Source organism: Enterobacter sp. WCHEn045836, from assembly GCF_003965585.1.
GTDB lineage: Bacteria > Pseudomonadota > Gammaproteobacteria > Enterobacterales > Enterobacteriaceae > Enterobacter > Enterobacter dissolvens.
In genome coordinates this window covers 115,344-173,014 of record NZ_RXPT01000006.1, presented here as the reverse complement: position 1 = coordinate 173,014, position 57,671 = coordinate 115,344, and the positions used below count along the sequence as shown (strand labels likewise).

General features: G+C 55.2%; 49 protein-coding genes, 1 pseudogene and 1 riboswitch (2 of these 51 cut by a window edge). Of the genes and pseudogenes, 20 read left to right on the top strand and 30 right to left on the bottom strand.

Annotated features, from left to right (window positions below; all coding sequences use genetic code 11):
* Positions 1-1,296, top strand: partial view of a type II secretion system protein GspE gene (gene gspE, locus EKN38_RS10005; RefSeq protein WP_014830659.1) — the 3' portion only. Its footprint begins 87 nt before the window's first position; the window shows 1,296 of its 1,383 coding nt (coding positions 88-1,383); its start codon lies off the left edge, out of view; its stop codon occupies positions 1,294-1,296.
* The gene (hofC, locus tag EKN38_RS10000; protein WP_014830658.1) at positions 1,286-2,470 is read left to right on the top strand and encodes a protein transport protein HofC; all 1,185 of its coding nucleotides are present in this window, start codon (positions 1,286-1,288) and stop codon (positions 2,468-2,470) included. The genes gspE and hofC overlap by 11 nt, the downstream gene beginning before the upstream one ends.
* Before the next feature lie 32 nt (positions 2,471-2,502).
* Here the strand turns inward: hofC and EKN38_RS09995 are convergent, their stop codons facing one another.
* Entirely contained in the window at positions 2,503-3,546 is a 1,044-nt protein-coding gene (locus EKN38_RS09995) for a GMP reductase (protein ID WP_014830657.1), read from the bottom strand.
* A gap of 228 nt (positions 3,547-3,774) precedes the next feature.
* On the opposite strand from EKN38_RS09995, the gene coaE reads away from it, so the two are divergent.
* From coaE to yacG, 3 genes are read left to right on the top strand one after another with little or no spacing between them, the layout of a single operon-like run.
* Complete coding sequence (coaE, locus tag EKN38_RS09990; protein WP_014830656.1) at positions 3,775-4,395, top strand: dephospho-CoA kinase; 621 nt, start codon at positions 3,775-3,777, stop codon at positions 4,393-4,395.
* On the top strand, positions 4,395-5,138 hold the full coding sequence (gene zapD / locus EKN38_RS09985; protein WP_014830655.1) for a cell division protein ZapD: 744 nt from the start codon (positions 4,395-4,397) through the stop codon (positions 5,136-5,138). The genes coaE and zapD overlap by 1 nt, the downstream gene beginning before the upstream one ends.
* A 9-nt stretch (positions 5,139-5,147) precedes the next feature.
* Positions 5,148-5,342, top strand: coding sequence for a DNA gyrase inhibitor YacG (yacG, locus tag EKN38_RS09980; protein ID WP_003856332.1), 195 nt, complete (start codon positions 5,148-5,150; stop codon positions 5,340-5,342).
* A gap of 34 nt (positions 5,343-5,376) precedes the next feature.
* Here yacG and mutT read toward each other — a convergent pair whose 3' ends face one another.
* The 23 genes and pseudogenes from mutT to leuO form a co-directional block, all read right to left on the bottom strand.
* Positions 5,377-5,769, bottom strand: a complete 393-nt coding sequence (mutT, locus tag EKN38_RS09975) for an 8-oxo-dGTP diphosphatase MutT (RefSeq protein ID WP_014830654.1) — start codon at positions 5,767-5,769, stop codon at positions 5,377-5,379.
* A 56-nt stretch (positions 5,770-5,825) separates the two neighbouring features.
* Positions 5,826-8,531 carry a preprotein translocase subunit SecA gene (gene secA, locus EKN38_RS09970; protein ID WP_013095581.1) on the bottom strand — a complete coding sequence of 902 codons (2,706 nt, stop codon included), beginning with the start codon at positions 8,529-8,531 and terminating at the stop codon, positions 5,826-5,828.
* Positions 8,532-8,590: 59 nt separating this feature from the next.
* A complete protein-coding gene (gene secM, locus EKN38_RS09965) occupies positions 8,591-9,094 on the bottom strand; it encodes a secA translation cis-regulator SecM (protein WP_014830653.1) in 504 nt (167 codons plus the stop codon).
* Between the two features lie 280 nt (positions 9,095-9,374).
* Complete coding sequence (gene lpxC, locus EKN38_RS09960; RefSeq protein ID WP_013095578.1) at positions 9,375-10,292, bottom strand: UDP-3-O-acyl-N-acetylglucosamine deacetylase; 918 nt, start codon at positions 10,290-10,292, stop codon at positions 9,375-9,377.
* Positions 10,293-10,393: 101 nt separating this feature from the next.
* Entirely contained in the window at positions 10,394-11,545 is a 1,152-nt protein-coding gene (gene ftsZ / locus EKN38_RS09955; RefSeq protein WP_126522042.1) for a cell division protein FtsZ, read from the bottom strand.
* A gap of 63 nt (positions 11,546-11,608) precedes the next feature.
* Positions 11,609-12,865, bottom strand: coding sequence for a cell division protein FtsA (gene ftsA / locus EKN38_RS09950; RefSeq protein ID WP_006173845.1), 1,257 nt, complete (start codon positions 12,863-12,865; stop codon positions 11,609-11,611).
* Positions 12,862-13,704: a cell division protein FtsQ gene (gene ftsQ / locus EKN38_RS09945; RefSeq protein ID WP_014830652.1), complete on the bottom strand. Its 843-nt coding sequence runs from the start codon at positions 13,702-13,704 to the stop codon at positions 12,862-12,864. The genes ftsA and ftsQ overlap by 4 nt, the downstream gene beginning before the upstream one ends.
* A 1-nt stretch (position 13,705) precedes the next feature.
* Positions 13,706-14,626: a D-alanine--D-alanine ligase gene (locus tag EKN38_RS09940; protein ID WP_014830651.1), complete on the bottom strand. Its 921-nt coding sequence runs from the start codon at positions 14,624-14,626 to the stop codon at positions 13,706-13,708.
* Complete coding sequence (gene murC, locus EKN38_RS09935) at positions 14,619-16,094, bottom strand: UDP-N-acetylmuramate--L-alanine ligase (RefSeq protein ID WP_013095575.1); 1,476 nt, start codon at positions 16,092-16,094, stop codon at positions 14,619-14,621. Before murC ends, EKN38_RS09940 begins: the two co-directional genes overlap by 8 nt.
* 57 nt (positions 16,095-16,151) lie before the next feature.
* A complete protein-coding gene (gene murG, locus EKN38_RS09930) occupies positions 16,152-17,216 on the bottom strand; it encodes an undecaprenyldiphospho-muramoylpentapeptide beta-N-acetylglucosaminyltransferase (protein WP_014830650.1) in 1,065 nt (354 codons plus the stop codon).
* Positions 17,213-18,457 (bottom strand): cell division protein FtsW, encoded by a 1,245-nt coding sequence (gene ftsW, locus EKN38_RS09925; protein WP_046889332.1) that lies wholly within the window; start codon positions 18,455-18,457, stop codon positions 17,213-17,215. Before ftsW ends, murG begins: the two co-directional genes overlap by 4 nt.
* Positions 18,457-19,773, bottom strand: coding sequence for a UDP-N-acetylmuramoyl-L-alanine--D-glutamate ligase (murD, locus tag EKN38_RS09920; RefSeq protein ID WP_014830648.1), 1,317 nt, complete (start codon positions 19,771-19,773; stop codon positions 18,457-18,459). Before murD ends, ftsW begins: the two co-directional genes overlap by 1 nt.
* A gap of 2 nt (positions 19,774-19,775) precedes the next feature.
* The gene (gene mraY / locus EKN38_RS09915) at positions 19,776-20,858 is read right to left on the bottom strand and encodes a phospho-N-acetylmuramoyl-pentapeptide-transferase (RefSeq protein WP_008501985.1); all 1,083 of its coding nucleotides are present in this window, start codon (positions 20,856-20,858) and stop codon (positions 19,776-19,778) included.
* Entirely contained in the window at positions 20,852-22,210 is a 1,359-nt protein-coding gene (gene murF, locus EKN38_RS09910) for a UDP-N-acetylmuramoyl-tripeptide--D-alanyl-D-alanine ligase (protein ID WP_014830646.1), read from the bottom strand. The genes mraY and murF overlap by 7 nt, the downstream gene beginning before the upstream one ends.
* The gene (gene murE / locus EKN38_RS09905; RefSeq protein ID WP_014830645.1) at positions 22,207-23,694 is read right to left on the bottom strand and encodes a UDP-N-acetylmuramoyl-L-alanyl-D-glutamate--2,6-diaminopimelate ligase; all 1,488 of its coding nucleotides are present in this window, start codon (positions 23,692-23,694) and stop codon (positions 22,207-22,209) included. Before murE ends, murF begins: the two co-directional genes overlap by 4 nt.
* Complete coding sequence (locus EKN38_RS09900) at positions 23,681-25,447, bottom strand: peptidoglycan glycosyltransferase FtsI (RefSeq protein ID WP_014830644.1); 1,767 nt, start codon at positions 25,445-25,447, stop codon at positions 23,681-23,683. Before EKN38_RS09900 ends, murE begins: the two co-directional genes overlap by 14 nt.
* Before the next feature lie 15 nt (positions 25,448-25,462).
* Positions 25,463-25,828: a cell division protein FtsL gene (gene ftsL, locus EKN38_RS09895; protein ID WP_014830643.1), complete on the bottom strand. Its 366-nt coding sequence runs from the start codon at positions 25,826-25,828 to the stop codon at positions 25,463-25,465.
* Complete coding sequence (gene rsmH, locus EKN38_RS09890) at positions 25,825-26,766, bottom strand: 16S rRNA (cytosine(1402)-N(4))-methyltransferase RsmH (protein ID WP_014830642.1); 942 nt, start codon at positions 26,764-26,766, stop codon at positions 25,825-25,827. The genes ftsL and rsmH overlap by 4 nt, the downstream gene beginning before the upstream one ends.
* A 2-nt stretch (positions 26,767-26,768) precedes the next feature.
* Entirely contained in the window at positions 26,769-27,227 is a 459-nt protein-coding gene (mraZ, locus tag EKN38_RS09885) for a division/cell wall cluster transcriptional repressor MraZ (protein WP_014830641.1), read from the bottom strand.
* 601 nt (positions 27,228-27,828) lie between these two features.
* Positions 27,829-28,833 (bottom strand): catabolite repressor/activator, encoded by a 1,005-nt coding sequence (gene cra / locus EKN38_RS09880; RefSeq protein ID WP_013095565.1) that lies wholly within the window; start codon positions 28,831-28,833, stop codon positions 27,829-27,831.
* Between the two features lie 179 nt (positions 28,834-29,012).
* On the bottom strand, positions 29,013-29,504 hold the full coding sequence (gene ilvN / locus EKN38_RS09875) for an acetolactate synthase small subunit (protein WP_014830640.1): 492 nt from the start codon (positions 29,502-29,504) through the stop codon (positions 29,013-29,015).
* Between the two features lies 1 nt (position 29,505).
* Positions 29,506-31,230 (bottom strand): acetolactate synthase 3 large subunit, encoded by a 1,725-nt coding sequence (gene ilvI / locus EKN38_RS09870; protein ID WP_014830639.1) that lies wholly within the window; start codon positions 31,228-31,230, stop codon positions 29,506-29,508.
* 379 nt (positions 31,231-31,609) lie between these two features.
* Positions 31,610-32,553 (bottom strand): annotated as a pseudogene (leuO, locus tag EKN38_RS09865) (transcriptional regulator LeuO).
* Positions 32,554-33,190: 637 nt separating this feature from the next.
* On the opposite strand from leuO, the gene leuL reads away from it, so the two are divergent.
* The 5 genes from leuL (at position 33,191) to leuD (ending at position 38,050) form a co-directional block, all read left to right on the top strand.
* On the top strand, positions 33,191-33,277 hold the full coding sequence (leuL, locus tag EKN38_RS26225) for a leu operon leader peptide (RefSeq protein ID WP_071830037.1): 87 nt from the start codon (positions 33,191-33,193) through the stop codon (positions 33,275-33,277).
* Between the two features lie 91 nt (positions 33,278-33,368).
* The gene (gene leuA / locus EKN38_RS09855) at positions 33,369-34,940 is read left to right on the top strand and encodes a 2-isopropylmalate synthase (RefSeq protein WP_014830637.1); all 1,572 of its coding nucleotides are present in this window, start codon (positions 33,369-33,371) and stop codon (positions 34,938-34,940) included.
* Positions 34,940-36,031: a 3-isopropylmalate dehydrogenase gene (gene leuB, locus EKN38_RS09850; protein WP_014830636.1), complete on the top strand. Its 1,092-nt coding sequence runs from the start codon at positions 34,940-34,942 to the stop codon at positions 36,029-36,031. Before leuA ends, leuB begins: the two co-directional genes overlap by 1 nt.
* A gap of 2 nt (positions 36,032-36,033) precedes the next feature.
* Complete coding sequence (gene leuC, locus EKN38_RS09845) at positions 36,034-37,434, top strand: 3-isopropylmalate dehydratase large subunit (protein ID WP_014830635.1); 1,401 nt, start codon at positions 36,034-36,036, stop codon at positions 37,432-37,434.
* 10 nt (positions 37,435-37,444) lie between these two features.
* Positions 37,445-38,050 carry a 3-isopropylmalate dehydratase small subunit gene (leuD, locus tag EKN38_RS09840; RefSeq protein ID WP_014830634.1) on the top strand — a complete coding sequence of 202 codons (606 nt, stop codon included), beginning with the start codon at positions 37,445-37,447 and terminating at the stop codon, positions 38,048-38,050.
* 91 nt (positions 38,051-38,141) lie between these two features.
* Here leuD and EKN38_RS09835 read toward each other — a convergent pair whose 3' ends face one another.
* The 3 genes from EKN38_RS09835 to sgrT all read right to left on the bottom strand — a co-directional run bounded on the left by EKN38_RS09835 (position 38,142) and on the right by sgrT (position 39,962).
* Entirely contained in the window at positions 38,142-38,294 is a 153-nt protein-coding gene (locus EKN38_RS09835; protein WP_126522040.1) for a Hok/Gef family protein, read from the bottom strand.
* 216 nt (positions 38,295-38,510) lie between these two features.
* Complete coding sequence (locus EKN38_RS09830) at positions 38,511-39,689, bottom strand: sugar efflux transporter (protein WP_014830633.1); 1,179 nt, start codon at positions 39,687-39,689, stop codon at positions 38,511-38,513.
* Between the two features lie 120 nt (positions 39,690-39,809).
* Positions 39,810-39,962: a glucose uptake inhibitor SgrT gene (gene sgrT, locus EKN38_RS09825; RefSeq protein WP_013095557.1), complete on the bottom strand. Its 153-nt coding sequence runs from the start codon at positions 39,960-39,962 to the stop codon at positions 39,810-39,812.
* Positions 39,963-40,050: 88 nt separating this feature from the next.
* Here sgrT and sgrR point away from each other — a divergent pair, with 88 nt between their 5' ends.
* The 4 genes from sgrR to thiQ all read left to right on the top strand — a co-directional run bounded on the left by sgrR (position 40,051) and on the right by thiQ (position 45,129).
* Positions 40,051-41,706 (top strand): HTH-type transcriptional regulator SgrR, encoded by a 1,656-nt coding sequence (gene sgrR / locus EKN38_RS09820; RefSeq protein ID WP_014830632.1) that lies wholly within the window; start codon positions 40,051-40,053, stop codon positions 41,704-41,706.
* Between the two features lie 36 nt (positions 41,707-41,742).
* Positions 41,743-41,843, top strand: a riboswitch (TPP riboswitch).
* Between the two features lie 31 nt (positions 41,844-41,874).
* Positions 41,875-42,858 (top strand): thiamine ABC transporter substrate binding subunit, encoded by a 984-nt coding sequence (gene thiB, locus EKN38_RS09815; protein ID WP_014830631.1) that lies wholly within the window; start codon positions 41,875-41,877, stop codon positions 42,856-42,858.
* Positions 42,834-44,444: a thiamine/thiamine pyrophosphate ABC transporter permease ThiP gene (gene thiP, locus EKN38_RS09810; RefSeq protein ID WP_014830630.1), complete on the top strand. Its 1,611-nt coding sequence runs from the start codon at positions 42,834-42,836 to the stop codon at positions 44,442-44,444. The genes thiB and thiP overlap by 25 nt, the downstream gene beginning before the upstream one ends.
* Entirely contained in the window at positions 44,428-45,129 is a 702-nt protein-coding gene (thiQ, locus tag EKN38_RS09805) for a thiamine ABC transporter ATP-binding protein ThiQ (protein ID WP_014830629.1), read from the top strand. The genes thiP and thiQ overlap by 17 nt, the downstream gene beginning before the upstream one ends.
* Here thiQ and EKN38_RS09800 read toward each other — a convergent pair.
* Complete coding sequence (locus EKN38_RS09800; protein ID WP_014830628.1) at positions 45,119-45,886, bottom strand: DedA family protein; 768 nt, start codon at positions 45,884-45,886, stop codon at positions 45,119-45,121. The two genes, thiQ and EKN38_RS09800, sit on opposite strands and share 11 nt — an antisense overlap.
* A gap of 128 nt (positions 45,887-46,014) precedes the next feature.
* The gene (gene araC, locus EKN38_RS09795) at positions 46,015-46,860 is read right to left on the bottom strand and encodes an arabinose operon transcriptional regulator AraC (protein WP_013095551.1); all 846 of its coding nucleotides are present in this window, start codon (positions 46,858-46,860) and stop codon (positions 46,015-46,017) included.
* 336 nt (positions 46,861-47,196) lie between these two features.
* Between araC and araB the strand changes: the two genes are divergently transcribed.
* From araB to rluA, 6 genes are all read left to right on the top strand, one after another.
* Positions 47,197-48,906: a ribulokinase gene (gene araB / locus EKN38_RS09785; protein WP_014830627.1), complete on the top strand. Its 1,710-nt coding sequence runs from the start codon at positions 47,197-47,199 to the stop codon at positions 48,904-48,906.
* 10 nt (positions 48,907-48,916) lie between these two features.
* A complete protein-coding gene (gene araA, locus EKN38_RS09780) occupies positions 48,917-50,419 on the top strand; it encodes an L-arabinose isomerase (protein ID WP_014830626.1) in 1,503 nt (500 codons plus the stop codon).
* A gap of 86 nt (positions 50,420-50,505) precedes the next feature.
* Entirely contained in the window at positions 50,506-51,201 is a 696-nt protein-coding gene (araD, locus tag EKN38_RS09775; protein ID WP_014830625.1) for an L-ribulose-5-phosphate 4-epimerase, read from the top strand.
* Between the two features lie 74 nt (positions 51,202-51,275).
* Positions 51,276-53,633 (top strand): DNA polymerase II, encoded by a 2,358-nt coding sequence (polB, locus tag EKN38_RS09770; RefSeq protein WP_014830624.1) that lies wholly within the window; start codon positions 51,276-51,278, stop codon positions 53,631-53,633.
* Between the two features lie 128 nt (positions 53,634-53,761).
* The gene (gene rapA, locus EKN38_RS09765; protein WP_014830623.1) at positions 53,762-56,668 is read left to right on the top strand and encodes an RNA polymerase-associated protein RapA; all 2,907 of its coding nucleotides are present in this window, start codon (positions 53,762-53,764) and stop codon (positions 56,666-56,668) included.
* 12 nt (positions 56,669-56,680) lie between these two features.
* Entirely contained in the window at positions 56,681-57,340 is a 660-nt protein-coding gene (rluA, locus tag EKN38_RS09760) for a bifunctional tRNA pseudouridine(32) synthase/23S rRNA pseudouridine(746) synthase RluA (protein WP_014830622.1), read from the top strand.
* Positions 57,341-57,370: 30 nt separating this feature from the next.
* On the opposite strand, the gene djlA is transcribed toward rluA, so the two are convergent.
* On the bottom strand, positions 57,371-57,671 hold the 3' end of the coding sequence (djlA, locus tag EKN38_RS09755) for a co-chaperone DjlA (protein WP_014830621.1). It continues 518 nt past the right edge of the window; 301 of the gene's 819 nt are visible here — the last part of the coding sequence; its start codon lies beyond the right edge, outside the window; it ends in the stop codon at positions 57,371-57,373.

Genomic DNA, 57,671 nt, shown 5'->3' with positions numbered 1-57,671 from the left:
GTGGGAAATCCCGGCGCTGAACTGATGGAAGCGCTGCGTTTCGCCACGCAAAAACGTATTGATATTGAATGCTGGACAGCGGAGCGCATGGAAAAACACCGGCAGTTAACCGCGCAATCACACCTCCCGGTTGTTTTAACGCCGCACAACACGGTGGATATTCTCAACCACACCCTGCAGCAGGCGATAAACCAGCGCGCATCTGACATTCATATCGAACCGATGGGGGATATCTGTCAGGTCCGCTTGCGTGTTGACGGTGTGCTTTGCCCGCTGCCCCCGCTTTCTGCAGCGGTGGCAAATACCCTCACCGCGCGCTTAAAAGTGCTGGGCCAACTGGATATTGCGGAGCGCCGTTTACCGCAGGATGGTCAATTTACAATTGAACTGGCAAGCGAGCCGGTCTCTTTTCGCATCGCCACGCTTCCCTGCAGCGGCGGAGAGAAAATTGTGCTGCGCCTGCTGCATCAGGTTCATCAGGCGCTGGAACCCGAAAAACTGGGAATGAGCCCAGAGCAACTGGCCCGCTTTAATGAGATCCTCCGTCAACCGCAGGGGCTGATTTTAGTCACGGGCCCCACCGGTAGCGGAAAAACGGTGACGCTCTATAGCGCCTTGCAGGCGCGTAATACCCCTGACGTCAACATCTGCAGCGTGGAAGATCCGATTGAGATCCCGCTGGCGGGGCTGAACCAAACGCAGATCAATCCCCGTGCGGGGTTAACCTTTCAGAGCGTTCTGCGGGCGCTCCTGCGCCAGGATCCGGACATCATTATGGTAGGCGAGATCCGCGATGGTGAAACGGCAGAAATTGCCATTAACGCCGCGCAGACCGGGCATCTGGTGCTGTCGACGCTGCACACCAACTCCACGACGGAAACCTTAATTCGCCTGCAGCAGATGGGGGTCGCACGCTGGATGATCTCCTCTGCACTTTCGCTGGTGATTGCCCAGCGGCTGGTGCGTCGTCTGTGCCCTCACTGTCGGCAGGAAGCCGACAGCCGCGCAGAATTACCGCGCACCGTATGGCCCCGACAGCTTCCTCGCTGGCAACCTGGCGGCTGCGATCGCTGCTATCACGGCTTTTATGGTCGCGTCGCCATTTTTGAAGTCCTCGCCATTGACACCACGCTCCGGCAGGCCATCGCCAGTGGTGCCTCGATAGAGGTCATCAAAGCCAGCGCCCGTCAGGCGGGAATGACATCGTTATTTGAGCAGGGTTGTCTGGCCGTTGAGCAAGGGCTGACCACGCTGGAAGAGTTGCTGCGCGTGCTGGGAATGCCTAATGAGTGTTAATCATCTCTGGCGCTGGCTGGCGCTGTCCAGTGAAGGCGAATCTCTGTGTGGGGTACTGTGGGCGCCAGATCGCGAAACGGCCTTCGTCAGGCTGATGCGTAAAGAGTTACACCCACTTTCGCTCACCCGATGCTCGCTGACGCACCGCTGGCGACCCCATCATTGCTATGAGATGTTTCGCCAGCTTGCCACACTGTTGCAGGCTGGCCTGACGTTATCGCAAAGTCTGCAAATGCTGGCCGATCAACACCCTGTCAAACACTGGCAGGCGCTGCTGGAAAACATGAATGATGATCTGAGCGAGGGATGTGCCTTTTCAGAGGCGCTGAAGCGATGGCCTGCGGTATTTAGCCCGCTGTATGTCTCGATGGTAAAAACAGGGGAGCTAACGGGGAAACTGGAAACGTGCTGCCGCCAGCTCGCTCAGCAGCAAAAATCCCAGCAGCAACTCGCAGCGAAAGTGAAGAAGGCGTTGCGCTATCCGATGATCATCCTGACGCTGGCCGCAGTCGTTGTACTGGCCATGGTTACCCTGGTCTTGCCGGAATTCGCGGCTATCTACAAGACATTTAACACGCCCCTGCCAGGGCTGACACAGATGGTTATGGGCCTGTCGGAATTTATGCAGACATACGCCCTTGCCCTGTTCGTGCTGTTGCTTATTCCTGCGGTTGCTGCCTACACGCTACGACAGGATCCGCGCTGGCAGCGCATCCTGATGCATATTCCCGTGACGGGAAGGCTGGCGAGAGGGCAAAAACTGGGGCAGATCTTTACCGTACTGTCACTCACGCAGCAGGCAGGCATCCCCTTTTTACAGGGATTACAGAGCGCGGAAGAGACCGTTGATAGCCGCTACTGGCAAGACATACTGCGCAGCGTTCGTGAGGACATTGAAAAAGGCATTACCGTCTGGTCGTCATTTCAGAAAGCGGCGGTCTTTACCCCGCTGTGCATTCAACTCATCCGAACCGGAGAGGTCTCAGGGGCACTCGACATTATGCTGGAAAACCTTGCTCGCCATCATACGGAGCAAACTTTTCAGCTGGCAGATAATCTGGCAGCCCTTCTGGAGCCGGCGCTACTGATTGTAACAGGGGTGATTATCGGTACGCTGGTTGTGGCGATGTATCTGCCCATTTTCCATCTCGGGGATGCAATGAGCGCGGGATAACGCTGGCGTACGGACATACGCCAGCGGAAACATTACAGGCTATTGAATACGCGGTTTTCCTGTTCCTGAACGCGGATAAACGTCGTGCGTTTTGTCAGCTCTTTCAGACGGGATGCCCCAACGTAGGTGCATGCGGAACGCAGGCCACCCAGGATGTCACGAGCCGTGTTTTCAACCGGGCCACGCAGGGGCAGCTTCACGGTTTTGCCTTCGGCGGCACGGTATTTTGCCACGCCGCCCACGTGACGGGTCATTGCCGATTCAGAGCTCATGCCGTAGAACAGCATGAACTTCTCGCCGTTCTCTTCAACCACGGTACCGCCGCTCTCTTCATGGCCCGCCAGCATACCGCCGAGCATCACGAAGTCCGCGCCGCCGCCAAAGGCTTTCGCGACATCACCCGGCATGGTGCAACCGCCGTCGCTGATGATCTGGCCGCCCAGACCATGCGCAGCATCTGCACACTCAATGACCGCGGAAAGTTGAGGATAACCCACGCCGGTCTTCACACGCGTGGTACACACGGAACCCGGACCAATCCCGACTTTCACGATATCAGCACCGGAAAGGATCAGCTCTTCACACATTTCCCCCGTCACCACGTTGCCCGCAATGATGGTTTTGGTGGGCCAGGCCTCACGTGCCTTGCTGACAAACTGCACGAAGTGCTCGGAGTAACCATTTGCCACATCAATACAGACAAAATTGAGCGCCGGGTTAGCGTTGAGAATCTGTTTGGTCTTCTCGAAATCGGCATCGGAGGTACCGGTGGAAACCATGACATGCTTCACCACATCATCGGATGCAGAGGTGATAAAGGCATTCCACTCTTCCGGGGTGTAGTGCTTATGCACAGCGGTGAGGATATCGAATTTCGCCAGCGCGGTTGCCATCTCGAAGGTTCCCACCGTATCCATATTGGCTGCGATAATCGGCACGCCAGACCAGGTCTGACCGGAATGTTTAAAGGTGAATTGACGTTCGAGTTCAACGTCTGAGCGACTTTTCAGTGTAGAGCGTTTAGGGCGGATAAGAACGTCTTTGAAACCTAACTTCAGATCTTCTTCGATACGCATGTGCGGATTCCTGGGGTTAGAGGCAAATATGTTAAAAGCACAACTCCAGTGACGTTATCATACGCACTAATACCTGCTCCGCAAGACTGCGAAATTCTCTTTTTTTACGCTACAATCCTATAAATTTACCTGGTAAAAAGCCGGTAAAGAGAGCCAAACAGTGGCTGGCGCACGTTTGAATTTTAACCAACTGATTTTAATAATGAATAATTCCCAGGATTTGATTTAATGGGGTATATCGTCGCATTAACCGGCGGCATCGGTAGCGGGAAAAGTACCGTTGCGGACGCATTTTCTCGTCTGGGTATCACCATAATCGATGCCGATATTATTGCCCGTCAGGTGGTAGAGCCAGATACACCCGCATTAAACGCCATTAAGGCACATTTTGGTCAGGCAATTATCAATGCGGATGGCACGCTAAACCGTCGTAAGCTTCGCGAATGCATTTTTTCTGATTCTTCAGAAAAGGCCTGGCTTAATGCTCTGCTCCACCCCATTATCCACCAGGAAACCCAGCGTCAGATTGCCGCAGCCCGCTCACCGTATGTTCTGTGGGTGGTTCCGCTGCTGGTAGAGAATCAACTGCACAATAAAGCGGACCGGGTACTGGTCATTGATGTCTCACCCGAAACGCAAATCCAGCGCACCGTGGCGCGCGACCATGTCTCGCGCGAACAGGCTGAACAAATTCTTGCCGCTCAGGCCACGCGCGCTCAGCGCCTTGCCGTTGCGGATGATGTTATTGATAATAACGGCGCACCAGATGCCATTGCATCGGATGTTGCCCGCCTGCACGCGCAGTATCTGACGTATGCCGCGCAGGCCGTTGCACAGGAAAAACCATAATGTCGACCCACATCCTTTTTGAGCATCCGCTCAACGAAAAAATGCGTACCTGGCTGCGTATCGAATTTCTGATTCAACAACTCTCACAACATTTGCCCATCAACGATCACGCGGCGGCGCTGCACTTCTTCCGCAATGTGGGCGATCTTCTGGATGTGATTGAGCGGGGCGACGTCCGCACAGAGCTCCTGAAAGAGCTGGAGCGCCAGCAGCGTAAATTACAGGCCTGGGCCGAAGTCCCGGGCGTTGACCAGAGCCGCATTGATTCACTCCGTCAGCAGCTTAAAAACAGCAGCAGTACGCTGATGGCCGCTCCCCGCGTCGGGCAGTTTTTGCGCGAAGACCGCTTAATCGGGCTGGTGCGCCAGCGCCTGAGTATCCCGGGCGGCTGCTGCAGCTTTGACCTGCCGACACTGCATATGTGGTTGCATATGCCGCAGGTCCAGCGTGATGCACAGGTGAAAAGCTGGCTGGACAGCCTGGAGCCGATGCATCAGACGTTATCCCTGATCCTCGATCTCATCCGTAACTCGGCGCCATTCCGCAAGCAAACCAGCCTGAACGGTTTCTATCAGGACAACGGTGATGATGCGGATCTGCTGCGTCTGAACCTCTCTCTGGGTGAACAGCTTTACCCGCAAATCTCCGGGCATAAGAGTCGTTTTGCGATTCGCTTTATGCCGCTGGATAGTGAAAATGGCACCGTGCCGGAACGCCTCGATTTTGAACTGGCCTGTTGTTAAGGAGTGCCTATGTCTGATGTCACCACCGTAAACTGCCCAACTTGTGGCAAAACTGTTGTCTGGGGAGAGGTAAGTCCGTTTCGCCCATTCTGCTGTAAGCGCTGTCAGTTAATTGACCTGGGCGAATGGGCGGCGGAGGAGAAACGCATTCCAAGTGAAGGCGATCTTTCGGATAGCGATGACTGGAGCGAGAACCAGCAGTAAAGTTCAAAGCCTGCTGGCGCTTCGCTTAGCAGGCCTACTGGTTGCCCGTTAGACGGGATATGACGGGCGCATTTGCCGGAGGAAATTTTTCGGCATCACTCGCGTGAAGCGAAACCCAGCCACCCGGTTGCCCCTCTTTCCCCCAGGGTTCCCCCTCCCAGCTTTCCACAAGCCAGAACCACAGCGTGATGTGACGATCCGGAAACTGGTATTCCAGCTTATCAAACAGCGTTGCGCCAATCGGAGTAATGCCGACCTCTTCCTGCAGCTCACGTACCAGCGCCTGCTCTGGCGTTTCACCGGACTCGATTTTCCCGCCGGGAAACTCCCACTTGTTTGCCATGTGGGCGTCAGCGGCGCGTTGCGTAATAAAGATTTGGTTTTGCGGGTTGCGAATAATCCCGACGGCAATTTGCAGTATTTTCATATTGTCACTTCCATAAAAAAGGCGCAGAAATCTGCGCCTTTTCGTTTTTTATGAACTTAGCTCAGACGGCCGTGGCACGCCTTATATTTTTTACCGGAACCGCATGGGCACGGATCGTTACGCCCCACTTTGCGATCGCCGGTCTGCGCGGCAATCGCCGCTGCGGCTTCGCTATCGTCAGTCTGGTGGCTGAGCTGCTGCATCTGTGCCAGACGCTCAGCTTCCTCACGACGCTGCTGCTCCATCGCTTCCACTTCTTCCGGCATACGCACCTGCACTTTGCTCAGGGTGCTGATAACTTCATATTTCAGCGATTCCAGCATGGAGGCAAACATAGAGAAGGATTCGCGCTTGTACTCCTGCTTAGGATCTTTCTGCGCATAGCCACGCAGGTGGATCCCCTGACGCAGGTAGTCCATCGCCGCCAGGTGCTCTTTCCACAGTGAGTCCAGCGTCTGCAGCATCACTCCTTTTTCGAAGTGACGCATCATCTCAGCGCCCACAACCTCTTCCTTACGCTTATATACCTCCAGCGCGGTTTCGTAGATACGTTCGCGCAGGGTCTCTTCGTGCAGCTCAGGCTCTTTATCCAGCCACTCTTTGATTGGCAGGTCGAGGTCGAAGTCGTTTTTCAGGCGCTCCTGAAGGCCTTCGATATCCCACATCTCTTCCAGAGACTGAGGCGGAATGTGCGCATCGATAGTCGCTTTGAACACATCTTCACGAATGCTGTTGATGGTTTCGCTCACGTCGGATACGTCCAGCAGTTCGTTACGCTGGGTATAGATAGCACGACGCTGATCGTTGGCGACGTCGTCATATTCCAGCAGCTGCTTACGAATATCGAAGTTGCGGCTTTCCACTTTACGCTGCGCGTTGGCAATCGCTTTGGTCACCCATGGGTGCTCAATGGCTTCACCAGGTTTCATCCCCAGCTTACGCATCATGCCGGAAACACGGTCAGAGGCGAAGATACGCATCAGGGCATCTTCCATCGACAGATAGAAGCGGGAAGAACCGGCATCACCCTGACGACCTGCACGACCACGCAGCTGGTTATCGATGCGACGTGATTCGTGACGCTCAGTACCAATGATGTGCAGACCACCAGATGCCAGAACCGCGTCATGACGCACCTGCCAGTCGGCTTTGATCTGCGCAATCTGCTCCGGCGTTGGGTTTTCCAGCTCAGCCACTTCGGCCTGCCAGCTACCGCCCAGCATAATATCGGTACCACGACCCGCCATGTTGGTGGCGATGGTCACAGCCGCCGGATACCCCGCCTGCGCAACGATATCTGCTTCTTTGGCGTGGAATTTGGCATTCAATACGTTGTGCTTGATACCCGCTTTGGTCAGCTCATTAGACACCACCTCGGATTTCTCGATGGAGATGGTCCCCACCAACACCGGCTGGCCTTTAGCAGTACGTTCGCGAATATCTTCGATGATTGCCTGAATTTTTTCCGCTTCGGTCATGTAGACCAGGTCCGGCATGTCCTTACGGATCATTGGACGGTTGGTTGGAACGACAACGGTATCCAGTTTGTAGATGGAGCTGAATTCAAACGCTTCGGTATCTGCTGTACCGGTCATCCCTGCCAGCTTCTCGTACAGGCGGAAGTAGTTCTGGAAGGTGATTGACGCCAGCGTCTGGTTTTCGTTTTGAATATCCACGCCTTCTTTGGCTTCAACGGCCTGGTGCAGACCGTCAGACCAGCGACGACCCTGCATGGTACGGCCGGTGTGCTCATCAACGATGATGACTTCGCCGTCTTTGACGATGTAGTCGACGTCACGAGTGAACAGCGCATGAGCGCGCAGTGCGGCAGTCACGTGGTGCATCAGCATGATGTTGCTCGGGGAGTAGAGAGACTCGCCCTCTTCCATGATGCCTTCAGCCACTAACAGCTCTTCAATTTTAACCAGACCGCGTTCGGTCAGGTTCACCTGGCGCGCTTTTTCATCGACGGAGAAGTGGCCTTCGCCCTGGAAGGTATCGGAGTCTTCTTTCTCCTGACGTAGCAGGTGCGGAATGATTTTGTCGACTTTACGGTACATATCAGAGCTGTCTTCGGCCGGGCCGGAGATGATCAGCGGGGTACGCGCTTCATCGATCAGAATGGAGTCCACCTCATCCACCAGCGCATAGTGCAGTTTACGCTGCACGCGTTCTTCAGGGCTGAACGCCATGTTGTCACGCAGGTAGTCGAAGCCATATTCGTTGTTGGTACCGTAGGTGATATCGGCGTTATACGCTTCACGCTTGGCGGGCGCAGGAAGGCCGGACATGTTGATGCCGACGGTCATCCCCAGGAATTCGAACAATGGACGGTTATTTTCGGCGTCACGCTGTGCCAGATAGTCGTTGACGGTCACGACGTGCACGCCTTTACCGGTCAGTGCGTTCAGGTACGCAGGCAGCGTTGCAGTCAGGGTTTTACCTTCACCGGTACGCATTTCCGCGATGCAGCGCTCATTAAGCACCATACCGCCCAGCAGCTGCACGTCGAAGTGACGCATACCGAATACACGTTTACTCGCTTCACGCACAACCGCGAAGGCTTCCGGGATCAGGCTTTCTAAGGTTTCGCCTTTTTCCAGGCGTGCGCGGAATTCTGCGGTTTTCGCTTTCAGTTCGTCATCAGACAGCTTCTCCATCGCCGGTTCCATACCGTTGATGACAGCGACAGCTTTGCGCATACGGCGCAGGGTACGATCGTTACGACTACCAAAAACTTTGGTTAATAATTTGATTAGCATAATAAATTCTCAAACGCCCCATACTGGGCAGATAAATTAAGGTATTGAAAAAGGTTAATTTAACTGAGGCGTTGTGGCCCGGCGCGGATACCGTGAACCTGGCTTATCCACGTCGAGACAGAGAAAGTGGCGGGTGAAACCACGGCGGATTGTGCTGTCTGCTGAACGGTAACAGCAGGCTGGCTGTCCTGAGTCAACAGCGCGTTGAGCGTATCCAGCAGCGCAAGGTGTTGCGCCTGCACCGGTAGCGTCTCTTCAGCAACCGGTATGGCCTGCGGAGCCATTGCAAATGACAGATGGCGGATAACCGTGCGGATGGCGTGCTGCTGCCAGTAATCTACCGAAAAGTTAGGACGGCGGCTGGCTTCAAGCCACGCAAGATTGGTGAAATTAACGCGCGCGGTGAGATCGTGTTTGGTGGCTGACGTCTTTGCCGGTGTGGCAGCTTCAGCGCTGTTGCTGAGCGCAGGTAAGCCGAAACTCGCCGCGACCATCCCTAATAAGAGATGCGGCCAGAAGTAACGTCTGCCAAATTGTCGCCAGCGCGTCAGAATTCCGCTCACTTGCTCCACCACATAAGCCCGTCTTAAACAGGCTGATTTCAGTTATTCTTTTAAGCGCCCAGATATTACCACTAAAGCCAATACACAGCAGCAGGAATGACGTACTGCAGCGGGGAAAAACGGTCAAGAATGCAGCTAACGCACAGATTTTCTACGCCTGCCAAGCGAAAGGAGAAGCTGGGGGCAAATCTTAGAAGGGTACAAATAAAAACGACTGGTCTTCCTGGTCGGAGAGAGTACCAGGTTAACCAGTCGATTTTTTACGAAACGGCTTGAACCGTTACGCCAGAACCAGGCCAGGCGCTTTGAAGGCCAGTGGCAGTTCAGCTTCGTCTTCGAAGGTCACATACTCCCAGGCTTCCTGTTTTGCCAGGACGGCCTGCAAGAGTTTGTTATTCAGTGCATGACCGGATTTGAACGCGGTAAAGGCACCGATAATGTTGTGACCACACATGAACAGGTCGCCAATTGCATCAAGCATTTTGTGGCGAACGAATTCATCTTCGAAACGCAGACCGTCTTCGTTCAGTACGCGATAATCGTCAACAACGATGGCACAATCGAAGCTGCCGCCCAGGCACAGGCCGCGGGACTGCAGATATTCGATATCACGCATGAAGCCGAAAGTACGAGCACGGCTGATCTGGCGCATAAACGCATCAGCAGAGAAGTTCATCGCATAGCGTTGGGTGCTGGCATCAATCGCCGGATGGTTAAAATCGATGGTGAAGTCCAACGAGAAACCATTGTACGGTTTGAATTCAGCCCACTTGTCGCCATCTTCGACGCGAACGGTCTCTTTGATGCGAACAAATTTCTTCGCGCAGTTCAGTTCTTCGATGCCGGCATCCAGCAACAGATAAACGAACGGAGCAGCACTACCATCCATGATCGGGATTTCTGGCGCATCGACTTCAACAATAATGTTGTCGATACCCAGACCCGCCAGGGCGGCGTTCAGGTGCTCTACGGTAGAAATCCGCACGTCATGCTCGTTCACCAGACAAGTACAGAGCATAGTATCACGCACAGATTTGGCATCGGCCGGAAAATCTACCGGTGGATTCAAGTCGGTGCGACGATAGATGACCCCGGTATTGGCCGGCGCAGGGCGTAACGTCAGGGTGACTTTCTTGCCGGTATGTAAACCGACACCCGTCGCCTGAACGATACGTTTAAGTGTCCTTTGTTTGATCATCGTATAATCTCGCCAAATTAACTATCCAACCGAGAGTGTATATCACTAACGGTGGGCCAGTTTAGCACAAAGAGCGGAAATCCCCAAATTCCAGCCAATTCTTAGTCAGCTTGCTTACGCAGGAACGCCGGGATATCCAGATAATCTGGCTCTTTCGCCGTTTGCGGCGTTGGGTCATTAACCACTTTTGCGGCCGGTTTTTGCTCCTGAGTCAGAGGAGACATACCGTGCTGCTGGTAACGATCCATAACCGGCTGCTGAGTCTGCTTGTTGGTCACCAGAGTGATTTCAGGACGCTTGTCCATACCGATACCGGTAGCTACAACCGTCACACGCAGCTCGTCGTTCATTTCCGGGTCAAGGGATGTACCGATTACCACGGTAGCGTTGTCAGAGGCGAACGCACGGATGGTGTTACCCACGGTTTCGAACTCATCCAGACGCAGGTCAAAGCCAGCGGTGATGTTGACCAGCACGCCACGCGCACCAGACAGATCGATATCTTCCAGCAGAGGAGAAGAGATAGCCATTTCAGCCGCTTCTTCCGCACGGTCTTCACCGCTCGCCACGCCGGAGCCCATCATCGCGTAGCCCATTTCGGACATCACGGTGCGAACGTCAGCAAAGTCAACGTTCATCAGGCCAGGACGGGTAATCAGTTCAGCGATACCCTGAACCGCGCCTTTCAGCACGTCGTTTGCTGCGCCAAAGGCATCCAGCAGGGAGATACCGCGACCCAGCACTTTCAGCAGTTTGTCGTTCGGGATGGTGATCAGCGAGTCCACATGCTTGGACAGCTCGGTGATACCCTGCTCCGCGGATGCCATACGCTTCTTGCCTTCAAAGTTGAAAGGCTTGGTCACGACAGCAACGGTCAGGATCCCCAAATCTTTAGCCACTTCGGCCACAACAGGTGCTGCGCCGGTACCTGTACCACCGCCCATACCTGCTGCGATAAAGACCATGTCCGCACCTTCCAGTGCCGCACGCAGGGCCTCACGATCTTCTTCAGCCGCATTGCGACCCACTTCCGGGTTAGCCCCTGCGCCCAGACCTTTAGTGATGCCACCACCGATCTGAATCGTCTGGCCTACAGCCGTCTTACGCAGTGCCTGTGCATCGGTGTTAACCGCAAAGAATTCGACACCTTCAATGCGCTCGCGCACCATATGCTCTACGGCGTTACCGCCGCCGCCACCGACGCCGATGACTTTAATCACCGCGTCGTTGGTCAGTTCCATAGGTTCAAACATAATTTCTCTCTCCGTTGTGCCTGTCGCCCGAGACCGTTAATTCTCTCCGGTCTCTTAAAAAAATTAAAACTCTTTTCGCAGCCAGTTGTTCAGTCGTTTGACCCACGACCCCACTGAGACGCGTTTTTCCACTTCTGCTTCACCACTGAGATGGGATTCTTTCCCGTAGTGGAGCAGGCCCACAGCCGTTGAATAGTAAGGCTCCTGGGCATAATCCGTTAAACCGGTAATATTCAGCGGTGCGCCAATACGCACCTGCGTATGGAATACACGTTGCGCACAGGCCGCAAGACCTTCAATTTGCGCTGCACCGCCGGTTAATACAATCCCCGCCGCAAGATGATGTTTTACGCCCTGCTGGCGAAGCTGTTCCTGTAATTGCAAAATCTCTTCATTGACCAGGTTGAGCAGCTCGGTATAGCGTGGCTCAATCACCTCTGCCAACGTCTGGCGCTGCAGGCTACGCGGCGGACGACCGCCCACGCTTGGCACTTCAACGCTCTCATCTTTGCCAACGATAGACCCCAGCGCACAACCGTGGCGCACTTTAATCGCTTCTGCATCGCTTGGCGGCGTACCAAACGCGTAGGCAATATCGCTGGTTACCACGTTCCCCGCGTAAGGGATCACTTTAGTGTGGCGCAGGGCACCGCCGGTATACACGGCCATATCCATTGTACCACCACCAATATCGACCACACAGACGCCCAGTTCACGTTCATCTTCGGTCAGCACGGAATAGCTTGCCGCCAGACCGGCGAAAATAAGTTGGTCAACTTTCAGGCCACAACGTTCAACGGCTTTTACGATGTTCTTCGCCATATCGTTGTGACATGTGATCAGGTGCACTTTTGCCTGCATACGCACGCCAGAAAGGCCAACCGGGTTCTTGATCCCTTCCTGGTAGTCAATCGCGTACTCTTGCGGAATCACGTGCAATACGCGATGCTCATCGCGAACGCGCACGGATTTCGCCGTGTGCACCACGTTCTCCACATCTTCCTGCGTCACTTCTTCTTCAGAAATGGGCACCATGCCAATTTCGTTCTGGCAGCTAATATGCTTACCAGAGAGGGCCAGATAGACAGAGGAAATCTGGCAATCTGCCATTAATTCAGCCTGATCGATGGCGCGCTGGACGCATTTCACCACCGACTCAAGATCGTTTACCCCACCTTTATCCATACCACGGGACGGGCAACTGCCCACGCCAATGATATTGACCATACCGTCGGGCAGAACTTCCCCTACTAAAGCGGCAACCTTCGCGGTGCCAATCTCCAGTCCAACTACCAGTTTTCTGTCCGTCGCCTTGATCATTGTTGTTCTGCCTGTACCTGTGCCTGATTCTGTTGCTGATTAGGTTCCTCGACCGGAGCCGGTACCCAACCGACTGCTGCGCCTGAGTCATAGCGCAAATCAACGTAGCTTATCCGTTTGCCGTCAGTCTGTGCCTGCTGCTGTAAAACCGGGTAAAGTTCTACAAAACGCGCCAGACGCTTCATTGTGTCGCCGCGGCCCAGGTTGAGCTTAATGCCATTCGTTAAGGTGAGCTGCCATGAACGGCGCGCCGTCATCGCTGCATCTTTTAACGTAAACCTGTCCTTCGCCAGCACTTGCCCCATCTCGCGAAAACCCTGTAACACTTCGTTTTCGCTGCCTTCAGGACCATACAACATCGGTAAATTTTGCTTGTTGACACGATCGGCCGGGACGCTGAAGGAATTTCCGTCTACGTCAACCATGTGCTGATCATTCCAACGCGCAATGGGCACATATTCAACCAGATGAATCTTCAATTCATCAGGCCATTGCTTTCTTACACTCGCCTGTTTTATCCACGGCAGACGTTCAATCTGACTCTGGATAATGTTGACATCCTGCGTCATAAAGGTGCCAGGCGACCCCAGTGCCAGAATTGACTGGCGAATATCATCGTTACGCGTGTAGTGGCGTTCACCGGTGACCACCAGCTTCGACAGCGGCAACCGCTGCGCATCTTCCATCCAGCCCAGTACCATCCAGCCGCTGATAAACACGGTGCACAGCACCCCGAGCAGGAAAATAATCCCTGCAAGACGCGTTCCATTACTCCGGCGTGAAGAAGAATATTCTTCCTCGTCATCGCGGTTGCGCGTGTTCAATGCAGCCTGAGACATATCAGCCCGCCTGGTCCAGAATACGTACGACTAACTGCGAGAAGCTCATCCCCGCCTGACGCGCGGCCATCGGCACAAGGCTGTGGCTGGTCATGCCTGGAGAAGTATTCGCTTCCAGCAAATAAAATTGCCCATCGCTGTCGAGCATCACATCAATGCGGCCCCAGCCACTGCACCCAAGAACATTCCAGGCTTTAAGCACCAGGGACTGTAAATCGGCTTCACGTTCTGCTTCAAGACCTGCAGGGCAGAAATATTGCGTCTCGTCAGAGAGATACTTCGCCTCATAATCATAGAATACGCCAGCAGGTTGGATGCGAATCGACGGTAAAATTTCTTCGCCAAGCATCGCCACGGTAAATTCCGGTCCGCTGAGCCATTTTTCAATGAGAACTTCTTCATCGTGTTGAAATGCCAGCGCTAAAGCAGCCGATAAATCATCAGCTTTATCCACTTTGGACATCCCCACGCTCGACCCTTCACGGCTGGGCTTTACAATAACCGGTAAGCCCAGCTCAGCAATGCGTGTATTAACGCTGTCCTGAAGGCCCATTTCAAATTCGCGACGCGTCAGCGCAACCCACGGCGCGACGGGCAAACCGGCGCCCTGCCACAGCAGTTTACTGCGCAGTTTATCCATTGAGATGGCGGAGGCCATCACGCCGCTGCCGGTGTAGGGCATACCGATTAAATCCAGCAATCCTTGCAGGGTACCGTCTTCACCGCCACGACCGTGTAAAGCAATAAAGACTTTATCGAAGCCCATCGCTTTCAGTTGCGTCACATCGACCTCTTTCGGATCGACCAGATGAGCATTAACGCCCCCTTCACGCAGGCCCGCCAGTACAGCAGCGCCTGAATTCAGGGAAACCTCGCGCTCAGCGGAGGTGCCGCCAGACAGGACAGCAATCTTATCAGCCATGATGCTCATCCTCCTGCGTTTGCGGCTTCAGTTTGATTTCAGCTAAGGTACGGGCGATTTTGCCGATATTTCCCGCACCCTGAATCAGAATCAAATCGTTACCTGTCAGTACCGGCGCCAGAATTTCGGCGACCTGAGCAGGATCAGAAACCAGAATAGGGTCTACTTTGCCGCGTCCGCGAATGGTTCGACACAGAGAACGGCTGTCCGCACCCGGGATCGGCGTTTCGCCCGCAGAATAAACATCCAGCATCAGCAATGTGTCCACCTGCGACAGCACGCTGGCGAAATCGTCATACAGATCGCGCGTACGCGTAAAACGGTGCGGCTGGAAGATCATCACCAGGTTCTTCTCTGGCCAGCCCGCACGCGCCGCCTTGATGGTCGCGTCCACTTCGGTCGGATGGTGGCCATAGTCGTCCACCAGCATGGCGGTGCCCGGTTTGCCGTTCACGGCATCCAGCGGGAACTCACCCAGGAAGTCGAAACGACGCCCGGTCCCCTGGAAGCTTTCCAGCGCACGCAGGATCGCATCGTCATCAATACCTTCTTCCGTCGCGACGGCCACCGCCGCGGCTGCGTTCAGGGCGTTATGACGTCCTGGAGCGTTCAGCGTCACGTGCAGGAGTTCTTTGTCCTGACGCGCCAGGGTGAAATGCCCCTGCGCACCAATCTGTTTGTACTCTTCCACGCGGACATCCGCGTCTTCGCTGAAGCCATAGGTGGTGATCTGACGACCAACCCGCGGCAGCAACTCGCGAATGACCGGATCGTCCACACACATTACCGCGCGTCCATAGAACGGCAGGTTGTGCAGGAAGTTGATAAAGGTCTGCTTTAAGTTCTCGAAGTCGCCCTGGTATGTATCCATGTGGTCAGCTTCGATGTTAGTGACAATCGCCACCATCGGCTGCAGATGCAGGAACGACGCATCGCTCTCATCCGCTTCCGCAATCAGATAACGGCTGTGGCCCAGACGCGCATGCACACCTGCTGCTTTTACCAGGCCGCCGTTAACGAAGGTCGGGTCGAGACCCGCTTCGGCATAAATACTGGACACCATCGCCGTCGTCGTGGTTTTACCGTGCGTCCCGGCAATCGCAATCCCGTGACGGAAACGCATCAGTTCTGCCAGCATTTCCGCGCGGCGGATCACCGGAATACGCGCTTCATGCGCGGCCACGATTTCCGGGTTATCAGAGGAGATGGCGCTGGATACCACCACCACACTCGCATCGCGCACGTTTTCAGGGCGATGGTTGAAATAGATAGTCGCCCCAAGCGACGCCAGTTGCTGCGTAACAGGGTTTGGCGCCAGGTCAGACCCGCTGATCTGATAGCCTTCGTTAGCTAACACTTCGGCAATACCGCCCATGCCAGCACCACCGATGCCAACAAAGTGAATGTGCCGGACGCGACGCATCTCGGGCACGATTGAACGCAGTTTTGCCAGTTGTTGTGTATTCATTCTCTAAACGCCATCGACTACTTAAAAATTCGTGCAGCGCAACACGCGCTGCGAGGGTTAAGCCTGGGCTGCCAGGCTCACTTCTTTTGCCACCCGTTCCGTTGCATCAGGAATGGCTGTCGCACGTGCGCGTTGCGCCATCTCCATTAATGCTTCTCTGTTCCAGCCCGCCAGGGTGGTGGCGACCGCATCGGCGGTAAATTGTGGCTGCTCAAAAATTTTCGCGGCACCGGCTTTTTCAAGCGGCAGCGCATTCCAGTACTGCTGACGGTCTTTGTGCTGGAACGGCACAAACAGGGCCGGTAAACCTGCAGCGGCAATTTCACTGACCGTTAATGCGCCAGAGCGGCAGACCACGACATCGGCCCAGGCATACGCTGCTGCCATATCGTCGATAAACTCGGTTACTTTGTGCTGCGGCTGGCCTTCTGCCGCATAAGCCTGCTCAACGGTCTGCTGAGCACCTTTTCCGCTTTGATGCCAGATCGTCACGGCATCACCCAGCTTTGCGGCAACCTGCGGCATCGTCTGGTTCAGGATACGTGCCCCCTGCGATCCACCGACGACCAACACACGGACCGGTCCTTCACGGCCAGCCATGCGGGCATCCGGTAACGGCAGCGCCAGTACGTCCACGCGCACCGGGTTACCCACGACGTCCGCTTTCGGGAACGCACCAGGAAACGCCTGCATAACTTTGGTGGCGATTTTCGCCAGCCATTTGTTGGTCAGGCCGGCGATACCATTCTGCTCATGTAATACGACGGGAATGCCCAACGACCACGCGGCAAGTCCCCCCGGACCTGAAACATAACCGCCCATGCCCAGCACCACATCAGGCTGAAAGCGCTTCATGATGCTGCGCGCCTGACGCCATGCGTTGAAAATGCGCACCGGCGCCAGAAGTTGGGCCTTAATACCTTTGCCACGAAGGCCAGAAATACGAATAAAGTCGATCTTAATACCGTGCTTCGGTACCAGGTCGGCTTCCATGCGGTCTGCGGTTCCCAGCCAGCGTACCTGCCAGCCCTGATCCATTAAATGGTGCGCAACCGCCAGCCCCGGGAATACATGTCCGCCGGTACCGCCTGCCATCACCATTAACCGCTTCGGTTGATTCATCGTGAACCTCGTGTAAACGCCTGGGCTTTCTCCAGACGCGTCTCATAATCTATGCGTAACAAAAACATGATGGCCGTCGACATAATCAACAGACTGGAACCACCATAACTGATCAACGGCAACGTCAGGCCCTTGGTCGGCAGCATACCCGCTGCGGCCCCGACGTTAACCAATGCCTGGAAGCTAAACCAGATACCAATTGAGCAGGCTAAGAAACCTGAGAAGCGGTGATCGATCTCCAGCGCTTTCCGCCCAATCGACATGGCGCGGAAAGCGACGAAGAATACCATTAATAGCGCTAATACCACACCGATATAACCCAGTTCTTCCGCAATAATGGAGAAGATGAAGTCAGTATGCGCTTCGGGTAAATACTCCAGTTTCTGTACCGAGTTGCCCAGGCCTTGTCCCCAGACTTCACCGCGGCCAAACGCCATGAGTGACTGCGTCAGCTGATAGCCACTGCCAAACGGGTCTTCCCACGGGTTCCAGAACGAGGTCACACGGCGGATACGGTAGGGTTCGGCGAGGATCAGCAGGACAACGGCTGAAATCCCCATCCCGATAATGGCGATGAACTGCCACAGTTTCGCTCCCGCCAGGAACAGCATCGCCAGCGTCGTTACAAACAGTACTACCACGGTACCGAGGTCAGGCTGTGCCAGCAGTAAGACCGCCAGCACCAGAATCACGCCCATCGGTTTCAGGAAGCCGCGGAGGTTGTTACGCACTTCATCCACTTTGCGCACCAGGTAGTTCGCCAGGTAGCAGAACAGGGACAGTTTGGTAAATTCTGCCGGCTGAATACGCAGCGGGCCAAAGGCGATCCAGCGCGATGCCCCGTTTACGGAGCTACCTACCACCAGGACGATCAGCAGCATAATGATCGAGGCGATCAGCATCGCGGTGCTGTGTCGCTGCCAGAACGCCATTGGCAGACGTAAGGTTACCAGCGCAAGACAGAACGCCAGGATGATGTACAGACCATCACGCTTGGCAAACAGGAAAGGATCGTTCGCCAGTCGCTGCCCGACGGGCATCGATGCTGACGTCACCATGATAAAGCCGACCGCCGCCAGCCCCAGGGTGAGCCAGAAGAGCGTACGATCGTACATAATCAGGCTGTCGTTATCTTTCTGACGAGAGCCCATCACCCAGCCTTTCAGTGCCGCAAACAACCACACCAGGATACCAAATCCTGGGAAGCGCGGCATTTTCAGGCGAGGGAGAGATAAACGCATCAGCCTAACTCCTTCGCCAGGCGGGTAAAGAGATCACCACGCTGTTCGAAATTCTTGAATTGATCGAGGCTGGCGCATGCCGGGGAGAGCAGCACCATATCGCCCGGCTTCACGCGAGGGGCAATCAGGCGCATGGCCTGTTCCATGGTTTCAGTCTGCTCGGCAATTTCAGGGCGCAGTTCAGCCAGTTCACTGCCGTCACGACCAAAGCAGTACAGACGGATGTTATCGCCAGAAAGATACTGTTTCAGTGAGGAGAAATCAGCGGATTTACCGTCGCCCCCCAGCAGCAGATGCAGGGTACCTTCAACCTGCAAACCATTCAGCGCGGCCTCAGTACTGCCTACGTTGGTGGCTTTGGAATCATTGATCCAGCGCACCCCGTTATGCTCCAGCGCCAGCTGGAAACGGTGCGCCAGACCGGTAAAGGTGGTTAACGCCTGCAGGCTGGAAGAGCGTGGCAGACCGGCGGCATCCGCCAGCGCCAGCGCCGCCAGCGCATTGGTGTAGTTATGCTGGCCGGAAAGCTTCATCTCTTTCACGTTCAGCACTTTCTCGCCTTTCACGCGCAGCCAGGTTTCCCCCAGCTGGCGGTTCAGATGATAATCACCCATGGTGATACCAAAGCTGATGCAGCGCTCGTCGGCACCGCGTACCGGCATGGTCAGGGCATCATCGGCATTAACGACACAGACCTTCGCGTTTTCATAAATGCGTAGTTTTGCGGCGCGATACTGCTGCAGGCCAAATGGGTAGCGATCCATATGATCTTCGGTCACGTTGAGGATCGTCGCCGCTGCCGCATGCAGGCTGGAAGTTGTTTCCAGCTGGAAGCTGGAAAGCTCCAGGACATACAGTTCACAGCCCTTGTCCAGCAGCATCAGTGCAGGCAGGCCGATATTTCCGCCAACGCCAACGTTCATGCCCGCCGCTTTCGCCATCTCCCCTACCAGGGTAGTGACGGTGCTTTTTCCGTTAGAACCAGTAATGGCGATAACAGGCGCCTGCGCTTCGCGGCAGAACAGCTCGATATCACCAACAATCTCAACGCCCGCATCGGCTGCGGCGCTCAGTGAAGGGTGCGCCAGCGCCATTCCGGGGCTGGCCACAATCAGATCGGCTGCCAGCAGCCAGTCATCATTCAGACCACCAAGGTGGCGTTCAACCTGTTCCGGCAGTTTGTCCAGACCCGGCGGAGAAACACGCGTATCCATCACCCGTGGCGTCACGCCGCGCGCGAGGAAAAAGTCCACGCAGGACAGGCCAGTAAGGCCCAACCCGATGATAACGACTTTTTTGCCCTGGTAATCTGCCATGATTAACGTACCTTCAGCGTTGCCAGGCCAATCAGCACCAGCATCAGCGAAATAATCCAGAAGCGCACGATGACGCGCGGCTCTGGCCAGCCTTTCAGTTCATAGTGATGGTGAATCGGCGCCATACGGAAGATGCGCTGGCCGCGCAGCTTAAACGAACCGACCTGCAGAATCACCGACAGGGTTTCAACCACAAATACCCCCCCCATGATCACCAGCAGGAACTCCTGGCGCAGCAGCACGGCAATAATGCCCAGCGCGCCACCCAGAGCCAGTGAACCGACGTCACCCATAAAGACCTGGGCCGGATAGGTGTTGAACCACAGGAAGCCCAGCCCCGCCCCGACAATGGCCGTACAGACGATCACCAGCTCGCCCGCGTGACGCAGGTACGGAATGTGCAGATAATTAGCAAAGTTCATGTTGCCGGTCGCCCACGCCACCAGCGCGAAACCTGCGGCCACGAAGACCGTTGGCATAATCGCCAGACCATCCAGACCATCTGTCAGGTTCACCGCGTTACCGGTGCCCACAATCACGAAGTACGCCAGCAGAATGTAGAACAGCCCCAGTTGCGGCATGACGTCTTTAAAGAACGGCACCACCAGCTCGGTAGCGGGAGTGTCTTTTCCTGCCAGATACAGCGCGAAGGCCACGCCCAGCGCAATTACCGACATCCAGAAATATTTCCAGCGGGCGATCAGACCTTTCGTGTCTTTACGCACCACTTTGCGGTAATCATCGACAAACCCAATGATTCCGTAGCCCACCAGCACAGTCAGCACGCACCAGACGTACGGATTGGATGGATAGGCCCACAGCAGCACGGAAACCACGATCGCGGTCAGGATCATAATCCCGCCCATGGTTGGCGTACCGCGTTTACTGAAGTGCGATTCCGGACCATCGTTACGCACGACCTGGCCAAAAGAGAGTTTTTGCAGACGGGCAATCATGCGCGGGCCCATCCACAATGAGATGAACAGCGCAGTCAGCAGGCTGACAATGGCGCGAAACGTCAGATAGGAAAAGACGTTAAAGCCTGAGTAATATTTGACCAAATGTTCGGCCAGCCAAACTAACATGTCCCGTTCTCCTGTAATGCGTGCACAACCTCTTCCATGGCGGCACTACGTGAACCTTTCACTAACACAGTCACCATTTGTTTTTCAGCAATCAACGCCTTCAGACGTTCAATCAGTGCGGCTTTATCGGCAAAATGTTCGCCAACACCGCTGGCATGGCTAATCGCCTGGCTCAGTTTTCCGGCGCTCAGGACACAATCCAGCCCCGCCACTTTCGCGGCTTCACCCACCTGGGTATGACAGGCTTCGCTTTCATCGCCCAACTCGGCCATATCGCCAACGACCATCACACGATAACCCGGCATTTCGGACAGCACCTGTACGGCCGCCGTCATCGAACCGACGTTCGCGTTGTAGGAGTCATCCAGCAGCAGTTTGTTTTCTGCAAGCTGGATGGGGAACAGACGCCCCGGTACGGCTTTTAAATTTGCCAGACCGGTTTTTATCGCGTCATGTGTCGCGCCTACAGCCATCGACAACGCCGCGGCAGCGAGCGCATTGGCGATGTTATGGCGCCCGGGCAGTGGCAGCAGAACCTCAATGCCCCCCGTTGGGGTATTGAGTGTGAATTCCGTGCCATGCGAGGTCACATGGATATTGGTTGCGGTAAAATCACTGTTGGCCGCATTTGGCGAGAAACGCCACGTCTTACGCGAGCCAATAATGCTCTGCCAGTTCAGCCAGTCATTATTGTCGGCATTCATAATGGCGATACCATCATCCGGCAGGCCGGTATAGATCTCGCCTTTGGCTTTTGCCACGCCTTCGAGTGAACCAAAACCTTCCAGATGTGCAGCAGCCAGGTTATTCACCAGCGCGGCCTCCGGACGCGTCAGGCTCACGGTCCAGGCGATTTCGCCCTGATGATTTGCCCCTAATTCAATCACCGCAAACTCATGCTCTTTGGTGAGGCGAAGTAATGTCATCGGCACACCGATGTCATTATTTAGATTGCCTGCGGTGTAAAGTGTGTTACCGCACTGACTGAGTATGGCCGCCGTCATCTCTTTGACCGACGTTTTACCCGACGACCCCGTCAGGGCGACAACGCGAGCCGGGACCTGCTGACGAACCCAGGCAGCCAGCTCACCAAAGGCCAGACGCGTATCCTTCACCACAAGCTGTGGCAAATCGATAGCGAGTTTGCGGCTCACCAGCAGCGCACCTGCACCGTTTTCTTTCGCCTGTTCAGCAAAATCGTGGGCGTCAAAACGTTCGCCTTTCAGCGCCACAAACAGGCACCCGGCGGTCACTTTGCGGGTATCTGTTGTCACGGCGTCAATGGTGACGTCCTGACCATGCAACGTACCCTGCAGGAGAGTTGCCGCCTTGCCGAGCGTTAAGCTAATCATGCCACCACTCCCAACAGACGCGCTGCCGTTACACGATCCGAATAGTCCAGACGACGGTTGCCAACAATCTGATAATCTTCATGGCCTTTACCCGCCAGAAGCACAACGTCGTTCTCCTGCGCCTGCATAATGGCGTTGGTCACGGCTTCTGCACGGCCTTCCACCACGCGGGCACGTCCTGCGTCCAGCATACCGGCCAGGATATCGTTGATAATGGCGCGCGGCTCTTCAGTGCGCGGGTTGTCATCGGTCACAACCGGAATATCCGCGAACTGTTCGGCAATGGCTCCCATCAACGGACGCTTGCCCTTGTCGCGATCGCCTCCACAGCCAAACACGCACCACAGCTTACCGGTGCAGTGCAGGCGTGCCGCTTCGAGCGCTTTTTCCAGCGCATCGGGCGTGTGGGCATAATCGACAACCACGGTCGGTTTACCTGGCGCACTGAACACTTCCATACGGCCACAGACTGGCTGCAGACGCTCTGCGGATTTCAGCAGTTCGGCCATCGGATAGCCCAACGCCAGCAATGTAGCCAGTGCCAGCAGCAGGTTGCTGACGTTAAAGGCCCCCATCAGGCGGCTTTCAATTTCGCCTTCCCCCCAGGAAGAGGCAAAGCGAATCGTCGCGCCGCTGTCATGATAATTAACCTCAACCGCCTTCAGCCAACGGCCATGGCAGTTCGGATCGATATGGTCATCCATCGACACCGCCACCGCATCCGGCAGCTTCGCAAGCCAGCGGCGCCCGACTTCGTCGTCAGCGTTGATGATGGCTTGTCCATAGTGATGCGTGGAGAAGAGCAGCCATTTCGCGGCCTCGTAATGCTCCATATCACCATGATAATCAAGATGATCGCGACTCAGGTTCGTGAACACGGAGGCGGCAAATTTCAACGCCGCTACACGATGCTGTACCAGACCATGAGAGGAGACTTCCATCGCCGCAAAGGTCGCGCCCTGCCCTGCCAGCCCGGCAATCACATGCTGCACGTCAACCGCGGAGCCGGTGGTGTTTTCCGTCGGGCTCACTTTACCCAACAGCCCATTCCCCACGGTGCCCATCACGGCGCCGGTTTCACCCAGCAACTGCGCCCATTGCGCCATCAACTGAGTGGTCGTCGTTTTTCCGTTGGTGCCCGTCACGCCCACCAGACGCAGTTGGTCTGAAGGCTCGTTATAGAAACGTCCCGCCAGTGCGGAGAGTCGCTCATTTAACTGGCTAAGATAGATAACCGGCACACCATGCATTTCACGGATTTCACCGTCGGTTGCCTCATCTTTAGCCTCAGCAATAATGGCAGCTACACCTTGCGCAATCGCCTGCGGGATATATCGACGCCCGTCCGCCTGATGACCAACTACAGCCACAAAAAGATCGCCGGAAGCAGCCACACGGCTGTCCAGTACCATCTCCCGTAGCGCTCGCTCAGGTGCATTTGGCACCCACGGAGCGAGAAGGTCGCGCAAATTACGATCTGCCACCTGTACCCTCGCCTTGATTAATTACAAATTCACTTTTTTCGCCCGTTGCCAGCGCATCCGGTTCAACGTTCATGGTGCGCAATACGCCGCCCATGATGGCGCCAAACACAGGCGCGGAAACGGCGCCGCCGTAGTATTTACCCGCCTGTGGATCGTTAATCACGACCACCAGCGCAAAACGCGGATTGCTTGCAGGCGCAACGCCTGCGGTATAGGCAATGTATTTGTTGATGTAGCGGCCGTCTGGCCCCACTTTTTTCGCTGTACCGGTTTTAATGGCGATGCGATAGCCTTTGATCGCCGCCTTCACGCCGCCGCCGCCAGGTAGCGCCACGCTTTCCATCATATGCACAACGGTACGAACGATAGATTCCGGGAAGATACGCTCGCCCGGAACCGGTGGATCAACTTTGGTAATTGACAGCGGGCGATAGACGCCATAGCTGCCAATCGTTGCGTAGACTCGCGCCAACTGTAACGGGGTTACCATTAGCCCGTAGCCGAAAGAGAAGGTGGCCCTCTCTATGTCAGACCACCGTTGTTTTTGAGGATATAAGCCACTGCGTTCTCCGACCAACCCCAAATTGGTCGCCTTTCCTAGCCCAAAACGTGAGTAAGTCTCTACTAACGCTGAGGACGGCATCGCTAACGCCAGCTTTGAAACACCGACGTTACTCGACTTCTGTAATACCCCGGTCAGGGTCAATTCGCTGTAGCGCGCCACGTCTTTGATCTCGTGGCCGTTAATACGATAAGGAATGGTGTTCAGAACCGTGTTCTCATTGACGATGCCGCGTTGCAGCGCCGTCATCACCACCATCGGTTTCACCGTGGAGCCGGGTTCGAACACGTCAGTAATGGCCCGGTTACGCATTGCATCTTTGGCGGTACCGGTAAAGTTGTTCGGGTTGTAGGACGGGCTGTTGGCCATCGCCAGTACTTCACCGGTGCTGACATCCACCAGCACGGCGCTGCCCGACTCCGCCTTGTTAAAGGCCACGGCATTGTTCAACTCGCGATACACCAGCGCCTGCAGACGCTCATCAATGCTCAACGCCAGGTTGTGGGCAGCCTGGCTGTCTGTGGAAGAGATATCTTCAATTACGCGACCATAGCGGTCTTTTCGCACGATTCGCTCGCCTGGCTGACCGGTAAGCCACTTATCGAAGCTTTTTTCTACCCCTTCGATCCCCTGGCTATCGACGTTGGTAAAGCCAATGAGGTGAGCAGTCACTTCGCCTGAAGGATAGTAACGGCGAGACTCTTCACGAAGATGAATACCCGGTAGCTTCAGTTTTTTGATGTAATCGGCCATGTCAGGGTTAACCTGACGCGCCAGATAGATAAAGCGCCCTTTTGGGTTGGCGTTAACACGGGAGGCAAGCTGATCCAGCGGCATTTTCAGGGCATCAGACAGCGCTTTCCAGCGGTTGTCGAGCGTAATACCGCCAGCATCGTGCAGCTCTTTTGGATCGGCCCAGATCGCCTTCACCGGTACGCTCACCGCCAGCGGACGGCCGGAACGGTCGGTGATCATTCCGCGGGATGTGGAGACTTCCTGTACGCGCAGCGAGCGCATATCGCCCTGCCGTACCAGCATGTCAGGCGCGACGATTTGTAGCCACGCCACGCGTCCCAGCAGGAAGCCCAGCGCGAGTAAAATGCAGCCGCAAAGCAACGCAAAACGCCAACTTACAAAGTTGGCCTGTTCTTCCTGACGTTTTGGTTTTAGCGTTTTTGCCGCTGCTCTCATGCGTCGCGTTTTCCCTTATTTTTGTACTACGATATTTTCCTGGGAAGGATCAACATGCTGCAATTGCAGCTTTTCCGTTGCGATCCGTTCAACCCGGCTGTGATCGCCGAGCGCGTTTTCTTCAAGGATCAGATTTCGCCATTCAATATCCAGCGCATCGCGTTCCAGTACCATCTGCTCGCGTTGCGCAGTCAATAAACGTGTATGGTGGGCTGTAGTGACCACCGTTACTGCCGTCACAATGATGCAAATGAACAAGCAGAGTGGCAGCTTCCCAAACCGCAAAAGATCGTCGCCGATCACGCCAGGCAAGGCATGGCGCTCGTTGCTTCCTAACGAATCCTTAACTTTGCTTAGGGTCTCTGTCACTCTGCTGATCATGCGTTCGTCCTCTCTGCAATACGCAGCACTGAACTACGGGCGCGTGGATTCTCTGCCACCTCTTCTTCGCCCGGCATCAACTTGCCTAATGCTCGCAACTGACGGCCACCCAGCTTCCTGAGTTGTTCTTCCGTCATCGGCAGCCCTGCTGGAACCTGTGGACCGCGGCTTTGTTCACGCATAAAGCGCTTCACAATACGGTCCTCCAGCGAATGGAAGCTGATGATGGATAACCGCCCACCCGGGGCCAGCACGTCGAGCGAGCTTTTTAGCGCCAGCTCTATTTCCTCCAGTTCACTGTTTACCCAGATGCGCACCGCCTGGAAGGTACGGGTCGCGGGATGTTTGTGTTTATCCTTCACCGGTGTTGCCGCCGCAATCACCTCGGCCAGCTCTTTCGTGCGGGTCATCGGTTCAACACGATTGCGCTCAACAATGGCGCGCGCGATGCGCTTGCCAAAACGTTCTTCACCAAAGGTTTTGATCACCCAGGCAATATCCGCTTCATCCGCAGTCTGTAACCACTCGGCGGCAGACTGACCGCGCGTAGGATCCATGCGCATGTCCAGCGGGCCGTCGCGCATAAAGGAGAAACCGCGTTCAGCATCATCAAGTTGGGGTGAAGAGACGCCAAGATCGAGAAGAATCCCGTCGATCTTGCCCGTCAGGCCGCGCTCAGCAACGTAATCTGCCAGCGCAGAGAAAGGTCCATGCACGATGGAAAAGCGTGGGTCATCGATGGTTTGCGCAACAGCAATCGCCTGCGGATCGCGATCAATTGCCAGCAGACGTCCGTCCGCTCCCAGTTGGGAGAGGATCAAACGCGAGTGGCCACCACGACCAAAAGTGCCATCAATGTAGATGCCGTCCGGACGAATATTCAGACCGTTGACGGCCTCATCCAGCAACACCGTTGTATGTTTATAATTTTCCATCATATTTATAGAGACAAGTCCTGCAGCCGTTCCGACAAGGTTGCGGAATCAGACTGCTCAGCGTCGATATCTTCCTTGACCTGTTGATACCAGGTCGTTTCGTCCCACAGTTCAAACTTGTTGAACTGCCCGACCAGCATCACTTCTTTGGTCAGACCGGCATGTTGCCGCAGCACGGGCGCAATCAGTAATCGCCCTGCACTATCCATCTGACACTCACTGGCATGTCCCAATAACAACCGCTGCACGCGGCGTTCCTGTGGGTTCATGCTCGACAGTCGCGACAGCTTTTGCTCAATAATTTCCCATTCAGGCAAGGGGTAAAGCAGCAGGCAGGGGGAGTTGATGTCAATGGTGCAAACCAGTTGACCCGAAGCGTTCTCGATCAGCTGGTCGCGGTATCGGGTTGGTACCGATAAACGCCCTTTACTGTCGAGATTGACTAACGTTGCTCCACGGAACATGCCAGTCTTACCCCTCCTCACCACTTTAACCCACAAATTCCCACCTAAAGGAGTTTACGGAGCGAGGGAAAAGCTTGTCAAGCCAGGACTCTCTCTATAGAAGCCCGAAAGCCCTCTATTTACAGAGATAAACAGTCCTGGTTAATAACTGCACAACTGGCGAGGCAAAATTAACGTTATGAATATTTGTAAGAAAAAAACCGAATATGCACACTAGCGTTATGGCTCACTCAATATCATCGCAGCGAAATATAAAGTGTCAGTTTGCGACGCGGGCAGCATTTTAAGACATATTCACAGGGGATAACAGCGCCAGATTCACCACAGCACGCAATGAACGAACCGGCTGGCAGGCGAGCATGCCAGGGTAGGGGAAAAAACGTCTGAATATTCATCGACCGGGCAGCTTTGTAACAAAACAATACAAAGAGAGGCTTTATAAATCGTATAAATCTTCTTTCAAGGCCATTTTAAAAGGCCAAAAAGAATTAAAAAAATAGCAGATTCTGATTCCTAAGGAATCGTCCTAATTTTTCTCCGGGAATTATTCGACAGAATTATCCAGGCAAAACAAGGGGGAGTTTTCACTCCCCCTCATTCATTAATGGCGGCTCAAAATTCCGCGACGGTAAAGATTACGTTTGATACGCGTCAGCCCCGGCTTCGGTTTACGCGGTTCATCCAGACTCGCCAGGACGATCTCCAGCACACGCTCAGCCACGTCACGATGGCGCTGCGCGACGGCCAGTACCGGGCATTGCAGGAAGTCGAGCAGTTCGTTATCACCGAAGGTGGCGATAGCCAGATCGGATGGCAGCTTACCGTCCCGACGCAAGGTAACATCCATTACGCCCTGCAGTAAGGCAAATGAGGTGGTGAACAGCGCCTGAGGCATCGGGTGGGTCTCCAGCCATTTCTCGAACAACTGCGCGGCGGCTTCACGCTCATAACTGTTGGCATAGAGGTAGTGAACCTCGCGAGGATCGTCTTTCCACGCCGTCCTGAAACCTTGCTCACGGAGGAAGCTCACGGAAAGCTCAGGCAGCGCGCCAAGATAAAGCACGGTTTCAGCCGGGAAGGTTCTCAGCTCCGCGGCCAGCATTTCCGCATCATCCTGATCGGCGCCGACGACACTGGTGAAGTGCTCTCTGTCCAGGGCACGATCCAGTGCGACAATCGGGAAGGGATCGTTCGCCCAGCGTTGATAGAACGGATGCTCTGGCGGTAAGGAGGTCGAAACAATGATGGCATCGACCTGACGCTGGAGCAGATGCTCAATACAGCGCATCTCGTTATCAGGCTGATCTTCTGAGCAGGCAATCAAGAGCTGATAGCCGCGCTGACGAGCCTGACGTTCAAGATAGTTAGCGATACGGGTGTAGCTGGTGTTTTCCAGATCAGGGATCACCAGACCAATCGATCGGGTGCGCCCGGCGCGTAAGCCGGCTGCGACAGCATTCGGATGGTAGTTATGCTCACGAACCACCGCCATGACTTTCTCAACGGTTTTGTCGCTGACACGGTACTGCTTTGCTTTACCGTTAATCACATAGCTGGCCGTAGTTCGTGACACGCCGGCTAGCCGGGCGATTTCATCCAGTTTCACAATTGCCCCTTAAAAAAAGAAAAGAGTCCATGGCCCTGTCAAGGTTATGGTTAAATCTTTTAACATCTAAACGCAGAATAGCCTTCGCGGCAACCGCTTTTATCTGTGTTATCGGCGTATTACGCAAAAAAAAGCCCGGCTTTGGTGACCGGGCAGAAAGAGGCGAACCTTATTGACACCTAACGCATGATTTTCTCGCCGCGCGAAAGACCGACAACGCCCGATCGCGCAACCTCAACAATTTTTGCCACATCCCGGACAGACGCCAGGAAAGCATCCAGCTTGTCACTCGTTCCCGCCAGCTGAACCGTATAAAGAGAAGGCGTGACGTCAATGATCTGCCCACGGAAGATATCCGCATTGCGTTTAACTTCTTCACGCCCGTAGCCACTGGCCTGGATTTTCACCAGCATGACCTCACGTTCAACATAAGCCCCCTGCCCGAGCTCGCTCACGCGCAGAACATCGACAAGCTTATGTAACTGTTTCTCGATCTGCTCAAGCACCTTGGCGTCACCGACGGTCTGGATCGTCATGCGCGACAGCGTCGGATCCTCGGTGGGTGCCACGGTCAGGCTTTCGATGTTGTAGCCGCGTTGTGCAAAGAGTCCAATGACGCGTGACAGTGCACCAGACTCGTTTTCCAGTAATACAGATAATATCCGGCGCATATCAGGTTCTCTCCGTTTTACTTAACCACATTTCATCCATGCCACCACCGCGAATATGCATCGGATAAACGTGCTCTGAGCCATCAACAATGACATCCATGAAAACAAGGCGGTTGTTTTTAACGTGTTCAAGTGCTTCAGCAAGTTTCGCTTCAAGCTCTGCCGGCTCGGTCACCCTCATCCCGACATGACCATAGGCTTCGGCCAGACGAACAAAATCCGGCAGTGACTTCATGTAAGATTGAGAATGGCGACCAGAGTAGATCATATCCTGCCACTGCTTCACCATACCGAGATAACCGTTATTGAGGTTCAGAACCAGTACCGGCAGCTCATATTGCAACGCGGTGGAAAGCTCCTGGATATTCATCTGAATACTGCCATCACCCGTGACGCAGACGACGGTTTCATCCGTCAGCGCAAGCTTGACGCCCAGCGCGGCAGGCAATCCAAAGCCCATCGTCCCCAGACCACCCGAGTTTATCCAGTGACGTGGTTTATCGAACGGATAATAGAGGGCAGCAAACATCTGATGCTGACCCACATCCGATGTGACATACGCTTCACCTTTTGTCAGACGCCAGAGGGTTTCGATCACCGCCTGCGGCTTAATGTTCTCGCTTTGCGTATCGTATTTAAGGCACTGACGCGCACGCCACTGCTCAATCTGCTGCCACCAGTCGCGGATCTCATCCAACGGTTGTGAAGGGGTTTCCTGCGCCAGCAACTCCAGCATTTGTTCCAGGACCTGTCGGGCGTCCCCAACAATCGGCACATCTGCTGGCACCGTTTTCGAGATAGAAGTCGGATCGATATCAATATGCAGCACGGTGGCGTTCGGGCAATACTTCGCCAGGTTGTTGGTCGTGCGATCGTCAAAGCGCACGCCGACGGCGACGATCACATCAGAATGGTGCATCGTCATGTTGGCTTCATAGGTACCGTGCATCCCCAACATACCCAAAGCCTGGCGATGCGTCGCCGGGAACGCCCCCAGTCCCATCAGTGAAGAGGTGACAGGGAGATTCAATTTTTCAATCAGCGCACGCAACTGCGTTTCACACGCAGAGTTAACTGCGCCGCCTCCCACATAGACTACCGGCTTTTTCGCGGACAGCAGCGTTTGCAGCGCCCGCTTGATCTGGCCTTTATGTCCCTGAGTCGTTGGGTTATAGGAGCGCATGCTTACCGTTTCCGGCCAGACATACGGCAGTTTGTTTGCCGGGTTCAGTATATCCTTCGGCAGATCAACCACCACAGGACCTGGACGCCCACTCGCCGCCAGCCAGAACGCTTTTTTCAGTACGCCGGGAATGTCTTCGGTTTGCTTCACCAGGAAACTGTGCTTCACAACAGGACGGGAAATCCCCACCATGTCGCACTCCTGAAACGCATCGTAGCCAATCAGGGATGTTGCGACCTGGCCGGAAAGAATGACCAGCGGAATGGAGTCCATATATGCCGTCGCAATGCCGGTAATCGCGTTTGTGGCACCGGGACCCGAGGTGACCAATACCACCCCCACTTCACCCGTCGCACGCGCCAGCCCGTCAGCCATGTGCACCGCCGCCTGTTCGTGGCGCACCAAAACATGGTCAATGCCGCCAACCGTATGGAGCGCATCATAAATATCGAGAACGGCGCCTCCTGGATAGCCGAACACTTGTTTCACGCCCTGATCGATTAGCGATCGGACGACCATTTCCGCGCCAGACAACATCTCCATGCTTTGCCTCCAGGCATTTTGTTATAGACGGACTGCAGAATTCATTTCCACACCGTCTTACGATCGTGATGAACCAATCTTATATTTTGCAGAGTGATCGTTACCTTAACCGCTCGTTATGAGGCAGGCAATTAGCAAACCAGGCGAGATAAACGGTGCACAAAGCAGAAAAGACAGGCATCAGGAGAGGATATGGTTAATTCCTCTGTGATTCGTTGATGAGGTGATAAATCATCGTTGAAAAGCGCGACGTTTCAGGAAATCATCTATTTTTGCGAGCCTGGCAGCAGCCAGAAAAAATAACAACAGCACAAAACACCGGAAAAATAAAAACACGCAGGATAAACCACACACCAGGATGCGATTTACCCTGACGCGCTTATCGGCGACAAATGCTAATAAGCAGCTCTTCCATCCACTGATGGCCTTTATCCCGCCTGCTGCTTCATGCCAGGAAAGATAACAGGTACGACTATTGAGCTTGAGTGGCAACGGCAGAATTTGCAGATTTAACTGTTCAGAAAACTCCTCTGCCAGCCAACGCGGTGCAATCGCCACCAGGTGGGTTTGAGAAACCACGTTTAATACGCTGACCATTGCCATTCCCTGATAAGCCACGCTCGCCTGCTTATCCGCAGTGTCATACCACGGCAAACTAAATGAGGCATATCGGTCGAGGGCAACCACGGCGTGCTGCTCGTTATAAACATCACTTTCACGCAGTGGCGTATTCATTCGCGGATGCGTTTTACTGGCAACCAGTACCATTTCATCTTTAAACAGAGGTACGCAGGAAAATTCCGGCCGACGAAATTCTTCGTATCCCAAAACAAACTCAATTTCCTGATACCGAAGCTGATGCTCCGTGTTCTGATTAAGCGATGATTTAAATACCAGGTGAATATTTGGCGCTATTTCTTCCACTTTATTGTATATAACCGATGTCAAATAATTATCTAACGGACTGCATACACAAAGATGGAAAACACGCTCACTGCTTAAGGGCTCAAAACCCGATCCCGGCAGCTCGTTCTGCACCAACTGCAGCGCCTGGCGGATGGAGCCAAACAGTTGAAATGCACGCGCCGTGGGTTGAATCCCCCTGCCGTAACGAACAAACAATTCGTCGTTAAACATCAGCTTAAGCCGGGATACCGCATTGCTGACGGCAGGCTGAGACATCCCCAGAGACTGCGCTGCTCGCGTGATATTCTGTTCCTGCATCACCGCGTCAAAGACGGTCAAGAGATTGAGATCAACGGTGCGTAGCTGAGGTTTGACCCCATTATAAACCTGAGGTTGATTAATATTATTTTCTGGCATTCCTGGCTCCACTGTCACGCTAAACTCCCTTTGCCAATTTACTGTAATAAACTCGAAAAATATGATTTACCATGCAGATACAACCAGCGAAAGAGAATTATTTAAAATTCGGAAAATATAAAGAACACCGCTTCAAAAGAGTGACATTACACATCTTATTGATGACGAGGTGAAATTGAGTATGAATGATAACAATGACATTATGGTTTGCATGAAACCATAATTAAGACAAATACTCAATCACCCTTCAGTTAATGATAACTTTAGTATTATTAAACTATTCACCTGATCGCACAGCAAACAATTAACAAAGTCGTATCAATGCTCACGTCTTATTTGCTACAAAACCATTCACCGCAATTATAAATTAATGAATTTAAACGGCTTTTCTCGCCCACCCCATCCATTACAGACCTATGTTGAATTGATACTAATTATATTTAAATCGTTCCAAAGATGAATCTCCAGTCCAAAAATAGACTTTTCGAAAGGCATAAAAGATAAAAACCAGCACAATTAGCTAATACAAACTCACCACGACTTTCTCCGTTCGGGCTCGTTTTTCTCTTCAGGGGTTGACATCAACCACCATATCCAGTACCACTAAAAGCATATTGAATTTAACGGAGCACGATTCATGATTCGCACCATTCGTTTCACCGGTCTACTACTACTAAACGCATCCTCTGTGCGCGGTAGACTGGCGGGCGAAATTCAGCGTTGAATCGTCACCAGTAAGACTAGAAACCCGCGCCATTGCGCGGGTTTTTTTATGCTCGTAGCAAGGCGCCCTAAGACTGACAAGGACCTAACCCATGAGCCAGCAAGTCATTATTTTCGATACCACTTTACGTGACGGTGAACAGGCATTACAGGCGAGCCTGAGTGTGAAAGAGAAACTGCAGATCGCGCTGGCTCTCGAACGTATGGGTGTCGACGTGATGGAGGTGGGTTTCCCTGTCTCTTCTCCGGGTGATTTCGAATCGGTACAGACCATCGCACGCACCATCAAAAACAGCCGCGTCTGTGGTCTGGCACGCTGCGTTGAGAAAGACATCGACGTTGCCGCCGAGTCACTGAAAGTGGCTGAAGCCTTCCGTATCCATACTTTTATTGCCACATCCCCCATGCACATCGCCACCAAGTTGCGCAGCACGCTCGACGAGGTGATTGAACGCGCGGTATACATGGTCAAACGTGCACGTAACTATACGGATGATGTTGAATTCTCATGCGAAGATGCAGGCCGCACGCCAATTGACGATCTGGCGCGGGTAGTGGAAGCCGCCATCAATGCCGGCGCCAAAACCATCAACATCCCGGATACCGTCGGCTACACCATGCCGTTTGAATTCTCCAACATCATTACTGGCTTGTATGAACGTGTGCCAAACATTGATAAGGCGATAATCTCTGTTCATACCCACGACGATTTAGGCCTGGCCGTCGGGAACGCCATCGCCGCCGTTCACGCCGGTGCCCGACAGGTAGAAGGTGCGATGAATGGTATCGGTGAACGTGCAGGTAACTGTTCACTGGAAGAAGTGATCATGGCAATTAAGGTGCGCAAAGACATCATGAACGTGCACACCCGCATCAATCACAATGAAATCTGGCGTACCAGTCAGACCGTCAGCCAGATTTGCAACATGCCTATTCCAGCCAACAAAGCGATTGTTGGTACCGGCGCATTCGCGCACTCTTCCGGTATTCATCAGGATGGCGTGCTGAAAAACCGCGAAAACTACGAAATCATGACCCCGGAATCCATTGGTCTGAACCAGGTACAGTTGAACCTGACATCCCGCTCAGGTCGCGCGGCAGTGAAGCACCGTATGGAAGAGATGGGTTACAAAGACAGCGATTACAACATGGATCAGTTGTACGACGCGTTCCTGAAGCTGGCCGACAAAAAAGGTCAGGTGTTCGACTATGACCTGGAAGCACTGGCCTTCATTAATAAGCAGCAGGAAGAGCCAGAACACTTCCGCCTGGATTACTTCAGCGTGCAGTCCGGCTCCAGCGATATCGCGACGGCGTCCATTAAGCTGGCCTGTGGGGATGAGATTAAAGCGGAAGCGGCAAATGGTAATGGTCCTGTCGATGCCATCTACCAGGCCATTAATCGCGTCACCGAATACGACGTTGAACTGGTCAAATATGACCTGACGGCCAAAGGCCATGGCAAAGACGCGCTCGGTCAGGTGGATATCGTGGTCAACTATAACGGCCGTCGCTTCCATGGTGTAGGTCTGGCGACCGATATCGTCGAATCCTCTGCCAAAGCGATGGTGCATGTCCTGAACAATATCTGGCGCGCCGCTGAAGTTGAAAAAGAGTTGCAACGCAAAGCTCAGAATAAAGAGAACAACAAGGAAACCGTGTAATGTCGAAGAATTACCATATTGCTGTGTTGCCGGGTGACGGTATTGGCCCGGAAGTGATGGCACAGGCGCTGAAAGTACTGGAAGCTGTTCGCTCGCGTTTTGCGATGAAAATTACCACCAGCCACTACGACGTGGGCGGTATTGCTATCGATAATCACGGTACGCCGCTGCCAAAGGCAACCGTTGAGGGCTGCGAGAACGCCGATGCCGTCCTGTTTGGTTCCGTGGGTGGCCCGAAATGGGAACATCTGCCACCCGCAGAGCAGCCAGAGCGCGGTGCGCTGCTGCCGCTGCGTAAACACTTTAAGCTGTTCAGCAACCTGCGTCCGGCAAAGCTCTATCAGGGCCTGGAAGAGTTCTGCCCACTGCGTGCGGATATTGCCGCCAATGGCTTCGATATACTGTGCGTGCGTGAACTGACCGGCGGCATCTATTTTGGCCAGCCAAAAGGTCGCGAAGGCAGCGGTCAGCATGAAAAAGCCTTTGATACCGAGGTTTATCACCGTTTCGAAATTGAACGTATCGCCCATATCGCTTTCGAGTCTGCGCGCAAACGCCGCCATAAAGTGACCTCTATTGATAAAGCGAACGTGCTGCAGTCTTCCATCCTGTGGCGTGATATCGTCAGTGAAGTCGCGAAGCAATACCCTGACGTTGAGCTGTCGCATATGTACATCGACAACGCGACAATGCAATTGATTAAAGATCCGTCCCAGTTTGACGTGCTGCTGTGCTCTAACCTGTTCGGCGATATTCTCTCGGATGAGTGCGCAATGATCACCGGCTCCATGGGCATGCTGCCCTCAGCGAGCCTGAATGAAGAAGGGTTTGGTCTGTACGAGCCGGCAGGTGGCTCCGCGCCGGATATCGCAGGTAAAAACATTGCTAACCCAATTGCGCAGATCCTCTCTTTGGCTCTGCTGCTGCGCTACAGCCTGGATGCAGGCGATGCAGCGACAGCAATTGAAAACGCCATTAATCGCGCGTTAGAAGAAGGCGTCCGTACCGGTGATTTAGCACGCGGCACGGCGGCAGTCAGTACCGATGAAATGGGCGACATCATTGCCCGCTATGTCGCTGAAGGGGTGTAATCATGGCGAAGACGTTATATGAAAAATTGTTTGATGCGCACGTTGTCTACGAGGCACCAAACGAAACCCCACTGCTGTATATCGACAGGCATCTGGTACATGAAGTGACCTCTCCACAGGCATTTGACGGCCTGCGTGCGCACAAACGCCCGGTACGTCAGCCGGGTAAAACCTTCGCGACAATGGATCACAACGTTTCCACTCAGACCAAAGATATCAATGCGTCGGGTGAAATGGCGCGTATCCAGATGCAGGAGTTGATTAAGAACTGTAACGAGTTTGGCGTTGAGCTCTACGATTTGAACCATCCGTATCAGGGTATCGTTCACGTCATGGGGCCAGAGCAGGGTATTACCCTGCCCGGCATGACCATCGTCTGCGGTGACTCCCATACCGCCACACACGGCGCATTCGGTGCCCTGGCGTTCGGTATTGGCACCTCTGAAGTTGAGCATGTTCTGGCTACGCAGACCCTGAAACAGGGCCGAGCCAAAACCATGAAGATTGAAGTGAAAGGCAAAGCCGCACCAGGGATCACCGCGAAAGACATCGTGCTGGCCATCATTGGTAAAACGGGCAGCGCCGGCGGTACGGGGCACGTTGTTGAATTCTGCGGTGAGGCTATTCAGGCGCTGAGCATGGAAGGTCGTATGACTCTGTGCAATATGGCCATCGAGATGGGGGCAAAAGCAGGCCTGGTGGCGCCAGACGAAACCACGTTTAACTATGTGAAAGGGCGTCTGCATGCGCCGAAAGGTCAGGATTACGCTGACGCCGTCGCGTACTGGAAAACCCTGAAAACTGACGATGGCGCTGTCTTTGATACCGTTGTTACCCTGCAGGCGGAAGAGATTGCCCCGCAGGTGACCTGGGGGACCAATCCGGGTCAGGTCATTTCCGTGAATGACACCATCCCCGATCCGGCCTCATTTGCCGATCCGGTCGAACGCGCCAGTGCCGAAAAAGCGCTGGCTTATATGGGCCTGAAACCGGGTGTGCCGTTGACCGATGTGACGATTGATAAAGTCTTTATCGGCTCCTGCACTAACTCGCGCATCGAAGATTTGCGCGCCGCGGCGGAGATAGCCAAAGGTCGTAAAGTGGCACCAGGCGTACAGGCGCTGGTCGTGCCAGGATCTGGCCCGGTAAAAGCGCAGGCGGAAGCCGAAGGCCTGGATAAGATCTTTATCGAAGCGGGCTTCGAGTGGCGCTTGCCTGGCTGCTCCATGTGTCTGGCCATGAACAATGACCGCCTGAATCCTGGCGAACGTTGTGCCTCCACCAGTAACCGTAACTTTGAAGGCCGCCAGGGCCGCGGTGGGCGCACCCATCTGGTCAGCCCGGCCATGGCCGCCGCTGCGGCAGTTACCGGCCATTTCGCCGATATTCGCAGCCTGAAATAAGGAGACAATCATGGCAGAGAAATTTACCCAACATACAGGCCGGGTTGTCCCCCTGGACGCCGCTAATGTCGATACCGATGCAATCATTCCGAAGCAGTTTTTGCAGAAGGTCACCCGCACCGGTTTTGGCGCTCATCTGTTTAACGACTGGCGTTTTCTGGATGATAAAGGCCAGGTTCCTGACCCGGAATTTGTGCTGAACTTCCCGGAATATAAAGGCGCCTCCATTCTGCTGGCGCGGGAAAACTTTGGCTGCGGTTCATCGCGCGAGCACGCACCATGGGCACTGACCGACTACGGCTTTAAAGTCGTGATCGCCCCGAGCTTTGCGGATATCTTCTACGGCAACAGCTTCAACAACCAGCTGCTGCCGGTGACGCTGAGTGACGAGCAAGTGGATGAATTGTTCGCGCTGGTTAAGGCAAATCCGGGCATGTCGTTTGAAGTGGATCTGGAAGCGGAAGTGGTGAAAGCCGGGGATAAGATCTATAACTTCAGCATCGATGCCTTCCGTCGTCACTGTATGCTGAACGGCCTGGACAGCATTGGCCTGACGCTTCAGCACGAAGACGCCATCTCCGCGTACGAGAAAAAACAGCCTGCGTTTATGGGCTAAAGGCAATGGCCCGCACGATGCGGGCCATTGATAAGGGTGCATTGAGGCTCAACCACTCTGGAGAGGCGGGGAACTTTCCCCGCCCATACCGCTAACGTTTTGCTTCGTAAGCCAACACTGCTGCCAGCTCTGTTTTCTCCTGTCTGAAATGCAGTTCACACAGTGAATCACGCACCATCGAGGTGAAGATCAACAGCGTTGTACAGATCAGAAACAAACCTAACAGCAGAGTACGTTTTGGCATTCCAGCCTCCTTATTGCTTTTCGGCAATGAAGAGACTAACCTCGCAATGTTGGTTGTGAAGTTGGTCTCCCCATCAGTTTTTTGATGTGGGACTCTCCACTGTTTGCCTCTTGCGAAAGCCTGAGGCAAACAGCCTCAAGCACCCGCCACGCACTCTATGTGTCTTCTCAGGTCCTGTCAGAAAATCGTTTCATTTCGTGAAGACGCCTTCCAGAATCAAACGTCTTTTACGCGCCAGGTCAGCATCAGCGTGAGAACAGATATGGCCGCTATCATCCAGTACACCGCTGCATGCCCGTAGCTTTGTGACAGCGCCCCCTGAATCACCCCCGCCAGAATTACCCCCGTGGAGATACTGTTGGTAAAGAGTGTGGTCGCCGAACCCGCCCGCCCGGGCATTAGATCCTGGAACCAGAGCATCCCTATTCCGGCCACAATCCCGATAAACACAGCATTAAACAGCTGCAGTGCCAGCAACGCCTCTCGTGAATGGAAGAAAATCAGCCCCAGGTAGAACAGCACCCCGGCCGCTACGGCTATCAGCATCATCCGGCGCTTCCCGAGATGTTTGACGTAGTACCCCGCCAGAATCATCGCTGGAATTTCCAGCCCGGCAGCCGTCCCCATTAAGATCCCGGCGAGCTTATCAGGCAGCCCCAGATCACTGCTGATCCACAACGGCATATCGATGATATACATGGTGTTGCAGGTCCACATCAGCGTGGAAGCGATAAACAGCATACGGACGTTTTTATCCTGCCAGCCGCTCACCTGTGTAATGGGTTTATCCGCTGTCTGTTCGACACGCGCCACTGACGGTAGCGCGAAGGCAATCAGTGCCAGACTAATGGCAAAAATCCCCGCAGCGATGGAAAACATGGCGGTAAAACCGTAATTCAGCGCCAGCATAAAGGCCAGCGGCGGGCCAATGACCCACGCAAGAGAGAGCTGCGCACGCATCACCGAGCTAAACATCACCACTTCCCGCGCCGAATTATCGGCATATTCCCGGGCCAGCGCGAAGAGTTGCGGCATGGCGGTGTTCGCCAGTGAGGCCAGCAGCACGCCGCAGGTGATCAGCGTCAGGTAGTGACGATTAAAGGCAAACAGCAGCGCGTTACCCACGGCCATGGCGCAACAAAAGAGGATCAACTTACGGCGATCGCCCTGGCTGTCGGATCGTTTCGCCAGCCACAGGCTGACCAGGATCCCGGCGATGGCGTTCACGGTATAAAACAGACCGACCCAGAACGGCTGCGCCCCCACCTCCCGACTGAGAAAAAGACTCAGCGTCGGTGCCTGCAACGCCCCCGCCACGCCCATCATAAAGGCCACCAGCATAAAAGCGGCATACACGCCGTTCAGGCGTCGCCCCATTGTCATTAACCAGAGCATCTGCAAGTCCTTGTGAAAGCGAATCGAATTGGGTGAAAGAATAAACGAAAAAAGCCAGCAAAAAACATTTTGCTGGCGGGTGATAAGCACCAATACTCAGTCACACATGATCGAGGCGAGTTAGCGAGAAGAGGTCGGTTTCGTAACGTCCCACTGCATCAATTCTTCTAACATTTTCAGCCGTTGCTCAGCACACTGACGGGCCAGCCAGGACGTTCCTTTTGTCGCTGAAAAGTACTGCTGATAAAACTGACGAGCGGTAGACCTCTTCATAATTTACCTCCTCACTTCATCAGGAAGAATTATTGGCTTAATATAGGGATTAATAAATTGCTGATTTTTTGTCAGGAGTTCCCCTTTTATGCCTTCTGGTCGTCTGCAACAACAATTTATCCGCCTCTGGCAGTGCTGCGAAGGGCAATCGCAGGAGACCACGCTCAACGAACTGGCAGAGCTCCTTAACTGCTCCCGACGTCATATGCGCACGCTGCTTAACACCATGCAGCAACAGGGCTGGTTAAACTGGGAAGCCGAAGCAGGACGCGGCAAACGCTCACGCCTGACCTTTCTCTATACCGGCCTGGCCTTGCAGCAACAGCGAGCGGAAGATCTGCTGGAACAGGACCGAATCGATCAGCTGGTGCAACTGGTGGGCGATAAAGCCGCAGTACGTCAAATGCTGGTCTCTCATCTCGGGCGAAGTTTCCGTCAGGGCCGCCACATCCTGCGCGTGCTCTACTATCGTCCGATGAAAAATCTGCTCCCCGGCACGGCATTACGCCGTTCAGAAACCCATATGGCCCGACAAATTTTCAGCGGCCTGACTCGGATAAATGAGGAAAACGGGGAACTGGAAGCTGATATTGCGCACCACTGGCAGCAACTTTCCCCGCTTCACTGGCGCTTCTTCTTACGTCCCGGCATCCACTTTCATCACGGCCGCGAGCTGGAAATGCGCGATGTCATCGCGTCTCTGGAACGTGCCCGCAAGCTTCCGCTCTACTCGCACATTTCGCGGATTCACTCCCCTACGGCCTGGACGCTGGATATTGAACTGTCTCAGCCGGACAAATGGCTTCCCTGGTTGCTGGGCTATGTGCCCTCGATGATTCTGCCCGGTGAATGGGGATCGCTGGACAATTTTGCCAGTCAACCTATTGGCACCGGCCCCTATGCCGTGTCGCGTAACAATAATAACCAGCTGAAAATTCGCGCGTTTGATGACTATTTTGGTTACCGGGCGCTGATCGACGAAGTGAACGTCTGGGTATTACCGGATCTCAATGAAGAGCTCAGCGCCGGGCTGACGCTTGAAGGTCCCACTACGGGTGAAAAGGCGGTGGAAAGTCGCCTTGAAGAGGGCTGCTACTATCTGCTGTTTGACAGTCGCACCCACCGGGGAGCCAATCAGGCGGTACGCAAATGGATTAGCCATGTCTTATCCCCCTCCAATCTGATTTACCATGCGGAAGAGCAGTATCAGACGTACTGGTTCCCGGCGTACGGTCTGCTTCCCCGCTGGCATCACGCCCGGCCTGTGCAGTGTGACAAGCCGGCAGGGCTGGAGTCCATCAATCTGACCTACTACCGCGAGCACGTGGAGCATCGTTTTATCGCCAGAATCATGACCAGACTGCTGGCCGCAGAAGGTGTTCAGCTGACGATCCAGGAGGTCGACTATGATGAGTGGCATCGTGGCGATATCGTAAGCGATATCTGGCTGAACAGCGCCAACTTCACCCTGCCGCTCGATTTCTCGCTCTTCTCACACCTGTATGAAGTCCCGCTGATCCAGCACTGTATCGATCGGGACTGGCAGCAGGACGCCGCACAGTGGCGCGCGGGCGAGATGAATCTGGCCACATGGTGTCAGGCGCTGCTGGCCGAACAGGCGATCGTGCCGCTGATCCACCACTGGCTGATGATCCAGGGTCAACGCAGTATGCGGGGGTTACGGATGAATACGCTCGGCTGGTTTGATTTTAAATCCGCCTGGTTTGCGCCACCCGAGCCATAACACTTTCGTAATATTCGCCAAATCATTACAATACCGCCGTTCTCAACGGGGTGCTGCATCACTGATGTGCGCTGAGATAATACCCGTCGAACCTGATCCGGATAACGCCGGCGAAGGGATTTGAGGCTCTCGCTCAAAATCCTTTGCCACTCAACCCTGAGGTGCAAAGTGTTAAAAAAAGTGCTTCCCCTGCTGGCGCTGTTTGCGCTGCCTGCTTTCGCAAAACCCGTCCTGACGGTCTACACCTACGACTCCTTTTCTGCCGACTGGGGCCCAGGCCCGGTAGTCAAAAAAGCCTTTGAAGCCGACTGCAACTGCGAACTGAAATTCGTGGCGCTGGAAGATGGCGTCTCGCTGCTTAATCGTCTGCGTATGGAAGGCAAAAAAAGTAAGGCCGACGTGGTACTCGGCCTGGATAACAACCTGCTGGATGCGGCGTCGCAAACAAAACTGTTCGCCAAAAGCGGCGTAGCGGCAGAGGCGGTTAACGTGCCGGGCGGCTGGAAAAACGACACCTTTGTGCCGTTCGATTACGGATATTTTGCGTTTGTCTACGATAAAAACAAGCTGAAGAATCCGCCCAAAAGCCTGAAGGAGCTGGTGGAAAGCGACCAAAAATGGCGCGTGATTTATGAAGATCCGCGCACCAGCACGCCGGGTCTGGGTCTGCTGCTGTGGATGCAGAAGGTCTATGGTGATAAAACGCCGGAAGCGTGGCAGAAGCTGGCCGCCAAAACCGTGACCGTCACCAAAGGCTGGAGCGAGGCCTATGGTCTGTTCCTGAAAGGGGAGAGCGACCTGGTGCTGAGCTACACCACCTCCCCGGCTTATCACATTATCGCCGAGAAGAAAGACAACTACGCCGCCGCTGATTTCGCTGAAGGGCATTATCTGCAGGTGGAAGTGGCCGCCCGCACTGCCGCCAGCAAGCAGCCGGAACTGGCCGAGAAGTTTTTGAAATTTATGGTTTCCCCGGCTTTCCAGAATGCGATCCCAACGGGTAACTGGATGTATCCGGTAACCAACGTGACGCTGCCTGCCGGCTTTGAGCAACTGACCAAACCGCAAACCTCGCTGGAGTTTACGCCGCAGCAGGTCGCCGCGCAGCGAGCAGCATGGGTAAGTGAATGGCAACGCGCCGTCAGCCGCTAATTCCCGGCTGGTTATTTCCCGGACTGCTCGCCGCCGTAGTGATGGTGGCGGTCAGTCTCGGCGCTTTTCTGGCATTGTGGTTTAACGCGCCGGAGAGTGATCTGCTCTCCCTCTGGCACGACAGCTATCTCTGGCATGTCATCCGGTTCTCTTTCTGGCAGGCGTTTCTCTCTGCCCTGCTGTCGGTGATCCCGGCCATTTTTCTCGCGCGGGCGCTCTACCGCAGACGCTTCCCCGGCAGGGAGGCGCTGTTGAGACTGTGCGCCATGACGCTGATCCTGCCCGTTCTGGTGGCGGTATTTGGGATCCTGAGCGTGTATGGTCGTCAGGGCTGGTTGGCCGCTCTCTTTAACCTGCTTGGTCTGGAGTGGACCTTCTCCCCTTACGGGCTGAAAGGTATTCTGCTGGCACACATCTTTTTCAACATGCCCATGGCGACCCGGCTTTTTTTACAGGCGCTGGAGGCTATCCCCGGCGAGCAGCGTCAGCTTGCGGCACAGCTGGGTATGCGCGGCTGGTCATTCTTCCGCTTTGTCGAATGGCCATGGCTGCGCCGTCAAATCCCTCCGGTTGCGGCGCTGATCTTTATGCTCTGTTTTGCCAGTTTCGCCACCGTGCTTTCTCTTGGTGGTGGACCACAGGCGACCACCATCGAACTGGCGATTTACCAGGCGCTGAGTTACGACTACGACCCCGGTCGCGCTGCGCTTCTGGCCCTGGTGCAGATGCTGTGCTGTCTTGTGCTGGTCCTGCTGAGTCAGCGTCTGAGCAAAGCCATTCCACCGGGCAGTCATCAGATTACAGGCTGGCGCGATCCACAGGACAGCCAGCACAGCCGAATCGCGGATGGGATGTTGATCGTACTGGCCCTGCTGCTGCTTCTGCCGCCGCTGATGGCCGTTATCGTCGATGGCGTTAACCTTAACCTCGTCTCCGTGTTGCAACAGCCCGTCCTCTGGCAGGCGACCTGGACATCCTTGCGCATTGCGCTGGCTGCCGGGCTATTGTGTGTCGTGCTGACCATGATGCTGCTGTGGAGCAGCCGTGAACTTTATGCACGCCAGGCGCGCAAAGCCGGGCAAGCGCTGGAGCTGACGGGAATGTTGATCCTGGCAATGCCGGGCATCGTCCTGGCAACCGGCTTCTTTTTAGTGTTCAACAGTACGGTTGGTCTGCCGGAAAGCGCCGACGGGATCGTGATTTTTACCAACGCCCTGATGGCCATCCCCTATGCGTTGAAGGTTCTGGAAAATCCCATGCGCGACATCAACAGCCGCTATGCTTTGCTGTGTCAGTCGCTCGGCATGCAGGGCTGGAAGCGGCTAAAGGTAGTCGAACTGCGCGCGCTAAAACGCCCGCTGGCTCAGGCGCTGGCCTTCGCTTGTGTGCTCTCCATTGGTGACTTTGGTGTGGTGGCGCTCTTCGGCAATGAAGATTTCCGCACGCTGCCGTACTGGCTGTATCAGCAGATCGGGTCCTACCGCAGCCAGGAGGGGGCCGTCACGGCGCTGTTACTGCTGTTGCTGTGCTTTGCCTTATTTACCGTTATCGAAAAACTTCCGGGGCGCAATGTTAAAACTGACTGATGTCACCTGGCTCTACCAGCATCTGCCTATGCGTTTCACCCTCTCTGTGCGTCAGGGGGAGATGATTGCCGTACTTGGCCCAAGCGGGGCAGGCAAGAGCACCTTGCTCAATCTGATTGCCGGTTTTCTGCAACCGGCGAGCGGGTCAATAGAGATTGAAAACAACGACCATACCCTCACCCCGCCCGCCAGGCGTCCGGTCTCGATGTTGTTCCAGGAAAATAATCTGTTCACCCATCTGACGGTGCGGCAAAACATCGCGCTGGGTATGGATCCGGGGCTGAAACTGAACGACGCCCAGCGCCAGAAGCTGGAGAGGATTGCCGGGCAAATGGGTATCACCACGTTTATTGACCGGCTCCCCGGAGAGCTCTCTGGCGGACAACGTCAGCGCGTGGCGCTGGCTCGCTGTCTGGTACGCGAACAACCGGTACTGCTGCTGGATGAGCCCTTCTCTGCACTCGACCCTGCCTTGCGCCAGGAGATGCTCACGCTGGTACAGGAGGTCTGCCAGCGTCAGCAGTTGACGATGCTGATGGTATCACACAGTATTGAAGATGCCGCACGCATCGCCCCGCGATCGGTGGTGATCGCGGAGGGGCGTATCGTGTGGGATGGTGAAACCGAAGAGTTGATGAGTGGCAAAGCAAGCGCGTCGCACCTGCTGGGGATCCTTAACGGCTGACAACCTTTAACAGGATCTCACCGTACACCGGCATCAGCGGATGACGAACCAGCGCAATCAGCGCCACAACGGCAACACCCAGCGTCAGCGGTGCCAGCCACAGCAAACGCGAGCGAGGCAGATAGCGCGTAAGACGATCGACATTCGCTTTCGCGCTGCGCCATAGTCGCCAGCACAACCATGTCGCGAGCCATAACAGCAGCGCTGTTGCCAGCAGTAGCCATTTAAAACCGCCGCTTTGCATATCGTCAGGAATATCAATTGCCGCCCCCGCCAGGATCCCCGGCAGGAAGTAAAACGGAGGCCAGAAGACGCAGCCGATAATGTTCGGCACAACGAATTTTGCGACGGGCAGATCCAGCATCCCGGCCACCATCGGCACCAGCGGACGCGTTGGCCCGACAAAACGTCCCACGAGAATAGTAAACATGCTGTGCTGATGCAGCGCATGCTCGGTTTTATCCAGCAACGCTTTGTTCTTTTTCATAAACGACCAGCGGTGCAGTGGCTTCTTGAAGCGCCAGCCCAGCCAGAAGGAGATCCAGTCGCCCAGTAAGCAGCCGATAATACCGGCCAGCCACGCCTGCCAGAAATTGACCTCACCGCTGCCAATCAACGCGCCCAACGCCGCCATCATCACTGTGCCGGGCAGGATAAGCCCAACCAGCGCCAGCGATTCCAGAAATGCCACCAGCGCAACGGCGATAAGCGAATACATAACGGACTGGGTAATAAAATGTTCCAGCAATGCCTGCATAACTATTCCGGTCAGAAAACGAATCAGGGATTCTGCTTAGCGCCCTGCACCGCGTCAAGACAACAATTGTCTGAATAGTTTACAGGTTGCTTCCGTTGTTCACCTGCTTGTTTATCTTTTTTTACCGTTTATTCACATCCTGCCCGGAATTCGCTGGGGCTGGCCCCCGTGCATTTTTTAAATACGCGGGAAAAATAGAGTTGATCTTCGAATCCCACATTGCGCCCTACGGTGGCGATGGGCATCCGGGTGGTGCTGAGCAGCAGTTTAGCCTGGCTGATACGCTGATCCTCGCGCCAGCTCAGCACGCTGACACCCAACTGCTGCCGGAACAGGTGCGAAAGCCGCGACGGCGACAGGCAGACATGCTGGGCAACGCTGGCGATATCAAACTGGCTGTCGGCAAGGTGATCGCTGATGTACTGGCAGGCATCGCGCACACGGTTATCCAGCGGCGGATTAAGCGACGCGTTAATTGCCTCCATCCGGCGCAGTAAAACCTGTTCAAGCAAATTAATCGCCAGCAGTTCAGCGTAGCGCCCACCCGCCTGCCCTGCCTCAATAATCTGGGCAAACAGCTCACGGAACTGGGCCAGATGAGCGTCGTCCGGGCGGTAAAAACCGGTGTGCGCAAAAATGGCCGGCCAGGATAGCCACTCCTGCCAGTAGGCGCGGGGGCGGAAGTAGACCCACTGGTGATACCACTCTTTGGCATCCGGATGACGCCCGTAATGGTGGATCTCGCCAGGCGGAAACAGCAGCATATCGCCGGGACGACAGACGAACTGCTGATCGTTGTTTTTGATAATCCCTTCCCCACGCACGGTCAGGTTCAGAATGTACCCTTTCATGCCGAGCGGACGGTCAACGTAAAAATCGAGATATCCCTCAGCCTCGATAGGGGTCAGCCCCGCCACCAGGTGGGCGTTAAACGAATAACCCGGCAGTAAGGGATCGTTTTGCGTTTCGGCCATAGATTCAGTTCTCCCAACGGTCCTGAAGGAAACCAATTGTCCATATCGTTAAAAGCCGCATAAAAATGGCCTGCGAAAAGATCCAAAAAGTATCACGCCTCTTTTACGTCCGCCATGTTTCAGCCTTTCCCCCTGATTTCTCCGCCAGAGTGGGCAGATAAGCAGTAACAAAAGTGTCTATAAGTGCGGCAGAAATGTCCACATTGAATATTTGCACGGCGTCACACTTTCCATCGCAACAGCAATTTAGTCCATAAGATTAGCGGATCCTGCCTGACGATTTTCGCCCCCAGTCTCTAATGTTCTCTCATACCTGTTTTCTGATGGAGCAACACCATGGCAATTGCGATTGGCCTCGATTTTGGCAGCGACTCGGTTCGCGCCCTGGCAGTGGACTGTACGTCCGGCCAGGAGATAGCAACCAGCGTTGAGTGGTACCCACGCTGGCAAGAGGGGCGCTACTGCGATGCGCCAAACAACCAGTTCCGTCACCATCCACGCGACTATATCGAGTCGATGGAAGCGGCAATCAAAACCGTGCTGGCAGAACTGACTGACGAACAGCGTGCAGAGGTGGTTGGGATCGGCGTAGACAGCACCGGTTCTACCCCCGCGCCAGTGGATGCGGAAGGCCGGGTGCTGGCGCTGCGTCCTGAGTTCGCCGACAACCCGAACGCCATGTTTGTGTTGTGGAAAGACCATACCGCCGTCGAGGAGGCCGAAGCCATCACCCGGTTGTGCCACCAGCCGGGCAAAACCGACTATTCGCGCTACATCGGCGGAATTTATTCCAGTGAATGGTTCTGGGCCAAGATCCTGCATGTCACCCGCGCTGACGCAGCGGTTGCACAGGCAGCCGCATCGTGGATTGAACTGTGTGACTGGGTTCCTGCCCTGCTCTCGGGTACCACCCGTCCGCAGGATATTCGCCGCGGCCGCTGCAGCGCCGGGCATAAATCGCTATGGCATGAAAGCTGGGGCGGTCTGCCACCAGCAGCCTTCTTCGATGAACTCGATCCCATTATCAACAAGAGCCTGAAATACCCGCTCTTTACCGACACCTTTACCGCCGATATTCCGGTGGGCACGCTCTGCGAAGAGTGGGCAACACGCCTGGGCCTGCCGCAAAACGTGGCAATCTCCGGCGGTGCGTTTGACTGCCATATGGGCGCGGTGGGCGCTGGAGCCCAACCCAATACGCTGGTGAAAGTGATCGGTACCTCCACCTGCGACATCCTGACGGCGGATAAAGCCAGCGTCGGCGACCGCGCAGTGAAAGGTATCTGCGGCCAGGTCGACGGCAGCGTGGTGCCGGACTTTATCGGTCTGGAAGCCGGCCAGTCTGCGTTTGGCGATATTTACGCCTGGTTTGGTCGGGTACTGGGCTGGCCGCTGGACCAGCTCGCGACCGCGCACCCGGAACTGAAAACCCAGATTGCCGAGAGTAAGAAACAGCTGCTGCCCCAGCTCACCGCCGCGTGGGCGAAAAATCCGTCTCTTGAACACCTGCCGGTGGTGCTCGACTGGTTCAACGGCCGCCGTACGCCATTTGCCAACCAGCGTCTTAAAGGCGTTATCACCGATCTCAATCTGGCGACCGATGCCCCGGCCCTGTTTGGCGGCCTGATTGCAGCCACCGCCTTCGGTGCCCGCGCGATTATGGAGTGCTTCACCGAACAGGGCATCGACGTCAACAACGTCATGGCGCTGGGCGGTATCGCCCGTAAAAACCCGGTGATCATGCAGGCCTGCTGCGACGTGCTGAACCGTCCGCTGCAGATTGTCGCGTCCGATCAATGTTGCGCGCTGGGCGCGGCCATTTTCGCCGCCGTTGCCGCGGGTGTTCACGCCGATATTCCGACTGCACAGCAGCATATGGCAAGCGCGGTCGAAAACACTCTTCAGCCGCGTGCTCAACAGGGGCAACGCTTTGAACAGCTTTATCAGCGCTACCAGCAATGGGCAAAAAGCGCCGAACTTCACTATCTCCCTGTCGCCGCCCCGTCAAAACACACCGCGGACACGACGGCAACCCTGACCCATTAAGGACACGACGATGACCATTTTTGATAATTATGAAGTGTGGTTTGTGATTGGCAGCCAGCATTTGTACGGACCGCAAGCGCTGCAACAGGTGACGAAACACGCGGAGCACGTCGTTAACGCGCTGAACGCGGAAGCCAAACTGCCGTGCAAACTGGTGCTGAAGCCGCTGGGCACCACGCCGGATGAGATCACCCATATCTGCCGTGACGCGAACTACGACGAGAAATGCGCGGGTCTGGTGGTGTGGCTGCACACCTTCTCACCCGCCAAAATGTGGATCAACGGTCTGTCTATCCTCAACAAACCGCTGCTGCAATTCCATACCCAGTTCAACGCCTCCCTGCCATGGGACAGCATTGATATGGACTTTATGAACCTGAACCAGACCGCACACGGCGGCCGTGAGTTCGGCTTCATCGGTGCCCGCATGCGTCAGCAGCACGCCGTAGTAACCGGACACTGGCAGGATCAACATGCGCAGAAACGCATCGGCTCCTGGATGCGTCAGGCCGTATCCAAACAGGATACCCGCCACCTGAAAGTGGTGCGGTTTGGCGACAACATGCGTGAAGTGGCAGTCACCGACGGTGATAAAGTTGCCGCGCAGATCAAGTTTGGTTTTTCCGTGAACACCTGGGCCGTGGGTGACCTGGTGCAGGTCGTCAATGAGATCGGCGATGGCGACGTGAGCGCGCTGGTCGACGAATACGAAAGCAGCTATCGCCTCACTGCAGCGGCGCAGGTTCACGGTGAAAAACGCCAGAACGTGCTGGACGCGGCGCGCATTGAACTGGGGATGAAACGCTTCCTGGAACGGGGCGGCTTCCACGCCTTTACCACGACATTTGAAGATCTTCATGGTCTGAAACAACTGCCGGGTCTGGCAGTACAACGTCTGATGCAGCAGGGCTACGGCTTTGCGGGCGAAGGCGACTGGAAAACTGCCGCTCTGCTTCGCATCATGAAAGTGATGTCAACCGGTCTGCAGGGCGGCACCTCCTTTATGGAGGACTACACCTACCACTTCGAAAATGGCAACGACCTGGTACTCGGTTCACACATGCTGGAAGTCTGCCCGTCCATTGCCGTCGAAGAGAAACCGATCCTCGACGTGCAGCATCTCGGCATTGGCGGTAAAGCGGATCCGGCACGTTTGATCTTCAACACCCGTACCGGCCCGGCCATCAACGCCAGCCTGATCGACCTGGGCGATCGTTTCCGCCTGCTGGTGAACTGTGTGGATGCGGTTGAAACGCCACACGCGCTGCCAAAACTGCCGGTCGCCAACGCCCTGTGGAAAGCGCAGCCCGACCTGCCAACCGCCTCCGAAGCCTGGATCGTCGCCGGGGGCGCGCACCATACCGTCTTCAGTCACGCGCTGGATCTCAACGATATGCGTCAGTTCGCTGAACTGCACGATATCGAACTGACGGTGATCGATAACGATACCCGCCTGCCCGCGTTTAAAGACGCGCTGCGCTGGAATGAAGTCTATTACGGTTCGAAACGTTAAGTACGACGTGCCCGGTGGCACTGCGTTTACCGGGCCTACGATTATGTAGGCCGGATAAGCGAAGCGCCATCCGGCGGGAGACAACAATGCTAGAAGATCTCAAACGCCAGGTACTCGAAGCTAACCTGGCGCTGCCTAAACATAATCTGGTGACCCTGACCTGGGGCAACGTCAGCGCCGTTGACCGCGAAAAAGGGGTGTTCGTCATCAAGCCTTCCGGCGTCGATTATACGATAATGACCGCTGACGATATGGTTGTGGTCAGCATTGCAACCGGTGAAGTGGTGGAAGGGAAGAAAAAACCCTCCTCCGATACCCCCACCCATCGCCTGCTGTATCAGGCATTTCCGACCATCGGCGGCATTGTGCATACCCACTCGCGTCATGCGACTATCTGGGCGCAGGCAGGCCAGTCCATCCCGGCTACCGGTACCACGCACGCAGACTACTTTTACGGCACCATCCCGTGCACCCGCCTGATGACCGATGCGGAAATCAACGGCGAGTATGAATGGGAAACCGGCAATGTGATTGTCGAAACCTTTGAAAAACAGGGCATCGACGCAGCACAGATGCCCGGGGTGCTGGTGCATTCCCACGGCCCGTTTGCGTGGGGCAAAAATGCGGAGGATGCAGTGCATAACGCGATTGTGCTGGAAGAGGTAGCCTATATGGGCATCTTCTGTCGTCAACTGGCACCACAATTGCCGGATATGCAACAGACGCTGCTGGACAAACACTACCTGCGCAAGCACGGTGCAAAAGCCTATTACGGGCAATAAACTGTATATAAACCCAGCATAAAACCGCTAACCAGGCTATAATCAGGCCTGGTTTTGTTTTATGGGATAACGGCGTGACGCAGGCGCAAGAAGGTTTTTTACTGACCCGACACTGGCGGGATACGCCTCAGGGAACAGAGGTGGAGTTCTGGCTGGCGACGGACAACGGCCCGTTGCACGTTACGCTGCCGCCACAGGAGTCCGTGGCGTTTATTCCTGAAGCCCACGTCGACAAAGTAAAGCAACTACTGCGCGGGGAAAACAACTGGCGCATCACGCCACTTGAGCTGAAAGATTTCCATCGCCAGCCGGTTTACGGTCTCTATTGTCGTGCCCATCGCCAGCTCATGCGCTATGAGAAACTGCTGCGCGAGGCGGGCGTCACGCTATACGAAGCCGATATTCGTCCCCCGGAACGTTTCCTGATGGAGCGGTTTATTACCGCCCCTGTCTGGGTTGATGGCACGGCGCACAACGGTGGGCTGATTAATGCCCGTCTGAAGCCCAACCCACATTACCGTCCGCCGCTGAAATGGGTCTCACTGGATATCGAAACCACCCGTCACGGTGAACTGTACTGTATTGGTCTTGAAGGCTGCGGCGACCGGGTTGTCTATATGCTCGGGCCACCGAATGGTGATGCCTCCGCGCTGGACTTCCGGCTGGAGTACGTCAACAGCCGGCCGCAGCTGCTGGAGAAACTGAACCAGTGGTTTGCCGATCGCGATCCCGATGTCCTGATCGGCTGGAACGTGGTGCAGTTCGACCTGCGGGTACTGCAAAAACACGCCGAGCGTTACCGCATCCCGCTCATGCTTGGGCGGGGTCATAGCGAACTGGAATGGCGCGAGCACGGTTTCAAAAACGGCGTCTTCTTCGCACAGGCCAACGGTCGCCTGATTATCGACGGCATCGAGGCGCTGAAATCGGCGTTCTGGAATTTCTCCTCCTTCTCGCTGGAGGCGGTGGCGCAGGAGCTGCTGGGTGAAGGGAAATCCATCGATAACCCATGGGACCGAATGGATGAGATCGACCGCCGCTTCAACGAAGACAAGCCGGCACTGGCCACCTACAACCTGAAAGATTGTGAACTGGTTACGCAGATTTTCCACAAAACCGAGATCATGCCGTTTCTGCTGGAACGCGCCACCGTGAACGGTCTTGCCGCGGACCGGCACGGCGGGTCCGTGGCTGCATTTAGCCACCTCTACTTCCCCCGTATGCACCGGGCAGGTTACGTCGCCCCTAATTTGGGTGATGTGCCGCCGCAGGCAAGCCCTGGCGGCTACGTGATGGATTCCCGGCCGGGGCTGTATGACTCCGTGCTGGTGCTGGACTACAAAAGCCTCTATCCGTCTATTATCCGCACCTTTTTGATTGATCCGGTGGGGCTGGTGGAGGGGATGGCGCAGCCGGACGATACGCACAGCACCGACGGGTTTCTGGGGGCGCGTTTCTCACGAGAGAAACACTGCCTGCCGGAGATCGTGGGGCAGATCTGGCACGGTCGCGATGAGGCCAAGCGCCATGGCAACAAGCCGCTTTCTCAGGCGCTAAAAATTATCATGAACGCCTTTTACGGTGTGCTGGGCACCAGCGCCTGTCGCTTCTTCGACCCGCGTCTCGCCTCCTCCATCACCATGCGCGGGCATGAGATTATGCGTCAGACAAAGGCGCTTATCGAATCCCAGGGCTATGAAGTGATCTATGGCGATACCGACTCCACCTTCGTCTGGTTGAAAGGCGCGCACGCCGAAGAGGATGCCGCGCGAATTGGCAAACAGCTGGTCGCCTTCGTGAATGACTGGTGGCAAGCGCATTTGCAAAAAGAGCGGTTAACCAGTGCGTTAGAGCTGGAGTTTGAAACACATTTCAGCCGCTTTTTAATGCCCACCATTCGCGGAACCGATCAGGGCAGCAAGAAGCGCTATGCCGGACTGATTCAGGAAGGTGAAAAGCAGCGCATGGTGTTTAAAGGGCTGGAGACGGTGCGTACTGACTGGACACCGCTGGCGCAACAGTTCCAGCAAACGCTCTATCTGCGGGTCTTTCGCAATGAGCCTTATCAGGACTATGTCCGCGAGACGATAGCCAGCCTGATGGCCGGCGAGCTCGACGACCAGCTGGTGTATCGCAAACGCCTGCGTCGCCCGCTGGCGGAGTATCAGCGTAACGTTCCGCCGCACGTCCGTGCCGCGCGTCTGGCGGATGAAGAGAACGTCCGTCGTGGGCGCGCGCCGCAGTATCAGAACCGGGGCACCATCAAGTATGTCTGGACGACTAACGGGCCAGAGCCGGTGGATTATCAGCAGTCTCCGCTGGATTACGATCACTACCTGACGCGCCAGCTTCAGCCCGTCGCGGATGGAATTTTGCCTTTCATTGACGACGATTTTGCTACACTAGTGACAGGGCAACTTGGCCTATTTTGACACGTGACGAAATCGCTGCCATCCAGTACCATAGCGCCCTTTCCACTCCCGGACCCATTTTTCGATGACCGTCTTTTTTGACGGTGGTTGAACTATTGCCTGCAATTAAAGATTAGAGCCGAACACATATGCCTTTTACACTTGGTCAACGCTGGATCAGCGATACAGAAAGCGAACTTGGATTGGGAACCGTGGTTGCAGTCGACGCACGCATGGTCACCCTCCTTTTCCCTGCTACCGGTGAAAACCGCCTGTACGCTCGCAATGACTCCCCTGTTACCCGCGTGATGTTCAATCCAGGTGACACCGTGACCAGCCACGACGGCTGGCAGCTAAAGGTTGAAGACGTAAAAGAAGAGAATGGTCTGCTCGCCTATATTGGGACTCGCCTCGACACTGACGAGAGCAATGTCATCCTGCGTGAAGTGCTGCTCGACAGCAAACTGGTTTTCAGCAAGCCGCAGGATCGCCTGTTTGCCGGGCAAATCGACCGTATGGATCGCTTCTCTCTGCGCTATCGCGCGCGTAAGTTCCAGAGTGAACAGTACCGCATGCCGTGGAGCGGCCTGCGTGGTCAACGTACCAGCCTGATCCCTCATCAGCTGAATATCGCCCATGACGTTGGCCGTCGTCATGCGCCTCGCGTACTGCTGGCAGACGAAGTGGGCCTCGGTAAAACCATTGAAGCCGGTATGATCCTGCATCAACAGCTGCTCTCTGGCGCCGCCGAGCGCGTGCTGATCGTGGTACCGGAAACGCTGCAGCATCAGTGGCTGGTTGAGATGCTGCGCCGCTTTAACCTCCGTTTCTCGCTGTTTGACGACGAGCGCTACGCCGAAGCCCAGCATGACGCGGACAACCCGTTTGAAACCGAACAGCTGGTCATCTGCTCCCTGGACTTCGTGCGCCGCAGCAAGCAGCGTCTTGAGCATCTGTGCGACGCAGAGTGGGATCTGCTGGTGGTCGACGAAGCGCACCACCTGGTCTGGAGCGAAGAGGCACCGAGCCGTGAATACATGGCGATTGAACAGCTTGCCGAGCGCGTGCCGGGCGTCCTGCTGCTGACCGCAACGCCGGAGCAGCTGGGGCTGGAGAGCCACTTCGCGCGTCTGCGCCTGCTCGATCCAAACCGTTTCCATGACTTTGAGCAGTTTGTCGAAGAACAGAATAATTACCGCCCGGTTGCCGATGCTGTCGCCATGCTGCTGGCGGGCAAACGCCTCTCGAATGACGAACTCAACACCCTGAGCGATCTGATTGGCGAACAGGACATTGAGCCGCTGCTGCAGGCAGCCAACAGTGACAGCGACAACGCGGGATCCGCGCGTAAAGAGCTGATCGATATGCTGATGGACCGCCACGGCACCAGCCGCGTGCTGTTCCGTAACACCCGTAACGGCGTGAAGGGCTTCCCAAAACGCGAACTGCATACCATCAAGCTGCCGCTGCCGACGCAGTATCAGACCGCGATAAAAGTCTCCGGCATTATGGGGGCGCGCAAAAGCCAGGAAGAACGTGCGCGCGACATGCTCTACCCGGAGCAGATTTATCAGGAATTTGAAGGCGATACCGGAACCTGGTGGAACTTCGACCCGCGTGTTGAATGGCTGATGGGCTATTTAACGGCTCATCGTTCACAGAAAGTGCTGGTGATCTGCGCCAAAGCGGCCACCGCGCTGCAGCTGGAGCAGGTTCTGCGCGAGCGTGAAGGTATTCGAGCCGCCGTGTTCCACGAGGGGATGTCCATTGTCGAGCGCGACCGCGCCGCGGCCTGGTTCAGTGAAGAAGACAGCGGCGCACAGGTTCTGCTGTGCTCTGAAATCGGTTCTGAAGGGCGTAACTTCCAGTTCGCCAGCAACCTGGTGATGTTCGATCTGCCGTTCAACCCCGACCTGCTGGAACAGCGTATCGGCCGTCTGGACCGTATCGGTCAGGCGCATGATATTCAGATCCACGTCCCTTACCTGGAAAAAACCGCTCAGTCGGTGCTGGTACGCTGGTTCCACGAAGGTCTGGACGCGTTCGAACATACCTGTCCAACAGGCCGCACCATTTACGATCAGGTGCATACGGATCTGATCGGTTACCTGGCAGCGCCGGAAAATACGGACGGGTTTGATGAACTGATCAAATCCTGTCGCGAAAAACATGAAGCGCTGAAAGCGCAGCTGGAGCAGGGGCGCGATCGTCTGCTGGAGATCCACTCCAACGGCGGTGAGAAAGCGCAGGCGCTTGCTGAAAGCATCGAAGAGCAGGATGACGACACCAGCCTGATCAGCTTCGCCATGAACCTGTTCGACATCGTCGGGATTAACCAGGACGATCGCGGCGAGAACATGATTGTGCTGACCCCATCCGATCATATGCTGGTTCCGGATTTCCCGGGTCTGCCTGAGGATGGCTGCACCATCACCTTCGAGCGTGATGTGGCGCTGTCTCGCGAAGATGCGCAGTTCATCACCTGGGAACACCCGTTGATCCGCAACGGCCTCGACCTGATCCTTTCCGGCGACACGGGTAGCAGCACAATTTCCCTGTTGAAAAACAAAGCATTACCCGTTGGTACGCTGCTGGTTGAGCTGATCTACGTTGTGGAAGCGCAAGCGCCGAAACAGCTTCAGCTCACCCGCTTCCTGCCGCCAACGCCAGTGCGTCTGCTGCTGGATAAAAACGGCACTAACCTGGCCGCACAGGTTGAATTCGAGAGTTTCAACCGCCAGCTGAGCGCAGTAAACCGCCACACGGGCAGCAAACTGGTCAACGCCGTCCAACAGGATGTGCACGCCATTCTGCAGTTGGGTGAAACGCAAATCGAAAAAGCGGCCAGGGCGTTGATTGATGCCGCGCGCGAGGAAGCCGATGAGAAACTGTCTGCAGAGCTGTCTCGTCTGGAAGCGTTAAAAGCGGTGAACCCAAACATCCGTGATGACGAACTGACCGCGATTGAGAGCAACCGTCAGCAGGTGCTGGAAAGCCTGAATCAGGCAAGCTGGCGTCTGGATGCCCTGCGTCTTATCGTTGTGACGCATCAGTAAACGGAGCACAAGATGGTGATGGAGCCTTACAATCCGCCGCAAGACCCGTGGCTGGTCATTCTTTATCAGGATGAGCACATTATGGTGGTCAACAAGCCAAGCGGCCTGTTGTCCGTGCCGGGGCGTCTGGATGAGCACAAAGACAGCGTGATGACACGTGTTCAGCGTGATTATCCCCAGGCGGAGTCCGTTCATCGCCTGGATATGGCAACCAGCGGTGTGATTGTGGTGGCGCTGAACAAAGCGGCTGAACGTGAACTCAAACGCCAGTTCCGTGAGCGTGAACCGAAGAAGCAGTATGTCGCACGCGTCTGGGGCCATCCCGCGCAGGCGGAAGGGCTGGTGGATCTGCCGCTGATTTGCGACTGGCCAAACCGGCCAAAGCAGAAGGTGTGTTACGAGACCGGCAAGGCCGCGCAAACCGAGTATGAAGTGCTGGAGTACGCGCCGGATAACACCGCGCGCGTCCTGCTAAAACCCATTACCGGGCGTTCACATCAGCTGCGTGTGCATATGCTCGCGCTGGGGCACCCGATTCTGGGAGACCGCTTTTACGCACCGCCTGAGGCACTGGCGTTAGCGCCACGTCTTCAGCTTCATGCGCAGACGCTCACCCTCACCCATCCGGCGTTTGGCAACGCAATGACGTTTAAAGCACCGGTGGACTTCTGAAAAAAGGGCCCGACACTGTCGGGCCATTTTTTATTTGAAATTTTTCTGCTCTTTTATCAGCTCGTACGCTTTCTGGATTTCCTGCGCTTTTTGCTTCGCCATCTCCATCATCTCTGGCGGTAAGCCCTTCGCGACCAGTTTATCCGGGTGATGTTCACTCATCAGCTTACGATAGGCGCGCTTGATGGTTGTCGCATCATCCGAAGGTTTCACGCCAAGCACGTTACAGGCATCTTCCAGCGTCGGGCCACGCTGCGCCTGCTGCCAGCCGCCGCCAGAGGATTGCTGTTGCTGATAACCACCGCCAAAGTGTGCCCCGCCCTGCATCATG

What these genes read in the sequence shown, in the direction of transcription:
- hofC (WP_014830658.1), top strand. Translation starts at nt 1,286, where the DNA reads ATGAGTGTTAATCATCTCTGGCGCTGGCTGGCGCTGTCCAGTGAAGGC.
- EKN38_RS09995 (WP_014830657.1), bottom strand. Translation starts at nt 3,546, where the DNA reads ATGCGTATCGAAGAAGATCTGAAGTTAGGTTTCAAAGACGTTCTTATC.
- coaE (WP_014830656.1), top strand. Translation starts at nt 3,775, where the DNA reads ATGGGGTATATCGTCGCATTAACCGGCGGCATCGGTAGCGGGAAAAGT.
- zapD (WP_014830655.1), top strand. Translation starts at nt 4,395, where the DNA reads ATGTCGACCCACATCCTTTTTGAGCATCCGCTCAACGAAAAAATGCGT.
- yacG (WP_003856332.1), top strand. Translation starts at nt 5,148, where the DNA reads ATGTCTGATGTCACCACCGTAAACTGCCCAACTTGTGGCAAAACTGTT.
- mutT (WP_014830654.1), bottom strand. Translation starts at nt 5,769, where the DNA reads ATGAAAATACTGCAAATTGCCGTCGGGATTATTCGCAACCCGCAAAAC.
- secA (WP_013095581.1), bottom strand. Translation starts at nt 8,531, where the DNA reads ATGCTAATCAAATTATTAACCAAAGTTTTTGGTAGTCGTAACGATCGT.
- lpxC (WP_013095578.1), bottom strand. Translation starts at nt 10,292, where the DNA reads ATGATCAAACAAAGGACACTTAAACGTATCGTTCAGGCGACGGGTGTC.
- ftsZ (WP_126522042.1), bottom strand. Translation starts at nt 11,545, where the DNA reads ATGTTTGAACCTATGGAACTGACCAACGACGCGGTGATTAAAGTCATC.
- ftsA (WP_006173845.1), bottom strand. Translation starts at nt 12,865, where the DNA reads ATGATCAAGGCGACGGACAGAAAACTGGTAGTTGGACTGGAGATTGGC.
- ftsQ (WP_014830652.1), bottom strand. Translation starts at nt 13,704, where the DNA reads ATGTCTCAGGCTGCATTGAACACGCGCAACCGCGATGACGAGGAAGAA.
- EKN38_RS09940 (WP_014830651.1), bottom strand. Translation starts at nt 14,626, where the DNA reads ATGGCTGATAAGATTGCTGTCCTGTCTGGCGGCACCTCCGCTGAGCGC.
- murC (WP_013095575.1), bottom strand. Translation starts at nt 16,094, where the DNA reads ATGAATACACAACAACTGGCAAAACTGCGTTCAATCGTGCCCGAGATG.
- murG (WP_014830650.1), bottom strand. Translation starts at nt 17,216, where the DNA reads ATGAATCAACCGAAGCGGTTAATGGTGATGGCAGGCGGTACCGGCGGA.
- ftsW (WP_046889332.1), bottom strand. Translation starts at nt 18,457, where the DNA reads ATGCGTTTATCTCTCCCTCGCCTGAAAATGCCGCGCTTCCCAGGATTT.
- murD (WP_014830648.1), bottom strand. Translation starts at nt 19,773, where the DNA reads ATGGCAGATTACCAGGGCAAAAAAGTCGTTATCATCGGGTTGGGCCTT.
- mraY (WP_008501985.1), bottom strand. Translation starts at nt 20,858, where the DNA reads ATGTTAGTTTGGCTGGCCGAACATTTGGTCAAATATTACTCAGGCTTT.
- murF (WP_014830646.1), bottom strand. Translation starts at nt 22,210, where the DNA reads ATGATTAGCTTAACGCTCGGCAAGGCGGCAACTCTCCTGCAGGGTACG.
- EKN38_RS09900 (WP_014830644.1), bottom strand. Translation starts at nt 25,447, where the DNA reads ATGAGAGCAGCGGCAAAAACGCTAAAACCAAAACGTCAGGAAGAACAG.
- ftsL (WP_014830643.1), bottom strand. Translation starts at nt 25,828, where the DNA reads ATGATCAGCAGAGTGACAGAGACCCTAAGCAAAGTTAAGGATTCGTTA.
- rsmH (WP_014830642.1), bottom strand. Translation starts at nt 26,766, where the DNA reads ATGATGGAAAATTATAAACATACAACGGTGTTGCTGGATGAGGCCGTC.
- mraZ (WP_014830641.1), bottom strand. Translation starts at nt 27,227, where the DNA reads ATGTTCCGTGGAGCAACGTTAGTCAATCTCGACAGTAAAGGGCGTTTA.
- ilvN (WP_014830640.1), bottom strand. Translation starts at nt 29,504, where the DNA reads ATGCGCCGGATATTATCTGTATTACTGGAAAACGAGTCTGGTGCACTG.
- ilvI (WP_014830639.1), bottom strand. Translation starts at nt 31,230, where the DNA reads ATGGAGATGTTGTCTGGCGCGGAAATGGTCGTCCGATCGCTAATCGAT.
- leuL (WP_071830037.1), top strand. Translation starts at nt 33,191, where the DNA reads ATGATTCGCACCATTCGTTTCACCGGTCTACTACTACTAAACGCATCC.
- leuA (WP_014830637.1), top strand. Translation starts at nt 33,369, where the DNA reads ATGAGCCAGCAAGTCATTATTTTCGATACCACTTTACGTGACGGTGAA.
- leuB (WP_014830636.1), top strand. Translation starts at nt 34,940, where the DNA reads ATGTCGAAGAATTACCATATTGCTGTGTTGCCGGGTGACGGTATTGGC.
- leuC (WP_014830635.1), top strand. Translation starts at nt 36,034, where the DNA reads ATGGCGAAGACGTTATATGAAAAATTGTTTGATGCGCACGTTGTCTAC.
- leuD (WP_014830634.1), top strand. Translation starts at nt 37,445, where the DNA reads ATGGCAGAGAAATTTACCCAACATACAGGCCGGGTTGTCCCCCTGGAC.
- EKN38_RS09835 (WP_126522040.1), bottom strand. Translation starts at nt 38,294, where the DNA reads ATGCCAAAACGTACTCTGCTGTTAGGTTTGTTTCTGATCTGTACAACG.
- EKN38_RS09830 (WP_014830633.1), bottom strand. Translation starts at nt 39,689, where the DNA reads ATGCTCTGGTTAATGACAATGGGGCGACGCCTGAACGGCGTGTATGCC.
- sgrT (WP_013095557.1), bottom strand. Translation starts at nt 39,962, where the DNA reads ATGAAGAGGTCTACCGCTCGTCAGTTTTATCAGCAGTACTTTTCAGCG.
- sgrR (WP_014830632.1), top strand. Translation starts at nt 40,051, where the DNA reads ATGCCTTCTGGTCGTCTGCAACAACAATTTATCCGCCTCTGGCAGTGC.
- thiP (WP_014830630.1), top strand. Translation starts at nt 42,834, where the DNA reads ATGGCAACGCGCCGTCAGCCGCTAATTCCCGGCTGGTTATTTCCCGGA.
- thiQ (WP_014830629.1), top strand. Translation starts at nt 44,428, where the DNA reads ATGTTAAAACTGACTGATGTCACCTGGCTCTACCAGCATCTGCCTATG.
- EKN38_RS09800 (WP_014830628.1), bottom strand. Translation starts at nt 45,886, where the DNA reads ATGCAGGCATTGCTGGAACATTTTATTACCCAGTCCGTTATGTATTCG.
- araC (WP_013095551.1), bottom strand. Translation starts at nt 46,860, where the DNA reads ATGGCCGAAACGCAAAACGATCCCTTACTGCCGGGTTATTCGTTTAAC.
- araB (WP_014830627.1), top strand. Translation starts at nt 47,197, where the DNA reads ATGGCAATTGCGATTGGCCTCGATTTTGGCAGCGACTCGGTTCGCGCC.
- araA (WP_014830626.1), top strand. Translation starts at nt 48,917, where the DNA reads ATGACCATTTTTGATAATTATGAAGTGTGGTTTGTGATTGGCAGCCAG.
- araD (WP_014830625.1), top strand. Translation starts at nt 50,506, where the DNA reads ATGCTAGAAGATCTCAAACGCCAGGTACTCGAAGCTAACCTGGCGCTG.
- rapA (WP_014830623.1), top strand. Translation starts at nt 53,762, where the DNA reads ATGCCTTTTACACTTGGTCAACGCTGGATCAGCGATACAGAAAGCGAA.
- rluA (WP_014830622.1), top strand. Translation starts at nt 56,681, where the DNA reads ATGGTGATGGAGCCTTACAATCCGCCGCAAGACCCGTGGCTGGTCATT.